At 57.8% G+C, this 56,663-nt stretch carries 56 protein-coding genes (1 of these 56 running past the window's edge); 7 read left to right on the top strand and 49 right to left on the bottom strand.

Features of this window, described 5'->3' with window-relative positions:
• The 21 genes from AC6I6H_RS16005 to AC6I6H_RS15905 all read right to left on the bottom strand — a co-directional run.
• A protein-coding gene (locus AC6I6H_RS16005) for a carbohydrate ABC transporter permease (RefSeq protein ID WP_497954955.1) crosses the window boundary here: on the bottom strand, window positions 1-533 show its 5' portion. It extends 406 nt beyond the left edge of the window; 533 of the gene's 939 nt are visible here — the first part of the coding sequence; the start codon lies at window positions 531-533; its stop codon lies off the left edge, out of view.
• An 86-nt stretch (window positions 534-619) separates the two neighbouring features.
• Window positions 620-1,936, bottom strand: a complete 1,317-nt coding sequence (locus AC6I6H_RS16000) for an ABC transporter substrate-binding protein (RefSeq protein ID WP_497954954.1) — start codon at window positions 1,934-1,936, stop codon at window positions 620-622.
• Window positions 1,937-2,099: 163 nt separating this feature from the next.
• Complete coding sequence (gene mutL, locus AC6I6H_RS15995) at window positions 2,100-4,271, bottom strand: DNA mismatch repair endonuclease MutL (protein WP_497954953.1); 2,172 nt, start codon at window positions 4,269-4,271, stop codon at window positions 2,100-2,102.
• A gap of 13 nt (window positions 4,272-4,284) precedes the next feature.
• Window positions 4,285-7,128: a DNA mismatch repair protein MutS gene (gene mutS, locus AC6I6H_RS15990; RefSeq protein ID WP_497954959.1), complete on the bottom strand. Its 2,844-nt coding sequence runs from the start codon at window positions 7,126-7,128 to the stop codon at window positions 4,285-4,287.
• A gap of 260 nt (window positions 7,129-7,388) precedes the next feature.
• Window positions 7,389-7,739, bottom strand: a complete 351-nt coding sequence (locus AC6I6H_RS15985; protein ID WP_497954952.1) for a cupin domain-containing protein — start codon at window positions 7,737-7,739, stop codon at window positions 7,389-7,391.
• A gap of 35 nt (window positions 7,740-7,774) precedes the next feature.
• Window positions 7,775-8,158 (bottom strand): zinc dependent phospholipase C family protein, encoded by a 384-nt coding sequence (locus tag AC6I6H_RS15980; RefSeq protein WP_497954951.1) that lies wholly within the window; start codon window positions 8,156-8,158, stop codon window positions 7,775-7,777.
• 47 nt (window positions 8,159-8,205) lie between these two features.
• The gene (locus AC6I6H_RS15975; protein WP_497954950.1) at window positions 8,206-8,691 is read right to left on the bottom strand and encodes a YcxB family protein; all 486 of its coding nucleotides are present in this window, start codon (window positions 8,689-8,691) and stop codon (window positions 8,206-8,208) included.
• 56 nt (window positions 8,692-8,747) lie between these two features.
• The gene (locus AC6I6H_RS15970) at window positions 8,748-9,236 is read right to left on the bottom strand and encodes a hypothetical protein (RefSeq protein WP_497954949.1); all 489 of its coding nucleotides are present in this window, start codon (window positions 9,234-9,236) and stop codon (window positions 8,748-8,750) included.
• A gap of 44 nt (window positions 9,237-9,280) precedes the next feature.
• The gene (locus AC6I6H_RS15965) at window positions 9,281-9,919 is read right to left on the bottom strand and encodes a histidine phosphatase family protein (protein WP_497954948.1); all 639 of its coding nucleotides are present in this window, start codon (window positions 9,917-9,919) and stop codon (window positions 9,281-9,283) included.
• 25 nt (window positions 9,920-9,944) lie between these two features.
• Entirely contained in the window at window positions 9,945-10,277 is a 333-nt protein-coding gene (locus tag AC6I6H_RS15960; RefSeq protein ID WP_497954947.1) for a hypothetical protein, read from the bottom strand.
• The gene (aac(6'), locus tag AC6I6H_RS15955; RefSeq protein ID WP_497954946.1) at window positions 10,274-10,738 is read right to left on the bottom strand and encodes an aminoglycoside 6'-N-acetyltransferase; all 465 of its coding nucleotides are present in this window, start codon (window positions 10,736-10,738) and stop codon (window positions 10,274-10,276) included. The genes AC6I6H_RS15960 and aac(6') overlap by 4 nt, the downstream gene beginning before the upstream one ends.
• A 38-nt stretch (window positions 10,739-10,776) precedes the next feature.
• Window positions 10,777-11,307, bottom strand: coding sequence for a hypothetical protein (locus AC6I6H_RS15950; RefSeq protein WP_497954945.1), 531 nt, complete (start codon window positions 11,305-11,307; stop codon window positions 10,777-10,779).
• A 48-nt stretch (window positions 11,308-11,355) separates the two neighbouring features.
• Window positions 11,356-11,505, bottom strand: a complete 150-nt coding sequence (locus tag AC6I6H_RS15945; RefSeq protein WP_497954944.1) for a hypothetical protein — start codon at window positions 11,503-11,505, stop codon at window positions 11,356-11,358.
• Window positions 11,506-11,871: 366 nt separating this feature from the next.
• A complete protein-coding gene (locus tag AC6I6H_RS15940) occupies window positions 11,872-12,396 on the bottom strand; it encodes a DUF4275 family protein (protein WP_497954943.1) in 525 nt (174 codons plus the stop codon).
• Between the two features lie 15 nt (window positions 12,397-12,411).
• Window positions 12,412-12,918: a DUF2569 domain-containing protein gene (locus AC6I6H_RS15935; RefSeq protein WP_497954942.1), complete on the bottom strand. Its 507-nt coding sequence runs from the start codon at window positions 12,916-12,918 to the stop codon at window positions 12,412-12,414.
• An 85-nt stretch (window positions 12,919-13,003) separates the two neighbouring features.
• Window positions 13,004-13,441: a GNAT family N-acetyltransferase gene (locus tag AC6I6H_RS15930; RefSeq protein WP_497954941.1), complete on the bottom strand. Its 438-nt coding sequence runs from the start codon at window positions 13,439-13,441 to the stop codon at window positions 13,004-13,006.
• Window positions 13,442-13,459: 18 nt separating this feature from the next.
• A complete protein-coding gene (locus tag AC6I6H_RS15925) occupies window positions 13,460-13,918 on the bottom strand; it encodes an 8-oxo-dGTP diphosphatase (RefSeq protein WP_497954940.1) in 459 nt (152 codons plus the stop codon).
• A 63-nt stretch (window positions 13,919-13,981) separates the two neighbouring features.
• Window positions 13,982-14,185, bottom strand: a complete 204-nt coding sequence (locus AC6I6H_RS15920) for a DUF4177 domain-containing protein (protein WP_497954939.1) — start codon at window positions 14,183-14,185, stop codon at window positions 13,982-13,984.
• Between the two features lie 750 nt (window positions 14,186-14,935).
• Complete coding sequence (locus tag AC6I6H_RS15915) at window positions 14,936-17,143, bottom strand: putative amidoligase domain-containing protein (protein WP_497954938.1); 2,208 nt, start codon at window positions 17,141-17,143, stop codon at window positions 14,936-14,938.
• A gap of 75 nt (window positions 17,144-17,218) precedes the next feature.
• On the bottom strand, window positions 17,219-17,779 hold the full coding sequence (cotE, locus tag AC6I6H_RS15910; RefSeq protein ID WP_497954937.1) for an outer spore coat protein CotE: 561 nt from the start codon (window positions 17,777-17,779) through the stop codon (window positions 17,219-17,221).
• Window positions 17,780-17,906: 127 nt separating this feature from the next.
• Complete coding sequence (locus tag AC6I6H_RS15905) at window positions 17,907-18,905, bottom strand: aromatic acid exporter family protein (RefSeq protein WP_497954936.1); 999 nt, start codon at window positions 18,903-18,905, stop codon at window positions 17,907-17,909.
• Window positions 18,906-19,071: 166 nt separating this feature from the next.
• Between AC6I6H_RS15905 and AC6I6H_RS15900 the strand changes: the two genes are divergently transcribed.
• Together AC6I6H_RS15900 and AC6I6H_RS15895 are read left to right on the top strand one after the other, a co-directional pair.
• Entirely contained in the window at window positions 19,072-19,224 is a 153-nt protein-coding gene (locus tag AC6I6H_RS15900; protein ID WP_497954935.1) for a hypothetical protein, read from the top strand.
• A gap of 122 nt (window positions 19,225-19,346) precedes the next feature.
• Window positions 19,347-20,669 carry a glycosyltransferase family 39 protein gene (locus tag AC6I6H_RS15895; protein WP_497954934.1) on the top strand — a complete coding sequence of 441 codons (1,323 nt, stop codon included), beginning with the start codon at window positions 19,347-19,349 and terminating at the stop codon, window positions 20,667-20,669.
• Between the two features lie 28 nt (window positions 20,670-20,697).
• Here the strand turns inward: AC6I6H_RS15895 and AC6I6H_RS15890 are convergent, their stop codons facing one another.
• The 4 genes from AC6I6H_RS15890 to AC6I6H_RS15875 form a co-directional block, all read right to left on the bottom strand.
• On the bottom strand, window positions 20,698-21,525 hold the full coding sequence (locus AC6I6H_RS15890; RefSeq protein ID WP_497954933.1) for an ABC transporter permease: 828 nt from the start codon (window positions 21,523-21,525) through the stop codon (window positions 20,698-20,700).
• Window positions 21,522-22,310 carry an ABC transporter ATP-binding protein gene (locus AC6I6H_RS15885; protein ID WP_497954932.1) on the bottom strand — a complete coding sequence of 263 codons (789 nt, stop codon included), beginning with the start codon at window positions 22,308-22,310 and terminating at the stop codon, window positions 21,522-21,524. The genes AC6I6H_RS15890 and AC6I6H_RS15885 overlap by 4 nt, the downstream gene beginning before the upstream one ends.
• Window positions 22,311-22,347: 37 nt before the next feature.
• On the bottom strand, window positions 22,348-23,346 hold the full coding sequence (locus AC6I6H_RS15880; protein WP_497954931.1) for an ABC transporter substrate-binding protein: 999 nt from the start codon (window positions 23,344-23,346) through the stop codon (window positions 22,348-22,350).
• Between the two features lie 200 nt (window positions 23,347-23,546).
• Entirely contained in the window at window positions 23,547-25,061 is a 1,515-nt protein-coding gene (locus AC6I6H_RS15875) for a carboxypeptidase M32 (protein WP_497954930.1), read from the bottom strand.
• Between the two features lie 250 nt (window positions 25,062-25,311).
• Here AC6I6H_RS15875 and AC6I6H_RS15870 point away from each other — a divergent pair, with 250 nt between their 5' ends.
• The 3 genes from AC6I6H_RS15870 (at window position 25,312) to AC6I6H_RS15860 (ending at window position 26,696) form a co-directional block, all read left to right on the top strand.
• Window positions 25,312-25,908 carry a beta-class carbonic anhydrase gene (locus AC6I6H_RS15870; protein WP_497954929.1) on the top strand — a complete coding sequence of 199 codons (597 nt, stop codon included), beginning with the start codon at window positions 25,312-25,314 and terminating at the stop codon, window positions 25,906-25,908.
• A gap of 72 nt (window positions 25,909-25,980) precedes the next feature.
• Window positions 25,981-26,418, top strand: coding sequence for a hypothetical protein (locus tag AC6I6H_RS15865; protein WP_497954928.1), 438 nt, complete (start codon window positions 25,981-25,983; stop codon window positions 26,416-26,418).
• Entirely contained in the window at window positions 26,415-26,696 is a 282-nt protein-coding gene (locus AC6I6H_RS15860) for a DUF2653 family protein (protein WP_497954927.1), read from the top strand. Before AC6I6H_RS15865 ends, AC6I6H_RS15860 begins: the two co-directional genes overlap by 4 nt.
• A 955-nt stretch (window positions 26,697-27,651) precedes the next feature.
• Here the strand turns inward: AC6I6H_RS15860 and lpdD are convergent.
• Window positions 27,652-28,017 (bottom strand): prenylated flavin chaperone LpdD, encoded by a 366-nt coding sequence (gene lpdD / locus AC6I6H_RS15855; protein WP_497954926.1) that lies wholly within the window; start codon window positions 28,015-28,017, stop codon window positions 27,652-27,654.
• A 172-nt stretch (window positions 28,018-28,189) separates the two neighbouring features.
• On the opposite strand from lpdD, the gene AC6I6H_RS15850 reads away from it, so the two are divergent.
• Window positions 28,190-29,173, top strand: a complete 984-nt coding sequence (locus AC6I6H_RS15850) for an S-layer homology domain-containing protein (RefSeq protein WP_497954925.1) — start codon at window positions 28,190-28,192, stop codon at window positions 29,171-29,173.
• A gap of 137 nt (window positions 29,174-29,310) precedes the next feature.
• Here the strand turns inward: AC6I6H_RS15850 and AC6I6H_RS15845 are convergent, their stop codons facing one another.
• The 4 genes from AC6I6H_RS15845 to AC6I6H_RS15830 form a co-directional block, all read right to left on the bottom strand.
• A complete protein-coding gene (locus AC6I6H_RS15845) occupies window positions 29,311-30,156 on the bottom strand; it encodes a VanW family protein (RefSeq protein ID WP_497954924.1) in 846 nt (281 codons plus the stop codon).
• Window positions 30,157-30,228: 72 nt separating this feature from the next.
• Window positions 30,229-31,014 carry an ABC transporter permease gene (locus tag AC6I6H_RS15840; protein ID WP_497954923.1) on the bottom strand — a complete coding sequence of 262 codons (786 nt, stop codon included), beginning with the start codon at window positions 31,012-31,014 and terminating at the stop codon, window positions 30,229-30,231.
• A gap of 7 nt (window positions 31,015-31,021) precedes the next feature.
• On the bottom strand, window positions 31,022-31,825 hold the full coding sequence (locus AC6I6H_RS15835) for an ABC transporter permease (protein WP_497954922.1): 804 nt from the start codon (window positions 31,823-31,825) through the stop codon (window positions 31,022-31,024).
• Window positions 31,818-32,858: an ABC transporter ATP-binding protein gene (locus tag AC6I6H_RS15830; RefSeq protein WP_497954921.1), complete on the bottom strand. Its 1,041-nt coding sequence runs from the start codon at window positions 32,856-32,858 to the stop codon at window positions 31,818-31,820. The genes AC6I6H_RS15835 and AC6I6H_RS15830 overlap by 8 nt, the downstream gene beginning before the upstream one ends.
• A gap of 210 nt (window positions 32,859-33,068) precedes the next feature.
• On the opposite strand from AC6I6H_RS15830, the gene AC6I6H_RS15825 reads away from it, so the two are divergent.
• On the top strand, window positions 33,069-33,461 hold the full coding sequence (locus tag AC6I6H_RS15825) for a RidA family protein (RefSeq protein ID WP_497954920.1): 393 nt from the start codon (window positions 33,069-33,071) through the stop codon (window positions 33,459-33,461).
• Here AC6I6H_RS15825 and AC6I6H_RS15820 read toward each other — a convergent pair.
• The 19 genes from AC6I6H_RS15820 to AC6I6H_RS15730 all read right to left on the bottom strand — a co-directional run.
• Window positions 33,458-34,531: a CdaR family transcriptional regulator gene (locus tag AC6I6H_RS15820; RefSeq protein WP_497954918.1), complete on the bottom strand. Its 1,074-nt coding sequence runs from the start codon at window positions 34,529-34,531 to the stop codon at window positions 33,458-33,460. The genes AC6I6H_RS15825 and AC6I6H_RS15820 overlap by 4 nt on opposite strands.
• Before the next feature lie 96 nt (window positions 34,532-34,627).
• Window positions 34,628-35,782, bottom strand: a complete 1,155-nt coding sequence (locus AC6I6H_RS15815; RefSeq protein ID WP_497954917.1) for a glycerate kinase — start codon at window positions 35,780-35,782, stop codon at window positions 34,628-34,630.
• Window positions 35,783-35,809: 27 nt separating this feature from the next.
• Window positions 35,810-37,114, bottom strand: a complete 1,305-nt coding sequence (locus AC6I6H_RS15810; protein WP_497954916.1) for a GntP family permease — start codon at window positions 37,112-37,114, stop codon at window positions 35,810-35,812.
• Window positions 37,115-38,233: 1,119 nt separating this feature from the next.
• On the bottom strand, window positions 38,234-40,123 hold the full coding sequence (locus tag AC6I6H_RS15805; protein ID WP_497954914.1) for an FtsX-like permease family protein: 1,890 nt from the start codon (window positions 40,121-40,123) through the stop codon (window positions 38,234-38,236).
• Window positions 40,098-40,868, bottom strand: a complete 771-nt coding sequence (locus tag AC6I6H_RS15800) for an ABC transporter ATP-binding protein (RefSeq protein ID WP_497954913.1) — start codon at window positions 40,866-40,868, stop codon at window positions 40,098-40,100. Before AC6I6H_RS15800 ends, AC6I6H_RS15805 begins: the two co-directional genes overlap by 26 nt.
• A 145-nt stretch (window positions 40,869-41,013) precedes the next feature.
• Window positions 41,014-42,000 carry a sensor histidine kinase gene (locus AC6I6H_RS15795; protein ID WP_497954912.1) on the bottom strand — a complete coding sequence of 329 codons (987 nt, stop codon included), beginning with the start codon at window positions 41,998-42,000 and terminating at the stop codon, window positions 41,014-41,016.
• Complete coding sequence (locus AC6I6H_RS15790) at window positions 41,997-42,704, bottom strand: response regulator (RefSeq protein ID WP_497954911.1); 708 nt, start codon at window positions 42,702-42,704, stop codon at window positions 41,997-41,999. Before AC6I6H_RS15790 ends, AC6I6H_RS15795 begins: the two co-directional genes overlap by 4 nt.
• 61 nt (window positions 42,705-42,765) lie before the next feature.
• Complete coding sequence (locus tag AC6I6H_RS15785) at window positions 42,766-43,497, bottom strand: SanA/YdcF family protein (protein ID WP_497954910.1); 732 nt, start codon at window positions 43,495-43,497, stop codon at window positions 42,766-42,768.
• 270 nt (window positions 43,498-43,767) lie between these two features.
• Window positions 43,768-45,147, bottom strand: a complete 1,380-nt coding sequence (locus tag AC6I6H_RS15780) for a CehA/McbA family metallohydrolase (protein ID WP_497954909.1) — start codon at window positions 45,145-45,147, stop codon at window positions 43,768-43,770.
• Between the two features lie 12 nt (window positions 45,148-45,159).
• Window positions 45,160-46,035: a carbohydrate ABC transporter permease gene (locus AC6I6H_RS15775; protein WP_497954908.1), complete on the bottom strand. Its 876-nt coding sequence runs from the start codon at window positions 46,033-46,035 to the stop codon at window positions 45,160-45,162.
• The gene (locus tag AC6I6H_RS15770; RefSeq protein WP_497954907.1) at window positions 46,032-46,913 is read right to left on the bottom strand and encodes an ABC transporter permease subunit; all 882 of its coding nucleotides are present in this window, start codon (window positions 46,911-46,913) and stop codon (window positions 46,032-46,034) included. Before AC6I6H_RS15770 ends, AC6I6H_RS15775 begins: the two co-directional genes overlap by 4 nt.
• A gap of 28 nt (window positions 46,914-46,941) precedes the next feature.
• Entirely contained in the window at window positions 46,942-48,366 is a 1,425-nt protein-coding gene (locus AC6I6H_RS15765; RefSeq protein WP_497954906.1) for an extracellular solute-binding protein, read from the bottom strand.
• Complete coding sequence (locus AC6I6H_RS15760; RefSeq protein WP_497954958.1) at window positions 48,363-49,397, bottom strand: LacI family DNA-binding transcriptional regulator; 1,035 nt, start codon at window positions 49,395-49,397, stop codon at window positions 48,363-48,365. The genes AC6I6H_RS15765 and AC6I6H_RS15760 overlap by 4 nt, the downstream gene beginning before the upstream one ends.
• A gap of 335 nt (window positions 49,398-49,732) precedes the next feature.
• Window positions 49,733-50,902 carry a response regulator gene (locus tag AC6I6H_RS15755; protein WP_497954905.1) on the bottom strand — a complete coding sequence of 390 codons (1,170 nt, stop codon included), beginning with the start codon at window positions 50,900-50,902 and terminating at the stop codon, window positions 49,733-49,735.
• On the bottom strand, window positions 50,880-52,667 hold the full coding sequence (locus AC6I6H_RS15750) for a cache domain-containing sensor histidine kinase (RefSeq protein WP_497954957.1): 1,788 nt from the start codon (window positions 52,665-52,667) through the stop codon (window positions 50,880-50,882). Before AC6I6H_RS15750 ends, AC6I6H_RS15755 begins: the two co-directional genes overlap by 23 nt.
• Before the next feature lie 123 nt (window positions 52,668-52,790).
• A complete protein-coding gene (locus AC6I6H_RS15745) occupies window positions 52,791-53,615 on the bottom strand; it encodes a carbohydrate ABC transporter permease (RefSeq protein WP_497954904.1) in 825 nt (274 codons plus the stop codon).
• A gap of 39 nt (window positions 53,616-53,654) precedes the next feature.
• Window positions 53,655-54,545: a carbohydrate ABC transporter permease gene (locus AC6I6H_RS15740; RefSeq protein WP_497954903.1), complete on the bottom strand. Its 891-nt coding sequence runs from the start codon at window positions 54,543-54,545 to the stop codon at window positions 53,655-53,657.
• Between the two features lie 81 nt (window positions 54,546-54,626).
• Window positions 54,627-55,964, bottom strand: coding sequence for an extracellular solute-binding protein (locus tag AC6I6H_RS15735; RefSeq protein WP_497954902.1), 1,338 nt, complete (start codon window positions 55,962-55,964; stop codon window positions 54,627-54,629).
• A gap of 203 nt (window positions 55,965-56,167) precedes the next feature.
• A partial coding sequence (locus AC6I6H_RS15730; RefSeq protein WP_497954900.1) for an S-layer homology domain-containing protein occupies window positions 56,168-56,663 on the bottom strand: 496 nt, incomplete at its 5' end.

The raw sequence follows: 56,663 nt of genomic DNA, 5'->3' as shown, positions 1-56,663 counted from the left end.
ACGCCCCACAGCTTCATCAGAATGATGGCCGGCTTGGTCCAGGCCGGATCGGCCAGCCAGGCGGGCCCTTCGATGCCGAACCAGCCGAGCGCCACATTGACGAGCCCCGCGCCCGGATTCAGCAGCATCATCCAAAGCAGGAAAACGGCCACGCCGGACAGCACGGACGGCAAATAAAAAATGGTGCGGAAAATCTTCATCCCCGGCACCCGCTGATTCAGCATCGTGGCGAGCAGCAGGGAGCCGATGGTAACGGTCGGCACGCTGAACGCTACGTAAAACAGAGTGTTCTTCAAGGACTTCCAGAACAGCGGATCATGGTAAAACATCGTATCGTAGTTGCGCAAGCCCACCCAGTCCATACGGGACGTAATGTCGTAATTCGTGAAGCTGGCATAAAGGGAAAACAGCATCGGCCCCAGGGTGAACGCCAGAAAACCGACGATCCAGGGGGAGATAAAAAGGAAGCCGGAAAGGGCCTCCTTTCTTCTCAGCTTGCTGTGTTGTTTTTTGAAAGGACGAACGGCCGCCATATACAGCTCTCCTTTGCACGGATTTACAAGAAGGGATAAGGGGAAAACGGGTGGCGGGCTTCACGCCCCAACCACCCGCTCCCGGTTTATTGGTTTTGCTTGACCATATTTTCAATGTCGCTCTGCGCCTTGTCGAGCGCGCCTTTGGCGTCCGTCTGGCCGAGCATGGCGGCGTCGCCCTGCGGGTCCAGCATCGTTTGAAAATCGGGGGCTGCGAGCGGACGCGGATAGATCTTGGTAACTTCCAGGTTCTCAACCGAAGCCTTGTAAATGGGGTCTTTTTGCAGATCGGCGTTATTGGACGCTTCCTTGTTGGCCACGTTGTCGTAGTTCTTTTGCGCCCAGTAGGTTTGCGCCTGTACGTCCGTCAGGTACTTCATGAACTCATAGGAAGCTTCCGGATTTTTGGCGCCGTACGGAATTTCCACTACAAAGCCGCCGCCGGAGCTCCAGTGCCCCGCACCGTCGGAAACCTCCGGAATCGGCGCGACGCCGAAGTCCAGATCCTTGCCGTAGTCGCGGATTTGCGTGTAGAACGTCGTCACGTCCGGCCAGATGGCCACTTTGCCGGCAATGAACGGATTCGCCTGCTGCGAGCCGAACTCCGCTTTAAAGGCGTCGATATTCTGCTGCCCGATCCGGTCGCGGTAGCGCAGCACGTAATTCAGGGCGTCCACCTTGGCCGGCGTGTTGATCGCAGGCTGATTGTTGTCGTCAAACCAGCCGGTTCCCCCGTCGAAATTGACGGCGATCGCCTTCCAGTCGAAGCCGCCGAACTGCGGCGCGTACCCGACCGTGGTGTAGCGGTCTCCGTCTTTTTTATCCAGCTTGATTGCGGCCTGCTCCAGCTCGTCCCACGTATTCGGGAAGTTTTCCGGGTCCAGCCCCGCTTCGCGGAAAAGGGTTTTGTTGTAGAACATCATCCGGGTATCCGTATTGAACGGCAGCGCGTACGCTTTGCCGTCATGCACCACCTTGTCCCACAGCTCCGGGAAAAAGCGGTCCTCGATGCTTTCCTGCTGCATGTATGTAGACAAATCGGTGTTCTGGTTTTTGGTTGCCCGGCTTCCGACCTCTTCGATGCTGTTGATGATTACATCGGGCGGGTTGCCTGCCGCGACAGCCGCCAGCGATTTCGTCCAAATGTCGCCGAAGGGGTAATAGGTATGTTTGACCACGATCCGGTCTTGCGAATTGTTGAAGTCGTCGATAATCTTCTCGATAATCGGCCGGCGTGTCTCCGATCCCCAAAAGGTCCAGAAGTCCAGCTCGATTTTTCCGCCTTCTCCCGATGCGCTGCCTGCGGAGGAATCCGCGTTCAAGTCCTCTCCGCACCCGGAAAGAAGAACCGCAGTCCCGAGCATGGCGGCAAAAACGGGAGTCAAACCTTTTCTGAATTTCATTGCTGCTCCTCCTCTTATCTAGTTGTCCATAGGGCTGCTCAGTTCTTACCCCTGGAACGTAAAAGAGAAACAAGCAAAATTCGGGAGCTAGCCGTGCGGGCATGCGAAAAACGCCGTTTCGCGGAAAGGCTCCGCAAAACGGCGCTGTGGCGGTTCTTGTTTCTTACATGACCCGTTTAAACATCTTTTCCAGCTCATAGGTGCTGAAGCTGACCAGAATCGGCCGTCCGTGCGGGCACGTGTACGGATTGCGGCAGGCCGCCAGGCGGTCAAGCAGCGCTTCCATCTCGGGACGGGTCATGTTCTGGTTGGCTTTGATGGATGCCTTGCAGGAGCACATTGCGGCGGCGGCGTCGCGCAGACCGGCGATGTCCACCGTCTGCTTGCCCCCGATGACCCATTCGATCATTTCCATGACCAGGTCTTTTTCCTCGCCTTTGGGGAGCCAGTGCGGGTAGGCGCGGACCAGGAACGAGGAGCCGCCGAACGGCTCCAGGTAAACGCCGGCCTGCTCCAGCAAATGGAGCCTCCCGCTCAGCGCCGCCGCTTCGGCGCCGGTGAACTCCAGCGTCAGCGGCAGCAGAAGCTCCTGGCTTGCTTCCAACGGCTTGCCAAACAGGCTGCGGTAATACTCGTAATTGATCCGCTCGTGCGCCGCATGCTGGTCGATCAGATACATGCCGTCCGCATTCTGCGCGACCAGGTAAGTGCCGTGCAGCTGGCCGACCGGGTCGAGCGCCGGAAACGCCGGCGCCTCCGGTGCGGCTGTGGCGGCCTTTTGGGCGGCGGCAAACAACGCCGGGTTGAAGCCCGCTTCGCGGCGCGTTCCGGACCGTCCGCCCGCCGGGCGAACACCGGCCGCGGAGCCGCCGGATGCCGGCCTGCTTCCGGGCAGTCCGCCGGACAAGGCCGGCTCATTCGGCGGCGACAGCGGCAGCTGCGCGTACGGGCCGCTTCCGCTCCCTCTTTCCCCCGCTTCTCCCGGGGAAAAGGTCGCGGGAGCCGGCTCCCGTTCGCTTGCCGAACGGCTCGCCCCCCCGGAAAACGGGCGCGCTTCGGGCGGCCAGCTTCGGCTGCGGCGCTCGTCGGCGCCGCCGTCCGGCTGGCGGGACTCCGTTCTCCCCGCAGCCTCCGAAACGGGACGGCCGAAGTCTCCGCCCGTCCCTCCTTCCGCCGCCGGACCGGTTTGCCCGGCCTCGCTCCACGGCATGCGGCCTCCGCTTTCCTCCGGCGGTTCGGGCGGCAAAGGCGCCTGCTCTCCCGCGCCGGGCCGGTACAGTGCAAACTGCTCCTGTACTACCGCATTTTTGCCCACCGGCGTTTTGACGCCGCCCTTCGGGATCAGCGATTCACGGCCGAGCGCTTCCCGCACCGCCTTTTCGGTCAGCGCCAGCAGCTCAGCCTCCTTGCTGAACCGGACCTCAAGTTTGGAAGGATGAACGTTCACGTCGAGCAGCGACGGCTCCATCTCGAAATGCAGCACGCCGACCGGGTAGCGGTTGACCGGCAGAAGCGTATGGTACGCCCGAAGGATCGCCTGGGTCAAAGCGAAGCTGCGGATGTACCGCCCGTTTACAACGAGCGAAAGAGCCGACCGGCCGGTCCGGGTCGTTTCCGGCTTGGACACGTAACCCGTAATCCGGTAATCCAGGTCTTCCCCTTCGACCGGCACCATGCTTTTTGCAGTCGCCGTTCCGTATACCGCAGCAAGCACATTCAGCAAATCGCCGTTTCCCTGCGTTTGCAGCAGCGTGTGGCCGTTATGCTTCAGGGTAAACGCAACCTCGGGGTGAGCCATGGCCAGCCGATACATATAATCGGATACATGCCCGAGCTCGGTCTGAATGGTCTTCATGTATTTCAGCCGGGCGGGCGTGTTGTAGAAAAGCTCCTTTACGCGGATGTCCGTGCCCCGAGGAGAGGCGGCTTCCTCCGCCGCCGCGAGCGTGCCGCCCTCGATCACGATCCGCCGGCCGAGCCCGTCGGTCCGGTCCGACGTCAGGCATTCCACCTTGGCTACGGCCGCGATGCTGGGCAGGGCTTCGCCCCGGAAGCCGAGCGTGCGGATCTGAAACAGATCCTTGCCCTTGGCGATTTTACTCGTGGCGTGACGGGCGAACGCAAGCTCGGAATCGTCCGGGGCGATGCCGGAGCCGTTGTCCGTCACCCGGATCAGCGTCAAGCCGCCTTCCTCGATGGCGACGTCGATGCGGGTGCTGCCGGCGTCGACGGAGTTCTCGACCAGCTCCTTCACAACGGACGAAGGCCGCTCGACCACCTCGCCCGCGGCGATCTGGTTTGCGATATGCTCGTCCAGCACGTTGATCTTGCCCACTCGCATTCCCTCCTTACGCCTTGTCGGCCAGCTTTTGCTTCAGCTCGAACAGGAAATTCATCGCCTGAATCGGCGTCATGTTGATCAGGTCGGCGCTGCGCAGCCGATCGGCCAGCTTCTGCAGCTTGGCATCCGCTTTTGGGGAAGTCCCCGCTTCTGGCGACCGGGCTGCCGGACCGAACAAATCAAGCTGCACGACCGCATCCGTGAAGGCCGAAGGCTCCGGACCCGCGCCGCTCGACGTCTCCGGTCGTTCCTCCCGCGCAGCCGCTGCGTGCAGCGAACCGGCAGCGAAAGCGCCGGTTTCTTCCGCTTGAGCAGCCCCGCTTCCCGCAGGATGCAGGGGCTCCGCTAGGGCAGCCCTCTGCGCTTCCGAGCTGCCGCCGGTTGTCGTTCGGGCTGCCTCGTCCGCTTCCGGCCTGCGGAATTCCTGCGGCAGCCTTCCGCCTTCCGCCGCCGCTTCCGCCAGCGCCGCCTGCTCCTCGGCGCGCGCCTCGAATACGTTCAGGAGCGCGTACGAGCGCTCGATCACTTCCTCCGGCAGCCCCGCGATGCGCGCGCAATAGATGCCGTAGCTGGTGCTGGCGGCGCCGCGGATCAGCTTGCGCAGGAAGGTGACCTGCTGGCCGCTTTCCTTGACGGCCATGCAGTAGTTGTGCAAATGGGCCAGGCTCTCCTCCAGATGCGCCAGCTCGTGAAAATGCGTCGATACCAGCGTTTTGCAGCCGACCCGGTCATGCAGAAACTCGATGACGGCCTGCGCAATGGCCATCCCTTCTCCGGTCGACGTACCCCGGCCCAGCTCATCGATGATGACCAGGCTTCGCGGCGTGGCTTTTTCCGTCATGGCCCGGATGTCCATCATCTCGACCATAAACGTGCTCTGCCCGCCGATCAGATCGTCCGCCGCCCCGATGCGGGTAAAAATTCGGTCCACAAGCGGCAGCTCCGCCCGTTCGGCCGGCACAAAGCAGCCGATCTGCGCCATGATGCAGAGCACGGCCACCTGCCGCATATACGTGCTTTTCCCGGCCATGTTTGGCCCGGTAATCAGCAGAATGCGCGACTCCTCGCGCGTCAGATTGGTTCCGTTCGCGATAAACGCCTGATCTCCCATCACCGCTTCGACGACCGGATGCCGACCTTCCTCCACCACAAGGTCGAAGCCGTCGGTTACCTTCGGGCGGACGAACCGGCCCGCCGCGCTGACCGCCGCGAACGATTGCAGCACATCGACCGAAGCCACGGCCTCGGCCAGCTTTTGCAGCCGCCGGGTTTCCCCGGCGATCCGGTCGCGCAGCTCGCAGAACAGCTCATATTCGATGCCGAACATTTTTTCTTCCGCTTCCAGTATGAGCGATTCCTTTTCCTTCAGCTCGGGCGTGATGTAGCGCTCGGCGTTGGCAAGCGTCTGTTTACGCTCGTAGAGCCCTTCCGGGATCGACGCCAGGTGAGAGCGGGTCACTTCAATGTAATAGCCGAACACTTTGTTAAACCCGATCTTCAGCGACTTGATGCCGGTCCGCTCCCGCTCCTGGCTTTCCAGCGCCGCGATCCACGCTTTGCCGTTCCGGCTCGCTTCCTTCAGCCGGTCCAGATGCTCGTGGCAGCCTTCGCGGATCAACCCGCCTTCCTTAATCGAGATTGGCGGATCGTCGACAAGCGTTGCGGCGATCCAATCGCTCACATCGCCGCAGGTGTCCAGCCGCTCGGCAATACGGCGCAGCGTCTCCGATCCCGACGCCAGGCAGGCGGCCTGGAAGGCGGGCATTTGCTCCAGCGAGCGCCGGAGAGCGGCCAGATCGCGCCCGTTCGCGCTCCCGTAGGAAACCCGGGCCACGAGCCGCTCCAGGTCGTATACCTCGCGCAGCACGCCGCGCAGCTCTTCGCGTTCGATCAGCTTCGCGACCAGCTTCTCCACCGCTTCCAGCCGCTCGTCGATCCGCGTGCGGCTGTACAGCGGCTTTTCGATCCAGCGGCGCAGCATCCGCCCGCCCATCGCCGTCTCGGTCTTGTCGAGCAGCCACAGAAGCGAGCCTTTTTTGGCCCGCTCCCGAACCGTCTCGGTCAGCTCCAGGTTGCGCCTCGTGAACGGGTCCATCGTCATGTATTCTTCGGAGCCGTACACACGGACGCCGGTAATGTGGCCGAGCGAGCGCTTTTGCGTTTCCTTCAGGTAGGTCATCAGGAGCACAACCGCTTCCCGGGCCGCCGGCTCCAGCCGGTCCAGTATATCTCCGCCGAAATGCGCGCGGGCGAACGCTTCGTCCCGGCGGTTCCAATCGGTGGTCAGCGCGCCGCCCGCCCCGTTCTGCTGCGCCTCGCGATAAGCCGCCAGCGCCTCTCCATACGCCAGCAGCTCGGCAGGCGAATACGTGGTCACTTCATCCGCAAGCCGTTCCAGCGAACGGTCCAGCACAGTGGCGTAAAGCTCACCGGTTGTGAGGTCGCAGACGGCAAAGCCGAACCGGTCGCCGGCAAGCGAAACGGACGCAATGTAATTGTTCGCCGTATCGCTCAACAGCTTGCCTTCCATCAGCGTGCCGGGCGTTACGATGCGCACGATCTCCCGCCGCACCATGCCTTTGGTCGTGGCCGGGTCCTCCATCTGCTCGCAGATCGCGACTTTATACCCTTTCTCGATAAGCCGCGTTATGTAGCTTTCAGCCGAATGGTAGGGAACGCCGCACATCGGCACCCGCTCGCCCCCGCCCCCTTCGCGGCCGGTCAGCGTCAGCTCCAGCTCGCGGGACGCTTGCAGCGCATCCTCAAAAAACATTTCATAGAAATCGCCGAGGCGAAAAAACAAAAAGGCGTCCGGCACTTCCGCCTTGACAGCCAAATATTGCTCGATCATGGGCGTATATTTCAACGAAAACCATCCTCCAAACCCTTGCTAGCTCGTTCCATTATACCATGTTTCATACCGCTTTGGCTTGCTGCAGACCGGATCCCAGCAAGAAGCGGACAGGTCCGTGCAAGCGGCCGATTCCTGTTTGGCGCAAAGTAACGCCGAACAAATAAACCTTGCCGCAACGAGCGCCACTAGCGTCTCATCCGGCAAGGTTTCCATCTTTGCAAGCCTATCCGCAGCCGGCCGCCGCGGTTCTTTCCCGGCTAGGCGTTCTCCGCTGCAACCCGGTCCCCCCGCGTGCGGGGCGTCGAAAGAACCAGAAACTCGACGTCGTTCTCCGAACGGTTCATTACCTGGTGAGGCTGAAGCGGCTCAATGGCAAGCCCGTCTCTTTCGTGCAGGGTGTATTCCGTCCCCCCTACTTCCAGCGTTAAGGTGCCGGATAAAACAAAGAAAAACTGCCGCGCCCGGTTGTGGTAATGCCGGATTTCCGAGGTTCCGGGAGGCATCCGTTCCTCAATGAGACTCTGTTCTTCCCGGTCGATCAGCCTCCATCCGTCACAGGCTTGCCCCCACTGATAATGAGCTGCGTTCGCTTTGTTGATGATGGTCATCCTGTTGTCCCTCCGTCAAAATTTTTGCTGGCTCGCTATCCCGACCACGTCTTAACCAGTGGATGGTCCGCCAACGCCAATAATTGATTTCCCTTCGACTCAGCAATGGCTCCATGTCGTGAAAAGGCGGTGCGTATCTGCGCCGGGGAGAGCTGCTTTATCGCCGGGTGCTTTTGAAAAGCTTCATAAACCTCATGCTCCCAAATATAATCCGTCAGCAAATGAGTGAAATAACCTTTGAAAAACCATTTCCAGTTCTCCTCTTCTTTAAGTAGGAGGAAATCACGGTAAACCTGTTCCCAAGCTGTGGCCTCTTGTCGGAAGCCTCCCAGGTGCGTGCCCCGTTTGTCCTCCCTTCCTGTTCCCGGCCTCATGTGAATCGCGTCCGGTGCCAGGCTTCCCAGCAGAAAAGAAGGCAAAGCAGCTTCGCCGTTTCCCGCCCGCCCGCAATCGCATCCCTCGGCTTCTATTTTTGGGATTTGGTGACGCCTGAAGCGAGGCGCCGAAAGTGTTCCTCCTGCTCGGACGAAGCAAAAGCTTCTTTAGGAACAAACCAAAACCCCTGATTATGATGAAAAAGATAAAAAAACGATTTCGTTTCCCAGAGGTTCTTAAACATACTCCACTCCATTTCGGAATGGCTGTCTTCCGAGCTTAAGGCAGCGCCCTTCTTACCAAAAGACAGGGTGAACTCTTTTTGATACCGCTTGTCCCGTGCCACTTTGGCGGGCATGATGTAGCAGCTTTTGACGTAAAAATAAACCAGCAAAAAGAAGACGACCAAGGTCAAAATCAGCTTCTGGCTCGTATATTGATCGATCAGCGAATAGAGGAAAAATAAGAAAACCAAAATCCCGATACCGAAAAACAATCTTATCTTGGCCGATTTCCAGAAGTAAGTTTGAATGGCCTGCTTTAAATATGCGCTGTATTGAAAAGTAATGCGGTCCATAGGGTCCTCCGTGATGATTGTATTTTCGATTTAAGCCGCGCTTGTTGCCACTTTCTTTACTCCGCTCCCGTTCCATCCGCTTCCAGCTCGAAGATGCGCTCCAGAAACTCTTTAAGCTGCCGCTCGTTCTCCCTCCCGGTTTCCGAAAAGCTCGTATAGGCCCACGTTATGATTCCTACCAGCAGGTAGGCAATCGCAGAAAGACCGGCGATTAGCGGCAGCATCGTCCAACCAAATTCAATCAAGAGCAGCATCGTTACAAGCAACAAACCGGACAGAACCGACACCGGGTCCGTCAGTCCGCGAAAGAGCACAAAAGCGACCCGCGTCCTTCCCGCTTTTGTGTAGATCCGGCCTATGGCCTTGTTGAAAAAAGCATTGTTCCGCCGGTAGACCCCATCACGGTAAACCACAGTAAAAAACCCGGCTTTGCTCCATCCGGTATACCGCTCGTCACCGAACGACAAGGAGATAAAATCCACACAATCCCTCAGCGCTTGAACGCATTCCCGCCTGGTCAGCTTGGTCGTATACCTTTGTTTCATAGCCCCACCCTTTTTTTGATCCGACAGCCTGTTCGGTTTATACGTTATCCGGCCGTCGGACGTTCCCGGTAATGCGCGATGTCCGCATGCAGCAAAATGGTGGGCCGGTCCGCATCCAGTTCGATTTTGCACAAGCAGGCCGGATGAATGTAAGGGGGATTCCAAAGCTCGCGAAACGGGCGATTCTCGAAAAACGCCATAAGCACTTTGACCACAACGGTATGCGTAACGATCAGAATCGCTTTTCCCGGATGCTCCGCCACCAATCGGTTTAACTGCTCTAGCGCCCGCCGGGAAACCTCCTGAAACGTCTCGCCGCCTTCGACCCGGAAGCTTTCCGGGTCGTGCCAGAAATGCTCGAACGCCTCCGGGTACCGCTCTTTGGCCTCCTCCTGCCGCATGCCTTCCCAGACACCCAGATTGATTTCCATAAACGCTTCGCTCTCCCGAATTTCGAGGTCGCGCGGTCCGCGAATGATAGCGGCCGTACGGCTCGCCCGTTTGCTTGGGCTTGTGTAAATGACATCGATCGGTTCGGCCTGCATCGATTCCGCCAGCCATTCCGCCTGCTTCACCCCGAGCTCCGTGAGCGCGGAGTCCCGGTGCCCCTGCAGCCGGTGCTCCACATTCCATTCGGTTTGTCCATGCCGGACCAGGTAAACCAATGTCTTCTCATTTGTCATGCGGTCAGCCTCTTTCGTCTGCTTGTTATTCCTGAAGCTTGTACTCCGATTCGACGTCCATCAGACCCCTTACAAAAATACGTTCCCTCACTTTGTCGTTTTTGTACGAGCTTACCCAAAACGGCCAGATAAGATCGGTAAAGGTTCGCTGCCCCTCGACCGCAATGCCGATGTTTTTGCCGATTTCATCCTCACTTGGCGGCCCTCCCTTGCTCCATACATAAACCCGGTCTTCAAAATAAATCCGGTCCCCCACCTTCTCATACATGTCCAGACCAAACCGCGTGTACAGAAACCATGCGACGACGGCCAACGGGATGATGGCGAAGATGAAAAGCCCCCGGTATTTTTTGATCATGGGGCGGAATCCTTTATGTCCTTAATAAAGCAAATGATCCGATTCGCTTCCGCAAACCCTGCCTGAAGGTGAAAACGATAGCTGACTGTATTCGTCAATTCGATATCGGACGCCACCTGCCGGCATCCTTTGCTGCGCGCCCACACTTCGCCTGCACGCAGGAGCGCTTTTGCGGCTCCCCGTTTCCGATATTCCGGCCGTATGTATACCCCCTCCACGTAGCCAATGGGGCTGGAGTCGGCTCCCTCCACGTAATCGGCCCGAATGGAGAAATGGACGAACCCGGCATAATCCGGCTCCCCTTCCGGGCGGATCAAGAGCAGCAGATCGCTCCCGGAAGCCGCGAATTCCCGGCATTCGCGCAGCATGCCTGCCTTGTCGTTGTCCGGCCATAAGTCTACCATCAATCCGGCTACGATGTCGAAGGTGTCCGCTTGCGCCGGTTCAATAATCCATGCCATTCCCATACGGCCTCCAATCGTTACGCGTTATCAATGATTTAACTTTTCTCATAACCATACAATGCATAGTCAGCAATCAGATAGAAGCCGTTTGCCAGCCTGTCTTGGAAAGCCGGATCGACGGCAAAACCAAAATCCGATCCCGGTCCGAAGCCCGGTCCGATTTGAATCTCGTTTCCATCAAGGTCGAAAAGTTGGAATTGTCCCGCCGGGCTCGTAACAGAATCGTCCTCATGAACCACGCCGTCGTAAAGAAACTCTCCGCGTTTATACGCCAGATCAAAGCTCGTTTGGAAGCTAAAATACAAGTCGGTTCCTCTGTCCCGAACATTATCGAGTATTATTTTTGTATGATGCTGATCATATACCGTTTTTTCCACTTCCCTTTGTTCTCCCGGCTTCAGGGCCAACCATTTCGGATCTATAAAAATCCGAACGGGGACCTTTTCATCTTTGGTGAACAAGTCATATCCCTTTTGGTCTATTGCATTCTGAAGAATCGCTTTGCTAGAGTGATGAGCCATATAATACCGGTATCCTGCAAAACCAGCCAGGAAGATGAGAATCAAGCTGAACTAAATCCCCCTGAACTTTTTCATGCTGTTCTCCTTTAGGAATTAGTTTTTATCCCTTTGCTTTACCTCAATGAGTTTGTAAATGGCCGTTTCGATCTCTTTGCTGGAGGCCGCCTGTTTTCGAAGCGTGACGCTGATTTCCATCAGTAAAAGAACTGCAATCACCAGCACCGCAAAAATCGCTGCAATCATGTTCGTTCTCCTTTTTGATTAAATGAACTACCCTTCGGTTTCCACCAGACTGGCCGCACGCATAATAATGAAAGGACGCAAGATCAGGGTAAAGAGAGACGTTAATTTTACCGGCCAAACGGCGGCCAAAGTGAGCGTCAATTCGATCCGCATTCGTCTCCAGAGTCTGAGCGAGCTCTTCTATGGACGTTTCGTCATACGCGAAAAAGAATCGAAACCGACCGGTTCCCAGACGCTTTGGCAGCCTGTGAAACCGGCGATAAAAGGCCATTCGACACAATTGAGCCAGCTGCATAAAGTCCTGATTACCCCCAGAAAAAAATTCGGCCAGCCGTGTGGACCAGCATTTTCCGGTCGTATAACGAATCAACCCGGAGTAACGGCCGCTTGCTTTGCTTTATAAAAATACGGCCCGCACAGTTCCTCATGCGTACGAACATAGGTCCAGGAAAATTCCGTATCGAACACATATACATCATGCTTTTCATCAAAATCCGCTGCGGCAATAGCCTTTGCATTCCGATACAGCAAAACGACCGGAGAATGCTGATCCATCACATAAACTTCCTCTTTCGGTATGGCGTCAAAAGCTTCTCTCGCCTTCCGCCCTTCCAGGCAGCCTACCTTTTTGTAACTGAATACATGCCATTTAAATGCTTCGTAGAAAATCGCCTTCTTGATATCCTCGCTCACTAATCCTGCAAACGACCAGTCCCATAATGTAATAATGCGAAGGGATTCATGCGGCAATTCCGTTACAATCGCTCTATTCCTGACTGTTTGCTTTTCAAAAACATTCCGCTGTTCTATCAAAAGACAATGCTGGTAAACCTCTTCTAAGTCTTCCTCCGGCAAGCCGTCCAATATCCGCAAAATCTTGCTTTTTTCCATACGAAACTCCACCTCTTACCGGACAAAGGTGTTTTGCACCCGTACCGATTTCAAAAAATACGGAATCCAGATCAGACAGGCGAACACAGACCGAATCAATTCTTTCAGCGAATCCGTGTCCTTTACTTCCCGGACAAGCGGAATGAGCTGCAGCAAACTATAGTCGATGATGAAAAGAGCCAGATTCCCGATCAACAAGATGATCATCAACCGGGGAGTGGCGGTTTTTTTCTGATAGAAGTGGACCAGGATGGAAACGCAAAAGGCGATGATCACAAGATTTGCACCCATTTCAAAGGGAAGAGCGGGCGCCCACAAGCGATGATAAAAGACGCTATCGCGGGACGTAAGGAGCTCCCAGGTCCCATTTCCGAACATCGGCAGATGAAATTGAAACAACTGGATTAACGTTATCAGGCAGGATAAATAAAGTCCGATTTGAACCAGGACCAGCCAGCCGCCGAGCCCCGAAGGCCCATATGAATACTTCCCGTTTTGTGTTTCTTGTACATTTGTTTCCATCCGCATGCTCTCCCTGTAAATACATCTTTTTTAGCTATAAAAACGCACCGAAGCCAAAGCGTATGCGATGACCAGGTGCGCTGTTCTAGCGAAAGTTTTTGACGAAGCGGGAGCCGGTGATTTCAAACCCCAGCTCTTTGTAAAAACGGTGGGCTTCCTCCGCCCGGTGAGTGCCGGACACCAGCCAGGTGCCCTTGCAATCGTGATCCCTTGAGAGAACGTCCGCGAACTCCATGAGCGCCCTTCCGATCCCTTTTCGTTTGGCCTCCCGGTCCACCACAAGAACGGAAACTTCCCCGTACCGGATAATGTCCTCCACGCTTTCGCGTACGCGAAATGCCATGGCTCCCAAAACCTGACCCGCTTCTTCATAGACATACAGCTGATCCAACGGGCTCCGTTCCACAAACGCCACCCTGTTCCGCATGACGGCTTCCGTAATTTCCCGATTCAGCAGTTGGGACATCAAGCGGCTTAACGCCCGGCAGTCCTCGAAGGTCGCTTTTCTGATTACAGGCTGCATGAGTTTTCCTTTCCGCGCTCAGCTTTTGATCACATGCTCGTCCAGCATGCCTGCTTCGTACCGGTTCATATGGGTTTCAAACGTGCCCGCTTCAAAAAAGAGGGGAACCCGTCTGCGAAAATTCTCCTGCATTTCGATACGCCCGATTTCCGCCAAAGGCACCCAGCGAGGCTTGCCTTCTCTGCTGTTCTCCAGCAGCTCCCCTTCAAAGTCACAGGTCAGATAATTAAAGATCAAATACCGTTCCCGGTTCGGATTCATGAATTCCGCAATGCCTTTAAACGTTAAATTTCTGACTGTCAGGCCTGTCTCTTCCTTCACTTCCCGGATGGCGCACTGAATGGGGCTTTCGGGGTACTCTACTTTTCCCCCTGGCGCGATAAACCCACTAAAGGAATCGTGCTGCCGGTCCAGAAGCAGGATATTTTCCTCTTTGGCAATCATGCAAACGGTATAAAGCTTGACGTTTTCCGACAAGGGAGTTCCTCCGCTTTCACGCTTTTTACTTATGGGCCTTGTCATAAGGCCGACTCTTACCTGCTAGCCGTTGTGCTTTTTTCGTTTAAACACGACAATGATATCTCTGGATGCGCCCTGTCCCAGACTTGTATCAAAGCAGGACACAAGCTCCCACCCCTGTTCGCCATGCAAGTTTAACCCGTCTTCAAATTCCCGGGTATCAACTTTCCCTCCCAGAAACCCGCCGGTCTGGTATTTCATCGTTTTGTATTCCCACCGTTCCATTGCTTTTCCGTCCTTTCCGTTAACGGTACAGCCGTGGAATAAATCCACCCGACATTTTCCGTCATTTGGATGCGTTCTTCTTTTCACTGTAGTGGATTTTTTGTTTTTCGGCAATGAGAAAAGTATGCGTGCTCCGGCTCCGGACGTTGGCGGAAAGTAATAATCCGACTCGGCATTGGCACCATCTCCGAAGAATTTTCGGACCCCAAAAACTTCGTGTACTCCTTTTACGAAAACAAAAAAACCGGCGAGGATGAGTCCTGCCGGTTCAGCAAACCGTGATTAATAGGGCATCGTTTTTAGTGAAAATGCAGCTTCTCTCCGATCATTTTCCTCCGCATGCAGAAACGGATATCGCCACCGCTACATCCGCCTGGTGAAAAACAGGGCTTGCTGTTCTAACGGATGTATTTGAGCTTATTTGCCGCAAATGGAGCTTTTTTATTTTCTACCCTGAAAAAAACACAACGTCATAGTCTGTGGTGCCCGCCAGGGCATGGGTGGCTAACGGTTGCCACAGCGCTTATTCGCCCAAAAAACCCCTATTTCCATTTCTAACGGTTGTGGCAGCGCTTATTTGCCCCAAAAAGACCAAAACGCCCCCTCTCCCAGCCAAATAAGCTCCGTGGCAACCGTTACATTCTTAAATCTGCCGTTTTGGGGACAATAAGCTCGCTCACAACCGTTAGAGCCAAGCATTCCCTTTTAACGTGATTTTCCGGGATGATTCGACCGTGTATGACTGCGAATTCAGATAAATAACAACGCGGCAGCCGCTTTGGCCTGCGCCGGCCGGCGGTCCTCCTTGAAGCAGCTTCCGCTGTTACGGGTTATCCGCTCGCGTACCGGAAGCGGCGAAGCCACACTATGCGCCGGCGTCCGCACGATCCGGGCGGTTTCCCTCGCCGCCGATGAATCCGCATGTGCCGGCCGGTCCAGCGCCGCACCCGAACCCGGCGGGGACTGCCGCCCCTGTAACGCCGGCACGCTTCGCGGCGGAAGGCCTGCCGCGTGGGGGGAGGGCGGCGCTCCCCCTTCTGCTGCCGCATATTGCAATTGCCCAGCCGGGGCTGCCGAAGGGGAGGGAAGCGTACTCCTATCCTCCACCAATCTTCGCAGCTGCGGGCCTGGAGCTGCCGGGATGCCGGCAGGCCGGTCCAGCGCCGCCGGCGGATAGTCGGCCGGGCCGATGCCCCAGGCGGCCCGGAAATCCTCGCTGTCCGCGAGCGGGGCTTCGCCAAGCGACGCGGCCTTCAGCCGGCCGAGCTCTTCCGCGTACGCCCCGTACTCGGGGAGCGCCTCCAGCTCGGCCCATAGCTTGCGGGCGGCGGGCCGCAGCCGCTCCTTGTCGCCGGTGTAAAACATCCGGCGCAGCGCGGGATGGCGCAGCGGCTCCTGCCGCAGCTCGCGCCAGTGCCGGGCCGCGAGCCACGCGAGCGCGAGCACGGCGCCGGCCAGCCAGGGCGCGGCCAGCCAGCTCGGCAGCGCGCGGTATTCAAAGCCGCCGTGGCGCTTGCGGCGGCATTCGCCGAGCCGACCGTAGCGGGGGCGGCGCCGGCGCGAATCGTCGCTCTCCGCCAGCATGAGCGGGAGCGCGACGTAATTGTCCAGCGCGCGCAGCAGCCGGCCGGTGAGCGGTACGCCGCTGAAATGGATGTGCCCGCCGAGCGGCAATCCCTTCACCGGCATGCCGCCCGCGCGCCATTCCAGCTCCGCATCGCCGATTTTGCGGGCGGCCAGCCGCATCGTCCGGCGCAGGCCCGCCACCAAACCGGCCGGCGTCGGGCTGGGCTCCGGCCGCAGCTCGGCCAGCGGCACAATGACGCGCCGGTCGCCGAGCACGACGGCATCACAGCCGACCTTGCCTTGCCGGTCCAGAAACCTTTCTGCGGGAACGACCTTTCCGTCGGGACGAACCAGCAGAAATTCCGGATCGGCTCCCAACAAAAGCCCTGGCATCGGCCAGGCATCCGTGCCGTCCTCTCTCGAGGTTGCGATGGAAGCCGACTTTCCTGCCGTCCCTGTCTTTGCAACTGTGCCCGCTTTTCCAGCCATATCCCCTGTTTCCTCAGTTTCCGCTTTTTCTGCTAATCCTCCCATCCCTGTGGTATCCGCTGTTCCCGCTTTCCCTGCCGCATCCGCTACTTCCGCTTTTCCCCCAGCTTCCGGCATACCCGCTTTTTTCCCCGTCATCGCGCTTTCATTTTTCCCCGTTACCGCGTTTTCCCGCTTTTGCGCCGTTCCTATCGTCTCCGCCGCTCCCGGGTTTCCCGCCGTTTCCAGCGTTTCCTGTCCGCTCTCTCTAATCTCATTAGCTTGCGCTTGCTCCTCTATACCGATCCGCTCCACTTTCTCCGCGCCGTCCATTCCCCAGTCCTCGCCGCTCAACCGGTTGACGGCCTCGGCAAACCGGCCGGCATGCGCACCGGCCAGGTCGGGGATGGCCTCCACCCGCAGTACAACCGTTTCCCCGCGCGTTGATACCCCCAGCTTGACTACGCCGTAATCCAGGCCCAGCGCATATACGGAACGGACCGCTTCGCGGACCACACGGCGGACCCGGTAGCCGAATTCTCCCTCCGGCACCTCCCGGAACGTCTCCTGTCTGGCAAAAGGGGCGGCGGCGATGCCGGCGGGCGGAAGCTTTTTCTCGTGTACGGCGAGCACCTGCTGGTTAAACACGGGCACTTCATACAAGTAGGCAAACGCATGCTTCGATGCCGTTTTCACCCCGCTCTGCGTAAGCAGCTCCTCCGCCGAATGCCGGTTTTCCGCCCGCAGGACCGGTTCCAGCGCTCCCAGCAGCACGCAGCCCTCCGGCTCCGGCGCCAGCTTGCCGTAGCGCATGACGGCGTCAAACCGCTGTCCCGGGGGCAGCTTTTTTCCGTGCGGAACCGCCAGAAGCCGGCCAAAGCCGGCCGAGCCCGTTTCCCCGGCGTGCAAAAAAAAGCATTTCATCCGCCGCTCCCTCCCGCGCACAAAAATAGGGCATCCGCCTTTGGCAGCTGCCCGTGTTCCGCATAGAATGTAGGGTCAACCCAAATCTTCATCCAGAAGATCAAGGTCCAGGTCGTCGAATTCCAGGTCGTCGCCGCCGTCAAAATCATAATTCTTCTCATCGGAATCGTGCGGATTGGGCGAAACAAGCACCGTCACTTTTGTCTCCGCGGTCATTTCGGCACGGTACTCGCGCTCCACGCGGATCACGACGCCGCCGCCTTCAATGTTCGCTTCCACGCAGTTCGGCTCCTGTACCGCCTCCGCATACACCTCCGCCGTAGACGGCTTGTGATGCCGGTCGAGGTACGCAAGCGGAACGACATCCACATAGGAAATCGTTTCTTTGGCGACATCCGTTTTGGTATTGTGATCGTAAGAATACCAAATGTTGACGTCATAGGTTCCGGTGACTTCCACCCCGGCCGGAGTATAATCCGCCTGATACCGGTTATTGATGAGCCAAGCGCCCAGGATGCTGGTTGGAGCATTAGATGGCGTAACAAAATGGCTCACCTGACTGAATTTGCGTCCTTTGCCGCATACCGCTTTCGTTACAATTTCCCTGTATTGCAAGTCTTTATCTAGGATCGACATAGTTCAACCTCCTCCATACAATCGATCATTCTATTAAATTGTATGCAGGACATTCGTCTAGAGTGACAGCCCCAAGAGAAATTTTTGGGCGGTCGCCCTTACGCGACAAACGGCCGGCGCTTCCTTTTCAGGATATGCCGGCCGTTTCCGTTTTAGAAGAATCGCCGCCGGATTTTTCCGGCGGACGCTTCGGTTTGAGCTGCCTGGCGATGGACAGGAACGTCTTCAGCTCCAGGCAGAGCTGAAGGAGCGCGGACCGGACCTCGAATTCATGGCGTGTCGCGGGCAGCGGCATGCTCTTGAATTCGGCTTCCAGCGCAACCAGGCCCGCCATCACCGTGCCTTTGTAATAAGGGCTGCGAACTTCCAGCCGCAGCTCGTCAAAGAGCCGGGCGACAGCCTCTGCGTGGGGAAGCGACTCGTACACCTGCGAGACCAGGTCCATCATCCGCTGGATCGATTGAAGCTGCTCGCTGCGCATCCGGAAATACGTTTCCCATTCATTTTGCGTCTGAAACAGCGCGTTCTCCTTTGCCTCCCGGGCGAGCCGGGTGCCTTCCTCGGTCCATTGAATCGCGGACAAAAGCTCCGCGCCGTCCCACACATGCCGCACATCGGTAAGGGTTTCGGAGATTTCCGTAAAAATTTTGGAGAAGTCGTCCTCCAGCGCTTGTTTCGCTTGCGGCAGCCTGCGGTCTTCCTTGGTCACATAAACGATGTTCACGATAGCGGCAAAGCCAAGACCGATGGCCAGCAGCAGCACTTCGTTCCAGATCAGGGACCAGGTGATCTCGCGGGCGGCGTACAGATGAAGCATGACTACCGCGCTCATGACAATGCCGTCCTGCAGCTTCGCTTTGTAAAGAAACGTGTAGTGCAGGAGCAAAAATAACCCGATGACCCAAAGCTGGAAGCCGAACAGCAGAAAGGCGGCCGACGCCACAAGCAGCCCGAGCACGGACGCAAGAAACCGGGCGGCCACGCTGATCATGCTTCTCTTCTTGGTCGTGTCGGTGCCGAGTATGGAAAACAGCCCGGAGGTGTAGGCATTGGACAGGTTCAAATACAAACACAGGTAAATGGAAAGAATGGCGGCAATGGTTGACTTGACGATGCGGGCGTACATGGCGGCTCTCCCTTGGATGAAATCCGAAAACTCTGCTGTTAGCAAGTATACGCGTTTGGCGGAAGGCCAACAAGTCCCTTCCTCCGGCGGTTACGCCGCCCCGGGCGGGGAAATAATACAGGCGGCGGCCGCAGGGGCAGCGACTTACGGGAAGGGGGCGAGCGGAATGAGCGGCAGAGGCAAACGGCCCGGCGACGAGAAAGCAAAACCAAACCACACCGGCGAAGCGCGGAATGGACGCAAAAGCGGGATCAAAAACGCCGTAACCGGAAAAGGCGAGGTTCAGAACGAGTTTGTAACCCCAAGCGAGCTGGACTAAAAGCAAAAAAGGACAGCAACCGGACAGCCCCTCCGGCCGCCAGTTCCATCCATTGCCACTTGTTCCCTGTTCGTTTATACTCAGGGATAATGGTTGTCCATTTCACTCAGAGGGGCTTTGGCATGTCATCGTTCGCACCCGACTTCATCCGTTACGCTTCCATCGTTGCATTTGCCGCCTGTCTCGGATTTCTTGTGGTCAAGCTTGCCCGTGAATACTTCGGAATTCGCCTCGGCCTGTTTCAACCCCGTTCCGACCGGTTGATCTACCGCTCTCCGGAAGAGCCCGGCTTTGTCCCGACGAAGGCCTGGAAGCTGCTCGGAAGCGTTACTATCCTTTGGTTCGTTACCCGGCTTATGGTCGCTTTCGCCGCCTATGCGGACAAGTGGGTGACCGCAGACCCGAAGCCGTCCTTTTTTCCCACTCTGGAAGCCGCTTTTTATCGTTATGATTCCATCCATTACCTGGGCATTGCGGAATTTGGCTACCGGACCGAGGGCATGGACCGACTGTCGATCTGCTTTTATCCGCTTTACCCGGCCCTAGTCCGGGCGTTTCACTATTTGACCGACGATTATTTTTGGGCCGGGGTTATCGTCTCGAATGTTTTTCTGCTGATCGGGTTGTATTTTCTGGCGCGCCTGGTCGAAAACGAAACCAAAAGCGCGGAAACGGGACTGTCGGCGGCGAAGCTGATGCTGCTGTTCCCGTTCTCCTTTTTCTTCAGCATCGCTTATACCGAATCCGTTTTTCTCGCCATGTGCATCCTTTGCTTTTACATGCTGCAAAAAAAGCACTGGATCGCGGCCGGCCTGTTCGGCATGCTGGCGGCCTTGACGCGGAACCACGGCGTTCTCCTGGCCATTCCCATTTTCCTGGAGCTTTTGTATGAGCATGACTTGTTCCGACACTGGAAGCTCAAGCAGCGCCTGAAGTTCGCGCTTGGGCTTGTCCGGAGCGCCGTTGCGGTGCTTCTTCCCGTCGTGGGGATCGGCATTTACCTGTTGATCAACAAGCTGGTGACGGGCAACTGGTTTCAGTTCCTGGAATATCAGCGGGACCACTGGAAGCAGAAATTCGGCTTTTTCGCCGATCTGCTCGCCCGCCACACCGTCAAGATTCTCAGCAACGACATGAACTTTGCCTGGGGCATCTGGATTCCCGGCATCTTTCTCTTCTTCGTGGCGCTCCATCTGATTGCTCGCAACGCCGGCGGGGTGCGGATGTCGGTCGCGGCGTTTTCGCTGGCCTATCTGTTCATTTCGTTCTCCCCGACCGGTCTCCTGAGCGGGCCGCGTTATGTCGGCGGAATGTTTACCCTTTATGTCATCGGGGCGGTCGCGCTCCGCAAACGGCCCCACGTTATCCGCTGGTCGGTCGACATGCTGCTGACCTTCGGCCTTCTGTTTTACTCCGTGTATTTTACGTACAAGTTTGTTTTCTAACGGGATGCGCCGCGGCCGCGATAAAACGCTACCGCCGGCGCATCATCCATTTTTCCAGCATGGCCACCAGCTGGTACATGACGGCGGCGACGATGGCGATCAGGAACAGGCTTCCTATTACAAGGGTGAAGTTGAACACCTGGAAGCCGTAGACGATCAGATAGCCAAGGCCGCGGGTGGAAACGAGAAACTCCCCGACAATGACACCGATCCAGGAAAGCCCCACGTTAACCTTCAGGGTCGATACGATGGCCGGATAAGCGGCCGGCAGAATCACGGTCCGGAATACCTGCGCCCGCGAGCCCCCGAACAAAAGCACAACCTTGCTGTAATTCGGGTCAACCTCCTTAAAAGCCGCAAAGACAACCAACGTTGTGATGATAACCGTTACCGCAAGCGTAGTCCCCACGATCGCCGCCATCCCCGGTCCCAGCCCTACAATAAACAACGGGCCGAGCGCCACCTTCGGCATGCTGTTCAGCACCACCATGTACGGGTCCAGCACCTTTTCCAGAAAAGGCGACCACCAGAGCGCTACCGCCATCAATGTCCCCAAAACGGTGCCCAGGACAAACCCGATCGCCGTTTCGGCCACGGTGATTTCCAGGTGCGGAAACAGACTGCCGTCCTGGGCCATGTCGGCCAGCAGCGCGACGATTTTGCTCGGATAGCTGAACAGCAGCACATCCAGATGGCCGCCGCGTCCCGCCCACTCCCATAAGCCGATGAAGCCCGCCAACAGAAAAACCTGGGAGGCGAATACCTTTACCCGCCAACGCCGTTTGTCCGCCTTGTACTGCCGGTGCGCTTCCCGGGTCAACTCCGAGCGGGCCCGTTCCGCCGTCCAGACGTTCATTCCCGCTCCTCCTTTCGTTCCGGGTCCTCCAGCTCCTGCCAGATTTCATGAAAAATCGGGTGGAAGCCGGGCAGCTCGCGGGCTTCAATCGGTCCGGCCAACCGGATTTTATCGGGAATGACGATCTCCCGGCGGATCGTGCCCGGGTTTCGGCCCATAACCAGCACACGGTCGCTCATGGCGATCGCTTCGGCGATGTCATGCGTGACCAGGAGCGCCGATTTGTCCGTTGCCTTGAGCGTTTCCAGAATCAGTTCCTCCAGCTGAAGCTTGGTTTGGTAATCGAGAGCGGAGAACGGCTCGTCAAGCAGCAGCACCTCCGGCTCGGTGACCAGCGTGCGCGCAAGCGCCGCCCGCTGCCGCATCCCGCCGGAAAGCTGATGCGGGTATTGATTCTGCACCTCAAGGAGCCCCAGCTCGTCAAGCAGCCGGAGAGCGAACTGGCGCCTTTCCGGGCTGGAACGGCCGCTCACCTTGGGTCCGAGCAGCACGTTGCCCAAAATCGTCCGCCAGGGAAACAGATAGTCCTGCTGCAGCATGTACCCGACCTGCAGGCTCGGCTTCTCCACCCGGCGGCCGCCGATCTCCGCCGTTCCCTGAACCGGACGGATCAGGCCGGCCGCGATGGAGAGCAGAGTGGTTTTGCCACAGCCGCTCGGCCCGACGAGGCTGACAAATTCCCCCGGCTGGATGAAAAAGCTGATCCGGTCAACGGCCAGGGAAGCCCCTCTGTCCGTTACATAGACATGGGTGACATTTTTCATTTCCAAAGCGGGCAGCGGCATCCGCCCCTCTCCTTTCCTCTCCGGCGGACTTGGCCGGCTATTCCGCCGCGTTTACGGCTTCCTCCGCAAAACGGTTATCGACCAGCTTCCCGAAGTCCGCACGTTCCTTGAGCTCGCCCGCCGATTCCATCACATCCTGCAGGTTGTTCCATTCCGCTTCTTCAATCAGGGGATCGGGTGCATAAGATCCTTGCTCCTTGTACCGTTTCACGGATCGGAGCAAAATGTCGCGGTCGGTGTTCGGGAAATATTCCGCGATCGCGTCGACGATCTTCTCCTCCGGCTGCTCCGCCACCCACCGCTGTGCCTTATAGATCGCCTTGGCAAACTTTTGCGCTTTCTCGCGGTCCTTTTCCAAAAAGCTCTTTTTGGCCATGTAAACGGTGTACGGCAGATGCCCGCTTTCCACCCCGAAGGAGGCGACCACCGCTCCTTTTCCTTCCCGCTCCAGCATGGACGCCTGCGGCTCGAAAAGCTGGACATAGTCGCCGGTTCCCGACGAGAACGCCGACGGGATGTTGGCAAACTCGACGTTTTGGATCAGCGTCATGTCTTTGTGCGGGTCGATGCCATGCTTTTTCAAAGTGAACTCGCCGGCCATTTGCGGCATGCCGCCTTTGCGCTGCCCCAGAAACTTGGAGCCCTTCAGGTCGCTCCAGTCAAATCCCGCATCCGGATTCCGGGCAAACAGAAACGTCCCGTCCGTCTGCGTTAATTGGGCAAAATTGATGACCGGGTCTTCCGCTCCCTGCTGAAGCACATAAATCGAGGTTTCGGAACCGACCAGCCCGATGTCCACCGTGCCGGAAAGAATGGCGGTCATCGTTTTGTCGCCGCCCGCCGTCGTCTGGAGCTCCACCTGCAAGCCTTCGTCTTCAAAAAAACCTTGCGAAAGCGCCACGTATTGCGGCGCATAAAACAGCGAGCGGGTCACTTCCCCCAGCTTGACGGCCGATTCGTCCTTTGCCCCGCAGCCCGGAAGGACCAGTGAGGCCGCAAGCGTCAGGACGGCGGCCGCTTTCGTTGCCCGTTTCATTGTCAACGCCTCCCCGCGCAAGCTTAGCTTACGGTCAGTGTATGCAGGGACAGGCAAACGGGTTAACGCCATCTTGAAAACGGGTGGGCATGCGAAAAAAGCTCCCCCGTGCGGACTGTTGTCCTTCCCGGGGGAGCCTTTGAAATTGTTCTTAAATGGTTCTGTTGCCTGAGCCATTAAACTTGCAGGCAGGGGACTGTCTAGAGATTGTATACTTTGCGGAACTTTTCTTCCAGGTAGTCGGCCAGGTAGTTCGGATTCAGCTCTTCCCCCGTTACGCCGACAATCAGCTCGCCCGGCGTACGCAGCTTGCCGAACCGGTAAATTTTTTCGGTCAGCCATTCCTTGACCGGCTTGAAGTCGCCGGCTTCCACAAGTTCATCCAGATTCGGCAAGTCCTTGCGCAGCGCCCGCTCGAACTGGGCGGCATACATGTTGCCAAGCGCGTAGGAAGGGAAGTAGCCAAAGCTGCCGCCGGCCCAGTGAACATCCTGCAGCACGCCCTCCGCGTCGTTGTCGGGCTCGATTCCGAGGTATTCCTGATAACGCGCATTCCACAAAGCCGGCAAATCGGCGGCCTTGACGGTTCCGCTGAAAATTTCCTTTTCCAGCTCGTAGCGGATCATGATATGCAGGTTGTAGGTCAGTTCGTCCGCTTCGATGCGGATGAGGGACGGTTTTGCCTCGTTAATGGCACGGTAAAAGTCCTCCGGCGCGACATGATCCAGCTTGCCGGGGAATTGCGCCTGCAAATCCCGGTAGTACCGTTTCCAGAAGCTTTCGCTGCGTCCGATCATATTTTCCCAGAAGCGGGATTGCGACTCGTGAATGCCCATCGAGGTGCCTTCGCAGAGCAAATTGCCCGCCAGGTCCTCTGTAATGTTCTGCTCATAGAGCGCGTGACCGCATTCGTGAATGGTGCTGAACAGCGCAAAGGTGAAGTCTTCGTCCTTGTAGCGCGTTGTGATGCGCACGTCACCCAGGTTGAGGCCGGTCGCAAACGGGTGCTCGGTTTCGTCGACCCGTCCGGCTTCAAAGTCGTAGCCGAGCTGCTCCAGGATGTGCCGGTTGAATGCTTTTTGCCCGTCCCGGTCGAGCGGCTGGAACAGGAACGACGCGTCCGGTTTGTTGGCCGCCTCCTGCACGGCGCGCACCAGCGGAACCAGACGCTCGCGCAGCCCGCCGAACACTTCGTCCAGCTTGGCCACCGTCATGCCCGGCTCGTAATGGTCCAGAAGCGTGTTGTACGGATGGTCCTGGTATCCCCATAGCTCGATAAACTCGCGGTTGAACGCAATGATCTTGTCCAGGTACGGAGCAAAAAGGGCAAAATCGGACTTCGCTTTCGCTTCCTCCCACGCCGTTTCGGCTTCCGAGGTCAAAATCACATACTCCTGATAGCGGTCGGGCGGAATCTTTTTGCTCCGGTCGAACTCCTTGCGCAGCTCCTCGACCATTTTGAGCGTGATTTCATCCAGCTCCGCCCGGTTCTCGGGCTGCTCGAAGAAGGTCAGATAGCCTTCCATTTCCCCGGAAACGGACATCTTGAACATTTCGGTGGACAATAGGCCGATGGATTGGGCGCGCAGCGATACGCCTTTCTTGGGAGCGCCTGTCCGCAGATCCCAGTACATCAGGTTGACCGCTTCGGCATAGCTTTTGATTTTGCCGGCAAAATCATGAAACGCCGCTTTTTTCTCCTCTACGAGACTCATGAGCTTCCCTGCTTTCTGTTTATGTATATAAATTGAACTTGGCTTTGCAGTTTACGGTGCGCCGTGCTTGCGGCCACCCTGTCATGAAGTTCAATTTACGTCGCCACTTCCGATCGTACCGCTTTTGGCTGGAATTCGCAACGCAGCCAGCGGTTTTCCTTTCTCACCCGGGACCGGGTATGCTAAAATGGCAGAAACTCATTACTGAGCCCGCCGGCATACAGCCGGAAGGGTACAAAGGAGGATCGTCATGACGAAGCTGAAGGACATTATGGAGTACAACCGTTCGTTCGTGGAAAACAAGGAGTTCGAGCAATTCCGGACGACCAAATTCCCCGACAAGCGGATGGTCATTCTGACCTGCATGGATACGAGGCTGGTGGAGCTGCTCCCGAAAGCGATGAACCTGAGAAACGGCGACGCCAAAATCATCAAGAGCGCCGGCGCGATCATCGCCCATCCCTTCGGAAGCGTCATGCGCAGCATCATGGTCGCCATCTATGCGCTGCAGGCGGAGGAAGTGTTTGTCATCGGCCACAGCGACTGCGGCATGACCAGCCTGAACGCGGACGAGATTCTCGCCAAGGCGCAGGAGCGCGGCGTCTCGCCCGAAACGCTTGCCACCATCCACAATTCCGGCATCAACCTGCACCGGTTCCTGTCGGGCTTCGAATGCGTGGAAGAGGCGGTTGAAGAGAGCGTGTCCATCATACGCAATCACCCCCTCCTCCCCGCCGACATCAAGGTTCACGGCCTCGTGATCCACCCGGAAACCGGCGGATTGACGGTGGTTTCGGCCGGAGAAGAATACACGGAGCAGCCGTCCAAAAATTTGTCGGTTTTGTGAAACCGATGCCTCCCGGGCCCGTATAAAGAAGAGGCCCAAAAGGTCAAAACTCATACGCACCGGGAGGAATCCATGAAAAAGTTGTTGTTAGCCGTCATGTGCAGCCTGCTGTTCGTCTCGTTTACGGCGGTTGACCAGGCGGATGCCAAAGTGAGGTCTTCCTACAAGTCCTCCACCAAAAGCTTCAACCCGAACACCTCCTCTTCGTCGTCGACGGGAATCAAGAAAGATTCCGCCACGAAGAGCAGCACGTCATCCTCGACATCGTCCGCTTCGACGGCCAACCGCGGTTTCCTCAGCGGAGGCAGCCTGATGAAAGGCCTGTTTATCGGCGGCGTCGCGGGCATGCTGTTCGGGGGCCTGTTCGGCAGCATGGGCATGATGGGCAATCTGCTCGGCCTGATGGTCAACATCATCGCCATCGTGCTGGTGTACAAAGTCGTGATGGCTTTGATCGCAGCCTTCGCCCAGCGCCGCAAAACGCCTCCGCCCAAGCGTGATTTTCAATGATTCTGTCAGAACAGGACATCACAAACGCCATCTGCCTGCACACGGCGGAGCGCAGAGGCATTCGGCCCGATGAGGTTCAGGTGCAGTTGATGTATGAGGAAGACACGGGCTTTTCCGCAGAAGTGACGGCATCCGGACGCAGCTGGTTTCTGATTGAAGCGAGCATGCTGGAAGCGCTCGAGCGTTATCTGTTCACAGAGCGTGGGCTTCGCGTCTTCCGGGGCGACATTGAATTGGACATCGAAGAGGAAATGATCGCGGTCGTCCGCGGCCAGTAACGCATACCGGCGGACGTTCCTCCTGCACAAAAAATGAAAACCGGACCGGGTAAGGAGAATGCTCCTTCGCCCGGTGCCGGTTTTTTTGCATCCCTGCATCTCCTACGGCAGAAAGCAAGCGGATTCTGTATCCTTTGGCAGACGGCAAGCTGTTTGCGTGCTTCTTTGGCAGACGGCAAGCTGCTCCTTAGCGGACAGCAACCTGCCCTCCTTGCTCTTTGCTGTTAGCAACTGGCATGTGTGCTTCTCTGGCATTGACAAGCTGCTCCTTAGCAGACAGCAACCTGCCCTCCATACCCTTTTGCTGTTGGCAACTGGCATGTGTGCTTCTTTAGCAGGCAGCAAACGCACAAAAGCCGACCAAGCTGTCGGAACCGTGCTTTAAGCATTGACCGCATGAATCCTGTAACGCCCCCGTCCATAAGATACAGATTGAGGTCCCATCAGCCATTAGAAAACTGGCTAGCTTAGCTGCATATCGGACGCTTCGGAGAAATAAGTCCAGAAACACACTTATTTCAACCTAAAATCAGTCTTCCAAGCAAATAATTGCACAAACGCACCTATTTAGGATGATACTTACATTTTATAGCATATTCCTCTTGTTTAAATGCGCCTGCGCACTTATTTGATTTTAAACCTGCTTATAAGCTCGAAATAGTTGCCTTTTTGCACTTATCATCCGTTCATGTCCTGTTAGGCTACGTAAACGGGAAAAGCTAAGCAGAACTCCTTTGTTCGGGTTCTCCGCCTTTCCTTATTCTGTTCCCCCTGCCGGCCCTGTTTATCCTGGGGTTCCGAATGAGAATGTATGCCTCCGCACGCGGCAACGCTGATGTACAAAATAAAGCCGCCCGCGTCGGCTCTGACTCGGGGCGGCTTATTTGGTCCCTTGCCGGCAGACCGGCGGACAAGGGGAAAAAACCAGACCGGCGTTCTGCCGATTTTGCCCGCCTCAAGAGGCTGTTATCTCGCCCTCCAGCGCGAGCAGGCTTTCGAGCGTGCGAGCCATCTCATCTCGCACCGTTTGCACAGCGAGCTCGATATCGGCCCGTGTCGCCTTGTCGATGTGGATGCCCATCACGACCGTGACGGTCGCCTGCAGCAGGGAGCAGGCCTGCCCGGCGCATTCCAGCGCCAGCCGGTCCTCTTTGTGGCCGGGCACTACCGCAAGCTCGGTCTGCACCCTTCCCTCCTCAAAGTAAGCGGTTGCCGCCGCTCCGATATGAGCTTCTCCTCCGGATATAATAAACAAGTAATCCCGGCCAACCCGCTCCAGCCGGATTTCAATGTCAAACGGAAGCTGCCGCTGTTCGGTCATCCGCTTCTCCTCCTTCGCTCCCTGTACTCGGTTACGTATGCTTATTGTATGCGGATTCATAACCGTTTTCAACGTACGGCCGCCTTTCGGCATTTTGCTGCAACCTTTTCCGGCCAACCCCCGTCTATAAGGTCGCCAAAAGGCAATCCTACCCAAAGAGGTGAGTCTCAATATGAAAAGAAAACCGCTGTTCGCCCTGCTTCTCTCCACGATTCTGCTCCTGGCGTTCGGCTCGACCGCGCTCGGCTTTTCCGACACTGGAGAACACGCCAACGCGGCCAAGATCGAAGCGCTGCAAAAAGCGGGGATCTTGTCCGGCCAACCGGGGGGGAAATTTCATCCGGACAAAAAGCTGACCTACGCCGACGGTGTTTCCATGCTTTCCAAAGGGCTCGATTTGACCCTGGCCCGTTTCCTGTTCATCAAGGCGCCGGAGGCGACCGACTTCTTCACCCATGTGAAGAACAATGCCTGGTACGCGCAGGCGTTTATTAACGCCAAGATTAACGGCGTGGACCTGCCCCGCGACGTGAAGCCGAATCAAGCCATGACGCGTGAAGAATTTGCACACTACCTCCTCCAGGCGGTAGAAGCCAATGAGCAGCATGCCTACATTGAAATCTACACCCTTATCAAGGACGAAGCCGACGTGAACAAGAACTACATGGGCAGCCTGCAAAACCTACTCGCCGCCAAGATCATCACGCTGAACGAGGACCAGACGTTTGAACCGAAAGCGCCGATTACGCGCGGCGAAGCCGCAGGCTGGCTGTACAATGCGGTAGAGTTTGTCAAAAATACCGAGGGCATTGAACCCGTGCCGACGGAAGAGCCCGTCTCCCCCGGGGAATCGCCGATTCACGAAGTGACGACCAAAACGGAAGCCGTTAACGCAGACATTTCAAAGGTAACGGTCACCGCAAAAGTTCCCCATCCGGGCTATGGCATCCGCGTAGCGTCCATCGAGTTCGGAGACAAGAAAGCGACCCTTTACCTGGAGCCGATCCTGCCGGACCCGGATAAAATGTACCCGCAGGTCATTTCCGACGCCACGGCCGTAGCTTATCTGCCCGCCGGCTATGAAGCGGTCACGGCTTACGCGCAAGTTTCGTCCCCGGCAAATCCGGGCGCAAGCGTTGGTATTCCGTTGAAATAACAAACCCGACCGACGATACGAGAACGACAAAAAAGAGGATGAACCCGTCCAGCGACGCGGCGCATCCTCTTTTTTGCATGCCGGTAATGTGCGGCGGCATCCATTGCATTCCCGGGGGATCGGTTCACCTGTCCGAATCAAGCCTGGACCACAGCTACTTTTTCCCGGATAACCAGCCCGCTCGTATCGTACATTACCTTGGCATGGTTAACCTTCAACAGCTCCCGCGCGGTCCGTTTTCCGGTTTGGACGTCCACGCATTCGCGGTAAATCCGGTTGTTTCGGAACACGCCGCCCTCTTCGCGGGAAAAATACTCGTCCTCCGCCCGGATGTGGTACTTCACGCCGAGCGGACGGTTCGCCCGCAGCTCGCCGCATAGATACTCGTCGGTTGTATATATAACAATCTGGAAGGTGAGGTCCGTATCATTCCGGAACCGGTAGTCCACATACGGATAAACGATAGAGGTGCCGGTGCCGAACGGGATCTGCCGTCCGTAATCGGGAAAAAGATCCATCTGGTCATGATGGTGATGCTCGACAATCCGCAGAGGCGTATGCAGCACCATCCAGTGAATCAAATTGGTGAACTGGCACATTCCGCCGCCGATTCCGCTGCCGGCTGCGCCTCTGCTGATCGTCATTCCTTCCCGATAGCCTTTGCGTGCCGTGCACGAACCGACCAGCTTCCAGAAAGAAAAACATTCGCCCGGCCGGATCAGAATGCCGGTAACCTTGGGCGCGGCCAGGCCCAGATTGACCGCTTTGTTTTCCTGCAGCCGCTGCTCCACCTGCCCGAGTCTGCGGCGGATCAACGATTTGTGGCTGTACACCACCACCGGCAGCTTCTCCCCGCTTTTTGCGCGGGCGAAGGAGCCGGCTTTAAGCGCATTGGCCATGTGGCGGACCAGCGAGCATTTCCAGACCGACAACCGGTAGGTGAAAGGAGAAAGCTCGCAAAACAATTTTCGCTGCCTGCGCAAGATCATCATCCCCGTCCCAGGATTTTAAGGTTCTCTCTTTTCTCCTTATAGACGGATAAACGGCGGAGCAAGTTACGACCCCGCGCCGCGGTACCGTTTCACCCCCTGATTCCAGGCAATGAGCCCGATGGCAAGAAAAACGGCGCCCATCACGGGCGTGAGCCAGGCCATTTTCCGCATCTCCTCCCGTTCCAGAAACAGAGAAGCCGGATAAATGCCGACAAACGCAAACGGCAAAATCCAGGTAAGCAAAACCTGAATCGCCCGGTTGTAAATGGTGATCGGATACCGCCCGTAGCCCTGCACGTTATACATCAGCGGCAAAATGCCCGTCGGCGCGTCCGAATAAAACGAAATCGAAGTAAGTGCGGTGTAGATGCCCATATAGATCGCGACAGCGCTGACGGTCAGCAGAAGCAGCAGCGGAACGGTCCACCACTCGAAGGAAAGACCGAGCCGGGAGCCGCTGACGGCCATGATCGCCGCTCCGATCGCCGAGCCTACCAGAGCGGGCGGATCGACGTTTTCCAAAAAAATTTGAAACAGATTGTGCGCCGGGCGGGTCATGATCCGGTCCATCTCGCCCTTCACAATGTACCGTTCGCTGAAGCCCCACAGGTTGATGAAGCAGTTGAACACGCCGTAGGGAACCATGAAAAAGCCGTAGACGAAAATCACTTCGTTTTGGCTCCAGCCGCCGAGGGAATCCGTGTGCAGGAACACCACCAGAATAAAAATCAGGTTGGTCGCCTGAAACAGCAGATCGGAGACCACCTCCACCCAGAAGTCGGCGCGGTAGGTCAACCGGGTTTTCATATAGTTTTTCAAATATTCGGCGATAAGCCCCAAATAGTACATGTTTCCGTCACCCTCCCTGCACAAACAAGCGCTGCCGCGCCTGGGCATACAGCCAGATCATCGGCACGAGCAGCACGGCGAACCAGACGGCCTGGATGCCCAGCACGTTCCAGATGCCGACGCCTTCGATCCGTCCGGTAAAAACCGAGCCCGGCAGGTACGTGATCGCCTGAAACGGCAGCCACTCCATGACGCGGGCCAGCCACCCGGGAAACAGGCTGATCGGAAGAATAAGGCCGGAAAACAGATCCACCACCACGCGCTTCATCCGCATGAAGCCCTCGTTGTTCTCTACAAAAAAAGCCATCAGCCCGGTGATCACGTTGATCTGCGTATTGATCAGGAAGCTGAAAAACAGCATGGTCAGAAACCCCGCCCATGCCGCAGGGGAAGCCGGAAGCTCCACCGGGAACAAAAGCATGGCGATCAGCATGCCCGGGATCATGAACAGCAGGAAACGGAACAAGCCTTCCCCGAAGCCCTGCATCATTTTGACCAGGACATAGTTGTAAGGCCGGATAAACTGGATCGCAATGCTGCCGTCCCGGATATCGGCCGAGATTTCCCGGTCCAGGTTATTGAAGTAAAACGCGCGCGCCATCCAGGACACTGCGATATAGGTCGTCATCTGGGCGGCCGTAAAGCCGCCCAGCTCCCCGCCGCCGCCGTAGATCGCTTTCCACGTGAAATAATAAACGCCAATATTCAAGGTGTAGATCAAAATGCCGGTATAATAATTCACCCGGTACGCCAGCATGGTCAGGAATCGGATGCGGACAAAATCGAGGTACGCTTCGGCCCGGCTAGACATGGACGGCCTTCTCCCCGCTCTCCGCATTCGGTTTGTCCGCGCTTCCGGACTGATAGATGCTGCGGACGATCTCATCGGTGTTTGTTTCGATGATCTTGATGTCCGTTATGTCCGCTTTCCCGACGACCTGGCTCAGCACATCCGACACGCTCAGCTCAAGGGGAATCCAGACCTTTGCGCCCAGCTCGTTATCGGCGGACCAAAGAACCGGCATGCGGCCGGTCAGTTCCTTCAGGCGGTCCAGCCTGGTTTCCGTGCCGAACTGGAAGATCACCTCGCGGCCCGTACCCCAGCGGGCCTTCAGCTCTTCCAGGCCGCCGTCATAAAGAATGGCGCCGTCGTCAAGCATGATGACCCGCGAGCAAAGCGCCTCAATGTCCTGAAGATCGTGCGTCGTCAGCAAAATGGTCGTTCCGTGGTCCCGGTTCATATCCTTCAAAAATTCCCGGATCTCCGATTTGACGACGATGTCCAGCCCGATGGTCGGCTCGTCCAGAAACACAATAGACGGATTGTGCAGCAGCGCCGCCACCAGCTCGCAGCGCATCCGCTGGCCGAGACTCAGCTTCCGCACCGGCCGGTTCAGCAGCTCCTCCAGCTTCAGCCGCTCGACCAGCTCGTCCAGCCTCTTTTTGTAATCGGTTTCGGAAACACGATAAACCTTACGTAAAAGCTGGAACGATTCGATAACGCCGATGTCCCACCAGAGCTGGCTTCGCTGGCCGAAAACGACGCCGATGTGCTGCACGAACTTCTCGCGTTCTTTGTACGGCACATAGCCGCCTACCGACAGCCGGCCGGAGGTCGGCACGAGAATGCCGGTCAGCATCTTGATCGTCGTGGACTTGCCGGCCCCGTTCTCGCCGATATAGCCGCAGATTTCCCCCTGCGGAATGGAAAACGAAATGTCCTTGACCGCGGCCACTTCGTTGTATTCCCGTTTGAACAGATCCAGAAAAGCGCCCTTGAGACCTTCACGGTTTTTCTGCACCCGGAATGTTTTGCACAGTGCTTCGACTTCTATGGCGTTCATGGGCTCCCTCTCCAAAAACAAAATGTGTTGTCCAGCCGTTTATAGATTATATCGGATGCCGTTCCAAAGCACCATACCGGCGGCAAGAAGACAAAAAGGGAACCATTGCTTCCGCGTCGAAAGAACATAATCGATAGCAATTAACAGCCGCAAAAAAAGGCGCGCCTGATCGCTGATCAGAGGAGCGCCCGGCTGACGGAGGGTGACAGGATGAGCAAGCAAAAAGTGTTTACCGGTTCTCCCTGGGAGCCGGCGGTCGGCTACTGCCGGGCCATCCGGACGGGAAACCGGATTGATGTCGCAGGCACCACCGCCATGAAGGACGGAAATGTGGTCGGGGAGGGGGATGCTTACGCACAAGCCCGCTTTGTGCTGGAGACGATTGAAAAAGCTTTGGGAGAGCTGGGCGCCTCGATGGCCGATGTCGTGCGCACAAGGATGTTTGTGACGGACATCAGCCGCTGGGAGGAGATCGGACGGGCGCACGGGGAGTTTTTCCGCTCCGTGCAGCCCGCGGCCACAATGGTGGAAGTAAAAGCGCTGATCGACCCGCGCCTCCTGGTTGAAATCGAAGCGGAAGCCGTCCTGGAACGGGACTGCTAATCCTTCCGCATCCCGCTCGCACCTGTCTCGCGGACGGGCGAACGCCACAGGAGCGCACACATGAGCTCGAACAGCTCCGAAAACCGGCGGGAGCTTCTGCCGGTCAGCTGTTCGATCCGGTTCAGCCGGTAATTTAACGTATTGCGGTGAATGTTCAACCGGTTTACGGTCCGGTTGTGGTCCCCGTTCTCGGCGATGTAGATTTGCAGGGTTTCGATCAGGCCGGTTTTGTCGCCGGCTTGCTCCATTAGGGTAAACAATGCGCCGAGCGATTTCTCGGCCTCATGTGACAACCCGATGAAAAATTTTAGCGCCTCGTACCGGTAAAACCGCGCGTACGGGTCCAGCCTAGCCCCCGTTTGAATGGCGGCGGCCGCCTGCTCCAGCGATACGGCGGCAACGGCCTCTTCTTGACCTGCGCCGATCCGCTCCGCATCGGGACATTCCCGCAGCCGGTCCAGCAGCTTATGGAAAGAGGCGTCGTCCGCCAGAAACACAATGGCGCGATGCTCCTCCACAATCCAATAGTGCGGCATGGAAGCCCGGATATCCTTAAGGGCCGGGCTTTTCATATTGCCCTCGACCAGAACCACCCGGCTCTTGCGGCTCAGGTCCAGCTTGTACAAGCGGGCGCGCTCGCGGAATTCCTCATCGTACGGGCTGGTCCGGCGGGCGAGCTCGTGGAAAAACCGGATGCGCTCCACCCGCTCTTGCTGTTCATGCTTGCTGCGGGCTTCCTGCTCCACCAGCAGGACCGCCGCCGCTTTGACCAGCTTGCTGAATGGCCGGACCTCATCCGGATGCCCCGTAATCCCGATGACGCCGATCACTTCCCCGCCCGCCACAATCGGCTCATTGACGCCGGGCTTCATTCCGTCTTTGTCTTCATATACCTCGAAGACGGTCCCGGAGTCAATCGCCCGCTGCGCTCCCGGGTGCAGGGTACCGATCCGCGCAGCGTCCCCGCTGCCCAGTATAACGCCCTTTTCGTCCATGACATTGATATTGAAAGGGACCGCTCTCATCATTTCCTGGGCGATTCTGCCGGCCAGCGGTTTGGCAATTTTCATCGCCCGCCTCCCTCCTTTCCGGATGAACCGGGAAAAACGGGGGCGCCGCCTACTTCCGGCAGCGCCCTTTGTGATAATTTGTGCTTTTGTGTCCGGTTACCCGAGCCGGTCCGCCGACAAGAGCAGCCGCATAATGTTCTCGGCCGCCCGCTCCAGGTTTTCCGGTCCTTTCTGCAAAGCATCCTCCAGCGTTGCGGCGCCCGGCATAATGCCGATGATCGAGTCAATGCCCTTCTCATACAGCACTTCGGTCTGGTCTCCGATCCGGCCTGCAAAGGCCGTCACCGGTTTGCCGTGGGCTTTGGCCACCTGGGCCACGCCAAGCGGCGTTTTGCCGTATTGCGTCTGAAAATCAATGCTGCCTTCTCCGGTCCAGACCATATCGGCCGCCCGCACTTTATCCTCAAGCCCCGCGTAGCGGATGACGAGTTCAATGCCTTTGGAAAGCGTCCCCTCCAAGAAAACCAATAAGCCCGCACCCAAGCCGCCCGCCGCTCCCGCACCGGGATATTCCGCGATGTCGCGGCCAAGCTGATCGCGGATGACGGCTGCGTAATGCCGCAGGTTGTCGTCCAATTGCCGGACCATTTCGGGCGTCGCTCCTTTTTGCGGGCCAAACACCGCCGACGCTCCCGTCGGTCCGACCAGCGGATTGGTGACGTCGCACGCCACCTCCACCTGTACGTTCTGCAAACGTGCGTCCAGTCCGGACAAGTCGATCCGGGCCAGCCGGCCGAGCTCGCCGCCGCCGGCCGGCAGGTCTCGTCCTTCGCCGTCCAGCAGCCGTCCGCCCAGGGCCTGCACCATTCCCGCTCCGCCGTCGTTCGTGGCGCTCCCCCCGATCCCGATCAGCAGCTTGCTTACCTTATGCTCCAGACAGGCTTTAATCAGTTCTCCGGTGCCGTAGGTCGTAGTAATGAGCGGATTCCGCTCCTTCGGCTCGACCAGCTGAATGCCGCTGGCGCTGGCCATTTCCAGAACGCCCGTGGAGCCGTCGCCCGTAATGCCGTAGCTGGCCGAAACCGGCTGGCCGAGCGGGCCCGTCACTGTTACGGTATGGACGGTCCCTCCGGTGGCGTCGACCAGCGACTGCATGGTCCCTTCCCCGCCATCCGCCATCGGAACATGGATACAGGCGAAGGATGGCGCCGCTTTTCGGATTCCCCGCTCCATCGCTTCGCAGGCTTCTTTCGCCGTCATGCTTTCTTTGAACGAATCGGGCGCCAGGACAACCGTAAAATTCGCTTTCATCGGAACTCAACCTTTCTTGTTCAGGAATTAAACCAGAAACCCGTATACAATCGTCGAGACAATGGCCATTGTCCCGCCGACAATGCTTTCAAAAGGAATCAGCTTCATCCGGTCTTTAATGTTCATCTTAACCGCATCCGCCGTGACGTGGAAGAAGTTTCCGTGCGGCAGGTGGTCGATCACGACAGCCCCGGTATGCACCATAACGGCCGCGTTGAGCGGCGCGGTGCCCATCGACAGAATCGCCGGGCCGAAGGAGCCTGCGGCGACAATGGAAGCGGTCGAGGTGGAGGCGGTTGCGGCGCCCATCAAAACGCCGGCGATGGGAGCGAGCAGCGTGCCGGAAATGCCCAGAGCCGAAATGCCGTCGACTACGGCGGCGCTGAGGTTCGACTGGGAGATGATGCCGGCGATTGCGCCCGCACCGATCAGAATGATGGCGGTGCTGGTCATTTTATTCAGGCCGGAGGTGGTAAACGCAATAATGTGTTTGCCCTGCTTCATCGCCAGAAGCCCGATAATCCCGGCCAGCGGAAGAATGATCATGGAGTCGATTTTGAACGCTTGCAGCAGGCCGATGTTCAGGATACTGCCGATCGGATTGAGCGCAAGCAAGCCGACCGCCACGAGGGGCGCGACCATGGAGCGGGCAAAGCTCGGTTTTTCTTTTGCGCTTTCCGCTCCGGCGGTTCCGACACCGGGATCGTCCTCCTTGATCATAACGCCCTTGTTCGCAAGAAGCTGGGCGACGATCAGGGTCACGATCAGGCCGAACACCGCCGGAATGAAGCCGTTGATCATGACCATGGCCAGGTCGACGTCAAACCCTTTGGCAACGGCGATCGTGTTCGGGTTTGGCGAGATAATGTTGCCTGCCTTGCCGCCTCCGACCAGCGCCAGCAGAAGCGAGGTTTTGGACAGCCCGATTTTCTTGCCGACTGAAAGCGCGATCGGCGCGACGATGATAATGGCGACCGTGATGAACACGCCGACCGCCGTAATAATCATCGTGGCGAGGGCAATCGATAGAAGCGCTTTCTTTTCGCCAAGCTTTTTGACAATGGTTTCCGCGATCCGCTCCGCCGCGCCGGACTCGATCAGAATCCCGGCCAATACGCCGGCAGCCAGCACACGCACGACGGCGCCCATTACGCTGTTCGTGCCTTGTATGATGTACTGCACCGTTTCATCCAGCGAGGCGCCGCCCAGCAGTCCTCCGACCACGGCACCTCCAAACAGCGCATATACGGGATTGACTTTTCGGAAGATCAGGACGATGGCGACCACCAGACCGATGATCGCGCCAATCCAGTGAATGACGGGTCCTTCCATAGTTGTGCAGCCTCCTTGGATGTCTATCGCTGATGCGTTGTGGGAACGCTTACTTGTCCAGTATATCGGGCCGCCTCTCCGAGTCCTATTGACCGGATAACGGATTATTTTGTGCTTCTGCACAAGGGCCCGGGCGGTGGTTTCAATTTTCCCCCAGCCAGCTTTTTCTATTCGAAGGAGCCTTATTCAATCGTTCCGCATAGAAAAAGACCGCCTCCAAGGACGGTCTCAGGCTGTTGAGAAAGTCTCGATAGCCTTTTTTTGTGCAAATTAATCTTATACGGCATCGCGTTAATGTTGATGCTTTCGAATTATCCCTTTTCTTAGCCATTTTATGGACTTCGTTCGGAACGTCAATTGGAGCGGAGCGGGATATCCAAACCCATTTGGCTTACCGGTGGTTTTGGAGACCAGTGCCCCTACCGACATCGTCGTTTGGAAAAGAACGACTAGGTGGCGGGCGGCTATCGGCAAAAGGACGACGGATGCGATATTCCTGCGGCGGGTGCGATATTCCCGCGGCGGGTGCGATATACCTGATGACTAGGGGGCATCGCGTTTGCAGAGTGGGACAGTAAGTGCAGAAAAGCAACTATTTACATCGTTTTTAGCTATTTTCGGTCAGATAGATGCGAAAAAGCAATTATTTCTTCTGTTTTCTCGCAGTATCGTTTGTTTAGCCGAAAATAAGTGCGTGTGTGGAACTATTTTGCGATTAGAGCGAGATACCATCGGAAATAAGTGTCCCTGTGCACCTATTTGTCCTCTTTTCCCTGGTCATCGTTGGGATGTGTCCCGCCACATGCAATTTTTGGCCAAGAAAGCAGAGGCAAAAGAGAGGGTGAGCGAGTAAAGGGGGGCTTTGAAGACAGCAGTCGTACAGAACAGGTGGAAGATGGAAACCCTGCCAGGATCGCCGAAATTAACGGAATTCCCCCCTCATTTTTCCCTTTATAATTGTGACAAACGCAAAAGAAACCATGGGTACTAAAAAGAGCCGGGTTTCTCGACACCCTCTTCGTTTTTACTCCATATTCTCTTTTAAGCTTTGTGGTCTGTTCCAGAAACCTGCTTTTGGGACACCCTCTTTTCGAATCTTATGGAGGCTGTCGAATCTCATTAAGGCTGCGCGGGCCCAAACAGGCCGATTTCCCTGGCGAACAGCCGAAGATAGCCCCAGCGAACGAGAACAAAATAAACCAGCTGTACGGCAAAAGCCGATCCAAGCAGCCACAAAGCGGGTGTCGTCAAGGAGACCCCGAGATATAGCTGAAAATGCCACAAGGCGGCGAGGGTATGCACCACGGCGACGGCGAACGGAAGGAAAAAGAACAGGCGCAGCTGCCGGGTCACCAGCCGGTTCAGCTCCGAGCGGGCAAGCCCTAATTTGGCGATGGCGCCATACATTTTGCGGTCGCGTTCCAGATCCGAGTACAGCCGAAAGTACAGAAAGCTTGCCGCAAACGTAAAGCAGACCAGGCCGATGAAGCCGGCGATAATAATTTTGCCTCCGTTGGATCGCTTGGCGTACAGCCAATCCAGCGATTTGGCTTGAAACCGGTCCGTATCTCCGCTGTCGATCCGTCTCTCCAGCTCCTCCGCAAGTCCGGCCGTCGACTGCCAGTCCTCAACCGCAAACAAATAATCGACCCGTTCCGGCTGCCCCGGCTCTATCGTCAGCCCTTCCAGTCCTTGATCCGGAATGACATAGAGCTCGCTGAACCCGGGGACGGCGCGGTTCTCAATGACGGCGCGCGGAGCCGGCGGTTTCTCGCCGCTTTCCCGTTTAACGAGCAGCGGATTCGGCATTTCCTCCGGCAGCTCGCTGACCGCCAGATAGTCGTCCGGCCCAAGCGGCGGCTCTTTTGGCAAACCGGCTAGGCCGGCAAGCGCGTTGTATTCGCCAAGCGGAAGGACAAGCTGACCGCCGGCGGTCGTCCGTGGTTTAAAAACCGCGGAACGGTAAGCGATGCCGCGCTTCTTCAGCGCTTCCCCAATGAGCCGCGCCTCCCGTTCTCCCGCCGGGTCCGACTGTCCGGCCGAGTAAACGATCGCGTAAGGACTATTCGAGCCGGCGGCGGCCGGGCTCGCAAGGCCGGCGGACAGGCCGATGCCCGAAAAAGCGCCGGCCAGCACGCAGGCGATCAGAAAGAACATGACCGCATTGTCCTTCATCCGGTAAGTCAACTCGGATAGGGTGATCAGGTTGATTCCCCGGAACAGGACTTTTTTCCGGCGGCGCAGGCCTCCGATCAACCGGACGCTCGACTGGGTAAAGAGCAGGTACGTGCCGGCCCCTGTGAATGCAGCCGCACCGGCCAGCAGAAAAAAGGAACCGAAGCCGAGCACGAACACCGCAAACAGCTGCAGGTACCCGCCCGCGATCAAAACCAGCGCCAGCGCCGCCAGAAAAAAGCTGGCCTTGGGCTCGCTTCTCGGCTTGTCCTCGGCCTTTAACAGCTCGTCCGGCGTCAGCCGTTTTCCCAGAGTCGACGTGAAATAGCCGACGGCCAGAAACAGAGCCCCGAAGAGCAGCACGGTCAGAAGCGCCGGACGGGCCGGAAAATAAAACGGCAGCGAATCGGGAAGCTCCAGCACGCGGGAGATCAGCAGCAGAAACAATTTGTTAAGCACCAGGCCTGCACCGATACCGGCTGCCAGAGCCGCTCCCCCCAACAGCGCGTTTTCGCTGAACACAAGCTGTTTCATCTGGCGGGGCGACAGCCCGAGCACCAGCAGAAGACCGAATTCACGCTTGCGGATTTTCAGGAATGCCGCCGAGGAATATAACAGGAGCAGGAACGAGGCGGCCAGAACCGCGAGCAGCGCGGCGAGCATGCCGTTCGCCCCCAGCCTGCCGAGCGAATCGCTTCCCTGAAGCATAGGATGGAATGCCAGCATGGCCATAATAAACCCGATCATGACGGCAAACGCGCTGCTCAGAAAATGAGCGGCATACACCGGCTTGCTGCGCGACACGTTTCTATAAGCGAATTGGCGGAACGTCATCCTCCCAACCTCCCATCAACGACAGTACATTCAGGATTTGCTGGTAAAAGGCACCCGCGTGCTCCCCTCGGCGAAGCTCGGTGAAAAGCTGCCCGTCCCGGATGAATAGGACGCGGCTGCAGTAGCTGGCCGCTTTGGCATCGTGCGTGACCAGGAGCGTCGTCGCTTTCTCCTCGGCGTTCAACCGGGCCAGCAGCTCCATCACCGCCCGCGCCGCGCGCGAATCGAGGTTGCCGGTCGGCTCGTCGGCCAGGAGAAGAGACGGCCGGTGAAGCAGCGCCCGGGCGATCGCCGCCCGCTGGGCCTGCCCGCCGGACAGCTCGAACGTCCGCTTGTCCAGAATCTCCGTGATGCCGAGCTTTTCCGCCGTTTCCGCACAGCGGGCTTCCATGCTCGCCAAATCGGTATTATCGAGGGTCAGCGGAAGCAGGATGTTTTCTTTGACGGTCAAGGCAGGCAGCAGATTGAACGATTGAAAAACAAATCCCAGCTCGCGGCGCCGGTACCGCGCCAGCGCTTCCGCGTCCAGCCGGTGCGGCTCTTCTCCGTTGATCCGGACCGAACCCGAGGTAGGCCGGTCTATGGTGGAAATCAGGTTGAGCAGCGTCGTTTTCCCGCTGCCGGATGGTCCCATAATGCCGACAAACTCTCCCCGCCCGATGGTGAAGGAGATATCTTTTAACGCCTCGTAGGCGATTTTTCCCGGGTACACTTTTCGTAAATGCTGTACGCTTACCCATTCCATGGTCCTTCCTCCTTTTCCCCTGCGAAGTAAATCGCTTTTCTGCCCTCATTGTAACCGAACCTGCGCTTGGCACCTATCGATTCGGCTAACAGCAATCTAACAGCTTTGTAAGATAACAAAAAAACGGGCCGTCTGGACCCGCCTTTTAACGTCTATGAGGCTGGAAAGATATCCGTACCGCCGTTCCTTCGTTTTCCTTGGATTCCACGGCGATCCTGTGGCCCTGCTTGTCGAGAACGGTTTTGACCAGGTACAAGCCCATCCCGGTCGATTCCTTGAACCGCCTCCCGTTGCGTCCGGTGAAAAAGGGCTCGAACACCCGCGCGAGGTCCTCGGCCGGGATGCCGGCGCCTTCGTCTTTGACCTCCAGCACGACGCCTTCCGTGGAAACGCGGGCAGCGACCGTTACGCTTGTCCGGGTCCCTGCGGAATACTTGATTGCGTTGGCCAGCAGCTGCTGAAGCACGAAACGCAGCCACTTGGCGTCCGTCCGGACGGTTATTTCGGGCGCAATGTCCAGTACAGGATACACATAGCTGCGGATGAAAAGCCGCTTGTTTTCCTGAATGACCTCATGCGCAAGCTTTCCGAGCGGCACCTCGTCCACCCGGAAATCCGGTTCGAAGGCGTCCAGCCGGGCCATGTGCAGCGCCATGTCCAGTCCCTTGCGCAGGCGGTCCGTCTCTTCGCGCATGCTGGCGGTCTCGGGATCGTCCCGTTCCGCCAGGGTCAGCTCCAGAACCGACAAAGGCGTCTTCATCTGATGGACCCATTGGTTGGTAAAGGCCAGATGCCTCTCCTGACGCAGCTCCCATTCCTTGAGCAGCCGCTGGTAATCCTCATACTGCAAAGCCAGCAGACGGTTCAGGGCGTCGGGCAGCGGAGTCCCTTCGTTTTCGCGAATAGAGTCCTTCAGTTTCATGCCGGGGTCCTCCAGGCGTTCGTAAAACCGCCGGTTCCGGTAAAAATGCCAGCCCAAATAAGCCGCCGCCGTACAGAGTCCGAGAAGGACGGCGTACAGCGCCGTCCACGGCCGGTCATAGCCGTCCAGGACGAACACAAGCACCGTGACGGCGGTCTGAATCAGGCTGAAGACGGCAAACGGCAAGTGAGCGCGAAAAAAAAGCTTCATACGCCTGCCCGGCCTCCGCCCGTCAGCCGGTATCCCGCGCCCCGCATGGTTTGCAGCGAAACGCCGGCGTCCAGCTGCGTAAGCTTTTTCCGCAGCCGGTTGATGTTCACGCTGAGCGTATTGTCATCCACGTAGGTGGAATCATCCCAAAGGTTTTCCAATATTCTTTCTCGGCTGACGAGCCGCCCGGCGGAAGTCAGCAGCAGCTCCGTCAGTACGGTTTCCTTGCGGGATAACGTAACCGTACGTCCCGAAGCCCGATGCCGCAGCTCCATGCGCTCGGGGTAAAGCGCCAGCCCTTCCTCTTCCACCACGCGTTCGCTTCCGCCGGCAGCGTATTCGCCGTACACCCGGCGGATCTGCCCGCGAATTTTGGCGATAACGACCTCATAAGCAAACGGTTTGACGATATAATCGTCCGCACCGTTCTCGATTGCCCGGATCTGGTCGGACTCGCTTTCCCGCGCCGAAATAAAAATGATCGGGCATGTCGAAACCGTACGAATGCGCCGGCACCAGTAATAACCGTCATAGCTGGGCAGATTGACGTCCATGAGCACGACATGAGGCTTGGCCTCCAGAAAGCGGTCCAGCACCTCCTGAAAATCCGTCACCCGGACCGCCCGGTCTCCATACCGTTCGATGTGCGCGCCAAGCAGCCCGGCGATTTTGGGGTCGTCTTCGACGATCAGAATCGTAAACATGGCCAAAGCTCCTTCACAGTTATGCTGACAGGCGGGGGACCTCAACCCGCCAAGCTGCTTTTCAGCCTTCGGTCGCCCGGCCGTCCCCCGTAATCGGAATGGCGTCTCCGAGGTAAGCCGGCTTCGGCTTGATCAGCCTCGCAAACACAAAATCTTTGCTGCGTGCGGGAATCTCGCGAAGGTTGTAATAGCGTTCGCTTTTATAGCTCCGCGCGTCCGCCGCCACGCCGTACGCATCCAAACCGAGCTCACGGGCGTTGTAGACGGCCCTTGTTAAATGGAACCGCTGCGTGACGACGATCGGCCGCTTCACTTCAAACACGTCGCGCGCCCGGTACATGCTGTCGTACGTGCTGAAGCCGGCATGATCCATAAATATATCCTCTTCCGGCACTCCGTTCTCCAGCAAGTATTTTTTCATCGCGCCGACTTCATTGTACTCCACGCGGCCATGGTCTCCGCTGACGAGCAGCTTCTCCGCCTTGCCCGCCCGGAACAGCTCCAGCGCCTTGTCCAGCCGGTCGCGCAGCATGGGCGACGGCGAACCGTCCGGCCGCACGCCCGCGCCGAGCACCAGAATCGCATCCGCTTCCGGCGCTTCCTGCACGGACGTAATGTAGGCGGCGCCTGTCCGGCGCACCAGCCCGTCCGTCGCCAGCACTACCAATACGGCGGCAACTCCCGCTCCGATGCCGATTTTGAGCAGCCGGCCGGCTTGCCGGCGAAAGCGCCTGCCCGGGGAAACCGTACGGTTCTTTCCGGCTGCCGAAATCTGTTTTCCGCTCTCTTGCATTTGTTTGCTCTCCTCCCCGACGCCGAATCAACTCCCGATTCCGGCGTACGGCTGCATACTTTCACTATACCGCAGCTCCCGGGATTCTCCAATCTCCATCCCGAAGGTTTTCAACTGCAAAAAAGACCGGCGAAAAGTCCGCCGGCCCTCTCTTCCTATAGACGAAAATGGCGCGGGAACGGTTGCATGCCCCCACCGGTTTTCTCCGGCTGTTGTCCGTTTTGGGACTGCACCAAATTCGGCTTCGCCAAACGCATGGGCGCTTGCGCTTCACCCGTGCCGCAAGTAAACGGGATTGGTCAAGCAGGTCATGACGCTGTCTTCTCCATCCGCCCGCTCCCTGCGGGCCTCAGCCCGGAAAAACAAACGGTCCGCCGGAAGGGAAAACGACAGCCGCGCTTCCTTTTGGACCCGCCAGCCCATTTCCTTCCCCCGATCCGACCAGAGGCTGATCTCATCGGAAGCGGCGTTCCGGACCAGCAGGGTTCCGCTCAGATAACTTCCGGGTTCAGGCGCGCCATCCTTCCGGTCCCCGGAGCCGTCTTCTTCCGTGCGTTCCATTGATTGCGCGCCATCCAGAAGAAGCTCGTCGCCCACCTGACAGCCTTCAAGGCTCAGCTCCAGGAAGGTTCCGTCCGGCTCCGAGCTGAGCACGATCCGGCCCAGGCGGACCGCTTCCAGAATGCTTTCGGTCCGGCTTCGCGACACTCTCGCGTGGACGGTCGGTACGCCGTGCGCGACATGAAGATGCGGCCGGTGCGTATCGCTGCCGCCCACCGCCGTGATCCGCCGCCCCTCCGACAGGCGGTCCTGCCACCAGCGGACAGCCGCTTCGTTCAGCTCCCGCCAGGGGCCGTTCCATACTTCAACGGCATGAAACGGAAGGCCGAAGCCGAACGTCCAGGGACAATCCGGGCAAAACGGATGGTTGATCGAAATCAGCGCCCCCCGTTCCCCGGCCAGCCGAAGCTGCTCCGCCGCCGCTTCCGCAGTGGTGACCCGAAAGTCGGAGAGCGGGTCGGGATGCCCGAGCAGATTGGCATGCCCTCCATAGGCGGTCAGCTCAACGCCGGGAACGGTCAGCAGCTCTTCGTCCTGCTTCGTGATGAAGCGGTTTTGCGAAACGGTGTTGTGATCGGTGAACGCCGCAAAGTCCAGACCCTTGGCGGCAAGCTGGGCCCGGTTGTCTTCTATCGTGTACAGCCCGTCGCTGTGAACGCTGTGCAAGTGCAGATCGCCGCGCAGCCAGCGTTCCGCCGGCGGGTAAACGACCACTTCGGCGCGGACCTGACAGCCTCCCGGCGGAATCCGGTAGGCCCCGAGCAGCACGGCCCACCCGCCCGGTACAAGCTCGCCCGCCAGGTAACCCGGCGTGGCCCGCTCGGCTTCCACGAAGAAGCCGTCGCGCGCACCGCCGCTCCAGCCGACGATCCGCTCCGGGGAGCGCAGCCCGAGATCAATGACGGCCGGCTCCTTCGCCTGTTCCACCTGAAGCCGCACCTCCAGCCGGTCCGCAGGTCCCGCGACCTCGAAGGGTAGCTCCAGGTAAGTCCGCTCCTCTTCTTTATCGATCCGGCGCAGCAAAACCTGCCGCACTTCGCCTGCCGCGGCCATCCCGGGCGGCGCGGCCGAATCCATAACCCCCTTCATCCGTATGCCCTCCTATTCCTTGCTGGCGCCCAGCAGAATCCCCTTGGTAAAAAAGCGCTGCACGAACGGATAAACCGCCAGAAGCGGAACAACCGCAATGACGATCCCCGCCATCTTGACGTTTGTCGTAATCATGTAGCTGCCGGATGTCGCGCTGGTGTCGATGATCAGCGACTTGAGCGCCAGCTGCAGCGTAAATTTGGTGCTGTCGGTGAGCAGCAGAAGCGGCGCGGAAAACATGTTCCAGCGGCCCACAAACTCAAACAGGGCGACCGTCGCGATGCCGGGCAGCGCCAGACGCATATACAGCGAAGAGAAAATCCGCCATTCTCCGGCGCCGTCGATTTTCCCGGATTCGGCCATTTCGTAAGGAACCGTAAGAAAGAAATTGCGCATAAGAAGAATCGAAAACCCGGACACCAGGCCGGAAAAGACAAGCGCCGTCAGCGTATCGATCAGCCCGAGATCGCGGTTGACCACATACAGCGGGATCATGACCGCTTCCTGCGGAAACATCATGGTGATGAGGACGAAGGACACCATCGCCCGTTTGCCGGGTACATGCGGATGCACCAGCACATAGCCGGCGACGCAGGCCAGCAGGACGTGGCAAAAGGTCCCCAGCACGGTCACAATCACGCTGTTCAGAAACGGCTGCCACAAATTCAGGCTGTTCCAGACCACGCGGTAACCGTCCATCCCCGGATCGCGCGGATACAGGATGAGATCGGGCCGCATGGAGGCGGCGCCCGAGGAGAAGGACAAGGCGACTACGTTCAGAAACGGAATGATCATGGTCAGGATCAGCCCGGTCAGGAAGAGCGCATTGCATACGTCAAAGGTCCGGTTTTTCCATCCGGCTCGTTCGAATCGTTCCGCTCCGATCATCGGGCCACCTCGTCAAAACGCGTCAGTTTGCGGACCAGGACCGCAAGCGCCAGGGTAAACAGCACAACCAGAAAGTTCGCGGCCGTCGCCGGTCCGATGTGCATGTCCAGTATGCCTTTTTCGTACGTATACATCATGACCACATCCACCTGCGGGGCGGTGGACGGATTGCGCATGACGAGCACCTGGTCGAAAATCCGCAGCACCCCGAGCGTATTCAGCAGCAAAACCACCTTCATGGTTCCGCGAAGCTGGGGAAGCGTCACATACAGCGCCTGCTGCAAACGGGAGGCCCCGTCCATCCGCGCCGCTTCGTAGAGCGAGGGGTTGATCGAGACAATCCCGGCCAGAAACAAAATGCAGAGGTAGCCCATGTCTTTCCAGACGGCGACTCCGATCATGATCCAGCGCGACCAGCCCGAATCGGCCAGGAAATGAACCGGCGGCAGCCCGAACAGTTCCTTCAGGCCCAGGTTGACCAGACCGGTATCGGGAGAGAGCAGAAAAATCCACATGCCCCCGATCACCACCCAGGAAAGCAGATGCGGGACATACAAAACAAGCTGCGAGGTCTTCTTGAACCATCCCTGAAGCACCTCGTTCAGGGACAGGGCGATCAGAAGAGAGGCGGCAAACCCGGCCAGGAGAATGCCGCCGCCGATCAAGAGGGTATTCCATATCGCCCGCCAAAAAGCGGCGTCCCGCACGACCTCGCGGTAATTATCCAACCCGATGTACGGCTTGTCTCCCATCAGCCGGTAGTCCTGAAAGCTGATCTGCAGCCCCCGGACCACCGGGTAATACACAAACAACAGGAAATAAGCCGCCACCGGAAGCATCATCAGGTATAACATGCTGTGTTTGCGGATGGCCTTCATCCTTGCCGTCTCTCCTCCATCCTTCGGGCTAGTCGATCAGATCGCCCGCCTTGAGTTCTTTTTGCATGGCGGCAACCGCTTCTCCGGCCGGCATTTCGCCGGACATCGCCTTCAGCGCGTAGTTTTGCACGATCTTCTCGGCTTCGGACCATTCCGGCAGCGAAAGCTCAAGCTTCGCATATTTCGTCACCATATCCTGCGCCTCCTGGACGCCGGGCAGCTTTTCGAACGGGAACTTGACGTTGCTGTTGTACCAGAACGGAACCCCGTGATCCATGTTGTGCTCCTTGCCGGTGTCGGTCAGCGTGTACGTGCCGTTCTCTTTGGTGTAATCCACGTTTTCCACGCCCAGGCTTCCGAGAGCGATGCCTTCCTCCGTGTGCCAGAACTCCAGAAATTTCTGCGCCGCTTCCTTGTTATCGGAGTTGGCCGGAACAAACCAGAAATCGGGATCGCCGCGCCGCATCAGCATCTCCCCTTCGGGCGATGGGATGCTGGGGATTGCTTTTGCTTCGAACGCCGTGTTCGGATCTTCCTTTTGCCGCGTGTTGTTGAACATGCCTACCCAGGCATCCCAATAGGTCACCATGCCGACCCGGTCGGAAAGGAACAGGTTGCGCATTTTGCCGGTGTCATTGGTTACAAAGTTCGGGTCCATGATGCCTTCCTTGACCAGCTTGGCAAACCATTCGTACATCGGAACGGCGGCTTCGGTGGCGTACGGGATCGTCCGCTTGCCGTCTTCGATCACATACCGGTATTTCAGGCCCGCCGCGCTCATGAAGCCTTGGATTTCGTACAGACCGGCCGTGCTGAGCCCGTACGTGTCATCCTGGCCGTTGCCGTCCGGGTCCTGCTCCTTGAACGCCTTCAGCACCGCATACAGCTCGTCCAGCGTCTTCGGCTCCTGCAGGTTCAGCTTTTCCATCCAGTCCTGCCGCACGATCGGCATCGTACCGCCTTGGAATTTCGCGAACACGCCGTAGATTTTTCCGTCCTCGCCTTTCAGCTGCTCCCACTCCTCCGCCGGAATGACGGACGGGTCGGACAAGGTTGTGGAGCCTTGGACAAAATCGCTCAAATCAGTAACGGCGTTCTGCCCGATAAATTCGTTCAGCTTGCGCAGGTCGCTGATCTCGATCAGGTCGTATTTCTCGCCGGACCCGAGAGCGGTCACCACTTTTTTGTCGTAATCGCTGGCCGGCTTTTCCAGGGTAATCTCCATGCCGGTGCGGCGCTCCAATTCTTCTTCGAACTGCTTCATTTCCTCGGGCGTTTTGCCGCCGACGTTGGCGGTCAGAATCCGCAGCTCCTGCTTGCTTTCGGCAGCCGGACTTCCCTCGCCGGACGAAGACGCGGCTTCTCCGCCGTTTGCGCTTTCCCCGCCGCAGCCCTGGAGCAGCAGGACACCCGCCAGCGTCAAAGCCGGCCACATTTTCATCGCTTTCTTCATGATTGATTTCCTCCCTGTTGTTGAGGTTCGGCGCATGAGCCCCGCGGCACCAGCTCGGCGGGAATCAGGGACCGCTTTGCGATCGGCGATTGCTCTTCCATTTGCTGAATCAAAAGGCGGGCGGCCTCCGAACCGAGCTGCTCCGCATGCAAATTGACACCGGTGAGCGGCGGCGTAAAGGACGGGCCGAAAACCGCGTCATCGCTGAACGCCAGCACCGAAAGCTGTCCGGGGATCGTCCGGTTGAGCGCTCTCGCCGCGTTGTAGACGCCCAAAGCGACCGTATCCGTATCGGCGATGACCGCGGTCAGGGCCGCATCCTCTTTCAAGCGGCGTACCGCCGCCTCATACCCGTATTCCAGCGAAGATTGGCTTTCGCCGGGCTTATGTACCATCCATGTTTCGTCCGGCTCCAGCCCCGCCTCCCGGTAAGCCAGGCGGTATCCGGCCGCCCGGTCCTCCGCCACGGTTGTATCCGCCGGGGCGTTCAGGAACAAAATCCGGCGATGGCCGAGCTGCAGGAGCTGCCGCGTCATACGGTGCGCGAGACCGATGTTATCGTTGTCCACGTAGTTGACCCGCGCTTCGAATTCACGCGACGGCCGTCCGATGACGATGATCGGAACGCCTCCGGCAAGCCGCTCCTCGATCCGGCGGTCGCCGACCGTCGGATTGAGCAAAATTTCTCCTCCGATGGGGTCCGCCGCCTGATGCTCCGGCCTGCTGAGATAGGCCGGCGACAAGGTCGTCACCAAAAGCCGGTAGCCGGTGCGGTAGCATTCCTGCAAGACTCCGTTCAAAAGCGACATGTGGAACGAGTTGAATTTCATCCGCTCGCCGCGCATATTGAGCCCGATGATCCGGACCGACCGGTTGGCCAGGCTTTGCGCCCAATAGTTCGGCTTGTAGTTCAGCTGCTTGGCGGCGGCGAGCACCCGGTCCGTCACCTCCTTGCTGATTGGACGCTTCTTGCTGAACACGTTCGAGACGGTTCCTTTGGACACGCCGGATGCTTTGGCGACGTCGTCAATGGTTGCCAGCTTCGCTCCTCCTTTCCCTTTCTTCCCGTCCCATGTTAAACCGGTTTTGTAAAAACCGGATTAGCGGCAGGCTAAGGTTTTGTGAAGGCGGGTTCCGTTCCGGCGAAAACGGCGGCATACCGGGACAACGCAGCGCTTCCGGAGAAAAGAAAACAAGAAAACCGGTTTAATGCCGCCGCCTCCCGATGACGCCCTGAAGGGACTGTGTTCTTGCGGACGCGGGGCATCCATGAAGCGGGAAGACAGACAGAAACCCGCTGCCGGCGTGAGAACAGCAAACCCGGCACCATGACGGTACCGGGTTTCTTGATACGGCTTATAGATAGTCACATGGCCCCGATGGTTTGCTTGCGCCGGTATTCCGTCGGGGTGAGGTGGAATTTTTTGCGGAACAGCTGGGTGAAATGCCGCATGTCCTGGTAGCCGATGCGCTCGGCGATGTCGGCCAGCCGAAGCTGCGGATTCAGCAGCATCCGCTTGGCCTGCTCCAGACGCAGCGAAATCACATAGTCCTTGTAGCCTTGTCCGGTCTTCTGCTTGAACAGCTGGCTGAAATACCCGGGATGTAAAAATACGGCGGACGCTACCTTTTCGAGGGAGATGTCGTCGCTGTAATGCTCGCGAATGTACTGCAGGGCGACTTCAATCGCCTTTTCCCCTCCGCCTCTCCATGACTCGCGGCATTCGGCCGGCGGGATTTGCCGCATGCGGACAACGGCCTCCGGCACGCTCTTGAAGTCGCGCAGCAGCGGGGAATGGGCAAGATGAAACGGTACCTTCACGCAGCGCTGCAAATGACCCAACGCCTGTTCCCGAAAGGATTCCATGGTCATGCCGTCCCCGAGGGAGACGAGTCCGAGAAGACTTCGCGGCCCGCAGCTGACTACAAATCCTTCTCCGTAACGCTCGATCAGCTCCGTGAGGATGTTGTCGAAGATAAAATGCTCCAGGTGTACCTTTCCTTCCTCCGCATCCATTTGCACAAGAACGAGAGAAAAGCTTTGGTACTGCTCAACAAACGGCCCGAGGTCCAGATTGCCGGTATCCAGACCCAAGGCCAGCCGCTGAAACACCGCTTCGCGCAGGTATTTCAAGTTGGCCTTCAACCGCTCTTCTTCCGTCCATTCCCGCACCGCTTCCTCGGCCAGCCGCCGGATGAGCTCCACAAGCTTCGGCCTGCCGATCGGTTTAAGCAGGTAATCGCGCGCGCCAAGCCGGATTGCCTCCTGCGCGTACGAAAATTCGTTATGGGCGGAAATGACCGCCCATTTGACAAACGGGTGCTTCCGTTTGGACATTTTCATGAGCGCCAGGCCGTCCATGCCGGGCATCAGGATGTCCGTCAGCACGATGTCGATCCGGTGCGCGCTGAGGATTTCGGCCGCCTCGTCCGCATGGGCGGCCGCATACACGCCGTATTCCGGAAAGGCCTGCATGACCGCGCGGCCGATTCCTTCCCGGATGGCGCGTTCGTCATCCGCAATCAATACATTCATCGGAGAGTGCTCCTTTCGCCGGCAGAGGCAGCACAACGGCTACCGAGGTCCCGCCGCCGGGCCGGGCGGCAATGCGCAGTCCGTACGGTTCCCCATGCATATGCCAAAGCCGGCGCTGCAAATTTTGCAGCCCGATGCCCCGTTTGCCCTGTTCCTTCGGGTCCCGGTCTTCCGTGCCGCCGAGCGCCGCTTGAAGCTGGCCGAGCTGCCTTTCGTCCATCCCTTGTCCGTCGTCCTCCACCAGCAGATGCAGACGGTTCTCTTTCAGCAGAGAACGGACCTGAAGCGTGCCGGGCCGGTTCAGCGCCTCCAGTCCGTGCTTGACCGCATTTTCGATTATCGGCTGAAGGGTCATCCGCGGCAGCGCCACATCCAGCCAGCGGTCCTCGACGGCAAGCTCCACCCGCAGCCGCCCCTCCAGCCGGGCCTGAATGATCACCAGGTAATGGCGGATTTGCTCCATCTCTTCGCGCAGTGTAACCGGCGCGCCGTCGTCCCAATGGCTGCTGTATTGAAACAAGTTGGACAGCGCGAGGATGATCTCCCCTACCCGTTCGTTGTCTTTTTCGTCAAGCATCCAGTAAATCATGTCTAGCGTGTTGTACAGGAAATGCGGGTTCACCTGCGACTGCAAAGCGTGCAGCTCCGCGTTTTTTTCGCTCACCGAGGAAATTTTGACCCGTTCGATCAAGTCTTCGATCCGGTTGACCATCGCGTTGAACGTCGCGGCGAGAATATCGATTTCCAGGTAAGAAGGCGCGTAGGAGACGCGCCGGAAATTGCCCTGCTCCACCTGGCGCATCTGCCGGACAATCCGCTTCAGCGGCTGCGATATCGTCCGGGACACCAGCGTGGCGATGACGATGGAAACCGCAAACAGCACGGAGACGGCAAGCACCAGGTACCGCTTCGTTTCCGCAGCCTCCATCATTAAATCTTTATTCGGCGTTACGCTCACAACAGACCAGTCGGCAAACGGGAGCCGGGAACCGGCGACGATCCGGCCGGATTCCCGTTTGACATAGACGCTCTCTCCGCCTTCGGGAACGGAAAGCTCCGGTGCGGCCGGCGCTTCCGGCGCTCCCGACATGATTCTCCCGTCTCCGGATACAATCCAGACCTGGCTGTTCGGGCTGAGCTTCAGGTTGCCGAGCGCGTCCAGGATCGGCTGCGGATCGGTCTCATACAGCACGATGCCGATCGGTTTATGCTCGTTCAGGTCGTAAATCTGCCGGCCGAACGCAAAAACAGGCCGTTTCTCCATCCGATCGATCAAAGAGCTCGGGAAGATGCCGAGCCAAACCATCTTTCCCGACGATTGACGGATTTGCCGGTACCAGTCCTGCTGCCGGTAAGTGGGCTCGACCACATTCAGACTGTTGCCGTAGTTGTAAATTTTGCCGTTGTCCGTAATGACGTGGATGCCGAAAACATCGGCGCGGGAATAAAAGGTCGCCCCGATGAGCGTGGTCACCCCCTGGTCGTTGATATATTCCACCGCCGGCGTGTCGGGTCTGGCGTTCAGCAGGCGCACCAGTTCGAAATTGTTGCTGAGCGTTTTGGACAGGGAATCATAGCCGGTTTGCAGCAAGGCGAACAAGCCGGCGGTCTGGGCTACGTTTTTTTCGGCGAGGCCGCCGATTTTTTCCTGAACCTGATCCGATGTGCGTTCGTAATACAGCAAGCTCAAGGCCGCCACCAGACCGGACAGGGAGAACAGAAACAACAGAAACAAGCGGTGGCGGATCGACCGGACGTTTTTCACCCATCGCAACGCTGGCTCTCCTCCCTCCGCTTCCGTCCGTTGTCTTGGCCCCAGGCCCCAAGAGCGAAAACCGGCCGTCTGCCGTTAACTTCTTCGGAGGACGCATCATTTCCTTTTTTTCACTTATCCCTTGATCGCTCCGGCGACCATCCCTTTGGTAATCTGGTTGGACAGAAAAAAGTAAAGCAGGATAACGGGCAGCGCGCCCATCACCAGAAAGGCTCCGATGTTGCCGTAGTTGACCGAATATTGGCTCACAAATGTGTACACCCCGAACGGAAGCGTCTTCAGCCGCTCCGACGAGAGGAATGTCGCCGCCAGGATGTATTCGTTCCAGATGGCGATAAAGGTGAGAATGCTCACGGTCATGATGGGCGGAACCGAAACCGGCAGAACAATACTTCCGAAAATCCGGAAGACGCTTGCGCCGTCGACAAAAGCGGATTCTTCGATTTCGTGGGGGATGCTGCGCATGAACCCGCTCAGGATAAACACGGCGATGGGCGTCGAGAATGCGATGTACGGAAGGATCAAGGAGAGATGCGTATTGAGAATATGCAGATGCTTGAAAATAATCATAAGAGGCAAAAGCGTTGCCTGCATCGGGATCATCATCCCCATGAGAAAAATCGTCAGCACGAGACCCCCGTACCGCCAACGGAAGCGGGAGATCGCGTAGGCCGCCATCGAACTCAGAAAAATCACGCAGGCCATAGTCGTCAAGGTGACAAAAACGCTGTTGGACAAGTAACCCGGGTAGCTTCCGAGTTCGTATGCTTCCTTGTAGTTCTGCCACTGAAACACCTTGGGGAAGGAAAAAAAGCTGCCGTCAAGAATCTCCTCGTTTGTTTTCAGCGAATACAGCACCAGCCAAAGCAGCGGATAAAGCTGGGTAACGACCGGTACGGCCAGCAGCAGGCACACCAGGCCTTTTTTGAAGATGTTCACGAAGAAGTCTCCTTTCCGGACCGGCGGACGGTTCCGTTCTCAGCTCCACTTTCGGTCCAGGCGGTTGAACAGCAGGTTGATCAAGGCCGTAAAAAGCAGGCAGACCAGCACCAGAAAAACCGCTATGGCGCTGCCGTATCCGTATTTCATGGAGAGGAACGAGCTGTTGTACATGTGCGTCGAGATGACATCGGTGGCATGGGCCGGGCCGCCACCGGTCATGACCATGACGAGATCGAACGCCTGGAGGGACCCGATAAACGCAAGTACGATGGAAATTTTAAAAATGGGCACGATCAGCGGCAGGGTGATGTAACGGTCGGCCTTCAGTCCCTCCGCCCCGTCGATCCGGGCCGCTTCGTAAATTTCGGCGGGCAGGTTGCGGACCCCGGTAAACTGGATCAAAAGATGATAGCCGAAATACTGCCAGAGCGAAACCAGGTACAGAGCATACATGGCCACCTCGGGCTCCGTCAGCCAATTGCGCGTCCAGCCGTCAAGGCCGAGCGAAACCAGCACCCCGTTCAGCATGCCGCCCATGGAAAGCGGATTGTAGATCGTTTTCCAAAGCTGGCCGATGATGACGACGGACAGAATAACGGGCGTGAAATAAATCGAGGCCAGGCTGTTAGCCCTGCGCACATAGCGGTTCAACAGAATCGCCATAAACAGGCAAAGGGGAATTTCCAGCATCGAGGCCACGGCATACAGCAGGGTCCGGCGAACGGACGGCCAAAAAATCGGATCATCGAACAGCATCGTCTTGAAATTGGCCAAGCCGACGAATTTGGCCTGCGCGATGCCGTCCCAATCCAGAAGGCCGGTGTAAAAGGAAACGAGAATCGGAACAAATACCAATCCGGCATACAGCAGCAGGCAGGGCAAAACAAAAATGGCGATGGTGTACGCCGGTACCTTCAGCACTTTCAAAGGGTGCAGCCCCCTTTCGTGAAGCGCCATGCACGGAAGCGGCGTTTCGCTTCCGTGCATGGGCCGGATAGCCGGGACGGCCTATTTGTTGGCGTCGAACGCCGTCTGGTGTTCGTTGGCGACCTGCGCGGAATCCACCTGCTGGATAAACAGGTTCTGGATGCTGCTCAAGTGCGCTTGCGCGGTCGCGGGGTTCATGGTGTTGTCGAAGGCGAGGTCTCCGCCTTTGATATTGTTGAACAGCTCCGCCACCGTGACCGCCAGATCGGAATAACCGGCCGCCTTCAAATCTTCGTCCACCTTCTGCCCGAGACCAACGGCGTTTTTCAGTTCAAATTGCTTCTTGGGCAGGTTGAGGGCGAAGAAATTCAGGAAGTCTTTGGTTTCCTTCAGATGCTCGCTGTTGGCCGACACGGCGAACGCGCTGCCCGGGGCGATCATAAACTCGTTCAGGTCTCCCTTGCCGTTAACGGTCGGAAACGGAAAAGCTCCGACCTTCCCGGCCACCGAGGAGGAGTCGATGGCGCCTGTTTCCCAGGTGCCGATGACCCACATGCCCGCTTTTCCGGATTTGAACACATTGCCGCCCGCAGTCGCGTCAAGCGACGTTGCTCCGTCCGGAAAAGCGCCGGCCTGCACCAGCTTCTGGAAGGCGTCCACCGCTTCGATAAACGCCGGATCTTGGAATGTTTTTTTGCCGTCCATGACGTCCTTGAGGAAGCCGGGGCCGCCGTTGGTGCGGAGCAAAATGTTCATGAACAGGAAGGAGCCGGTCCAGGAGTCCTTTTCGCCGATCGCGAGAGGAGTGATCCCCTTTGCTTTCAGCTGTTCCACGGCTTTCAGGAAATCATCAAACGTCGTGGGGATGCTGGCGATGCCCGCCTGCTCGAAGAGCTCCTTGTTGTAATAAACAACCTGGATGTTGTTTCCGTCGGGAAGGGCGTAGACATTGCCGTCAAAGCTGTAGTAATCCAGAAGGCCGGTTTGATACGTGTCCTTCAAGCCGTTTTGCTCCAGCATGTCGTTAAGCGGCGCGAGCAGGCCCGCTTCAACAAATGGCTTCATCTGGGCGGCCGGATTGACGATGGTGATATCCGGCACTTCTTTGGAAGCCGCCTGCGTTTTCAGCTTCATTTTCTGCTGGTCCGTGTTCAAGGTGTCCAGCTCAATCTTGATGTTCGGATTTTCCTTTTCATACTGCTCCGCCAAAGCATGCACCATCTTGTGGGAAGGCGTGGCCGGGTCGGGATAAATGTTCTGGAACGTAATCGTCACTTTTTTGCCGGCGTTTTTGCCGGCCGATTCCGATTCCGCCGACGCCTGCGGCGAGTCCTTTGCTTCGCGCTGCCCGCAGCCCGCCAAACTTGCGGCAAGCGCGCCAGCCAGCACAACCGCCATCATTTTGAAACCTTTTCGCATTGCTTTCGCCCCCTGGTATATTCTCCCTACAGCCTTCATTATTGATGGATAAAGCGCTTTCAACAAGGTGTAAATTTCAGGAATCAGGTTTGTTTTTTTGGGATTTTCCGGCAGCCGCATAAAAAGGACCGCTCCCGGGCAGACGCTGTTTGTCTGCCTGGGAACGGTCTTTTATTGGCTAGCCGTTATTTTATTGCTTGCGCTTACTCCGCAGTCGCGTGATCAATGGAAGCGGCCTGGATTGCGCCGTAGGCCCAGTGGGCGGCGGCGACATCCTTCCACGCCGGGGACGCGTCCGCCAGCGGCGCGCGGCCCAGGTACTTGTTGATCATCGAGACGGCCTCGGCTCGCGTGACCGCCTGGTTCGGACGGAACGTGCCGTCCGCATAGCCGGACAGAATCCCGCTTGCACCGGCCTGCTCGATATACGCCTTCGCCCAGTGGCCGTTAATGTCGCGGAATGCCGGCACCTGGCCCGCAGGCGTCTTGTCCTGCATCAGCTGCGCCAGAATCGCCGCCAGCTCCGCACGCGTAATCGCGCGGTCCGCCTTGAAGCTGCCGTCCGTATAGCCCTTCATCACGCCCAGCGCCGTCACTTTGTCGATGGCGCCCTTGGCCCAATGCTTGCTCTTCAGGTCCGTGAAGCTTCCCGCTTGGCCCGCTTGCGCTTCCGGCGTAATCTTCGCCAGGAGCGCCGCG

The sequence above is a fragment of the Gorillibacterium sp. sgz306347 genome, assembly GCF_059735245.1.
Note: the sequence above shows the minus strand (reverse complement) of the source record. Positions and strands in the feature narration are given on the sequence as shown.

Bases quoted from the DNA above. Each gene is read 5' to 3' on its own strand.
- AC6I6H_RS15870 (WP_497954929.1), top strand. From the start codon at position 25,312: ATGACGAAGCTGAAGGACATTATGGAGTACAACCGTTCGTTCGTGGAA.
- AC6I6H_RS15895 (WP_497954934.1), top strand. From the start codon at position 19,347: ATGTCATCGTTCGCACCCGACTTCATCCGTTACGCTTCCATCGTTGCA.
- AC6I6H_RS15785 (WP_497954910.1), bottom strand. From the start codon at position 43,497: ATGCAAGAGAGCGGAAAACAGATTTCGGCAGCCGGAAAGAACCGTACG.
- AC6I6H_RS15970 (WP_497954949.1), bottom strand. From the start codon at position 9,236: ATGAAACAAAGGTATACGACCAAGCTGACCAGGCGGGAATGCGTTCAA.
- AC6I6H_RS15965 (WP_497954948.1), bottom strand. From the start codon at position 9,919: ATGACAAATGAGAAGACATTGGTTTACCTGGTCCGGCATGGACAAACC.
- AC6I6H_RS15935 (WP_497954942.1), bottom strand. From the start codon at position 12,918: ATGGAAACAAATGTACAAGAAACACAAAACGGGAAGTATTCATATGGG.
- AC6I6H_RS15905 (WP_497954936.1), bottom strand. From the start codon at position 18,905: ATGTACGCCCGCATCGTCAAGTCAACCATTGCCGCCATTCTTTCCATT.
- AC6I6H_RS16000 (WP_497954954.1), bottom strand. From the start codon at position 1,936: ATGAAATTCAGAAAAGGTTTGACTCCCGTTTTTGCCGCCATGCTCGGG.
- AC6I6H_RS15985 (WP_497954952.1), bottom strand. From the start codon at position 7,739: ATGACCATCATCAACAAAGCGAACGCAGCTCATTATCAGTGGGGGCAA.
- AC6I6H_RS15815 (WP_497954917.1), bottom strand. From the start codon at position 35,782: ATGAAAGCGAATTTTACGGTTGTCCTGGCGCCCGATTCGTTCAAAGAA.
- AC6I6H_RS15865 (WP_497954928.1), top strand. From the start codon at position 25,981: ATGAAAAAGTTGTTGTTAGCCGTCATGTGCAGCCTGCTGTTCGTCTCG.
- AC6I6H_RS15860 (WP_497954927.1), top strand. From the start codon at position 26,415: ATGATTCTGTCAGAACAGGACATCACAAACGCCATCTGCCTGCACACG.
- AC6I6H_RS15820 (WP_497954918.1), bottom strand. From the start codon at position 34,531: ATGAAAATTGCCAAACCGCTGGCCGGCAGAATCGCCCAGGAAATGATG.
- lpdD (WP_497954926.1), bottom strand. From the start codon at position 28,017: ATGACCGAACAGCGGCAGCTTCCGTTTGACATTGAAATCCGGCTGGAG.
- AC6I6H_RS15840 (WP_497954923.1), bottom strand. From the start codon at position 31,014: ATGTACTATTTGGGGCTTATCGCCGAATATTTGAAAAACTATATGAAA.
- AC6I6H_RS15735 (WP_497954902.1), bottom strand. From the start codon at position 55,964: ATGCGAAAAGGTTTCAAAATGATGGCGGTTGTGCTGGCTGGCGCGCTT.
- AC6I6H_RS15885 (WP_497954932.1), bottom strand. From the start codon at position 22,310: ATGCCGCTGCCCGCTTTGGAAATGAAAAATGTCACCCATGTCTATGTA.
- AC6I6H_RS15945 (WP_497954944.1), bottom strand. From the start codon at position 11,505: ATGATTGCAGCGATTTTTGCGGTGCTGGTGATTGCAGTTCTTTTACTG.
- AC6I6H_RS15825 (WP_497954920.1), top strand. From the start codon at position 33,069: ATGAGCAAGCAAAAAGTGTTTACCGGTTCTCCCTGGGAGCCGGCGGTC.
- AC6I6H_RS15930 (WP_497954941.1), bottom strand. From the start codon at position 13,441: ATGCAGCCTGTAATCAGAAAAGCGACCTTCGAGGACTGCCGGGCGTTA.
- AC6I6H_RS15940 (WP_497954943.1), bottom strand. From the start codon at position 12,396: ATGGAAAAAAGCAAGATTTTGCGGATATTGGACGGCTTGCCGGAGGAA.
- cotE (WP_497954937.1), bottom strand. From the start codon at position 17,779: ATGTCGATCCTAGATAAAGACTTGCAATACAGGGAAATTGTAACGAAA.
- AC6I6H_RS15800 (WP_497954913.1), bottom strand. From the start codon at position 40,868: ATGGAATGGGTAAGCGTACAGCATTTACGAAAAGTGTACCCGGGAAAA.
- AC6I6H_RS15835 (WP_497954922.1), bottom strand. From the start codon at position 31,825: ATGTCTAGCCGGGCCGAAGCGTACCTCGATTTTGTCCGCATCCGATTC.
- AC6I6H_RS15805 (WP_497954914.1), bottom strand. From the start codon at position 40,123: ATGACGTTCCGCCAATTCGCTTATAGAAACGTGTCGCGCAGCAAGCCG.
- AC6I6H_RS15790 (WP_497954911.1), bottom strand. From the start codon at position 42,704: ATGTTTACGATTCTGATCGTCGAAGACGACCCCAAAATCGCCGGGCTG.
- AC6I6H_RS15810 (WP_497954916.1), bottom strand. From the start codon at position 37,114: ATGGAAGGACCCGTCATTCACTGGATTGGCGCGATCATCGGTCTGGTG.
- AC6I6H_RS15880 (WP_497954931.1), bottom strand. From the start codon at position 23,346: ATGAAACGGGCAACGAAAGCGGCCGCCGTCCTGACGCTTGCGGCCTCA.
- AC6I6H_RS15780 (WP_497954909.1), bottom strand. From the start codon at position 45,147: ATGAAGGGGGTTATGGATTCGGCCGCGCCGCCCGGGATGGCCGCGGCA.
- AC6I6H_RS15960 (WP_497954947.1), bottom strand. From the start codon at position 10,277: ATGATCAAAAAATACCGGGGGCTTTTCATCTTCGCCATCATCCCGTTG.
- AC6I6H_RS15975 (WP_497954950.1), bottom strand. From the start codon at position 8,691: ATGGACCGCATTACTTTTCAATACAGCGCATATTTAAAGCAGGCCATT.
- AC6I6H_RS15890 (WP_497954933.1), bottom strand. From the start codon at position 21,525: ATGAACGTCTGGACGGCGGAACGGGCCCGCTCGGAGTTGACCCGGGAA.
- AC6I6H_RS15920 (WP_497954939.1), bottom strand. From the start codon at position 14,185: ATGGAACGGTGGGAATACAAAACGATGAAATACCAGACCGGCGGGTTT.
- AC6I6H_RS15875 (WP_497954930.1), bottom strand. From the start codon at position 25,061: ATGAGTCTCGTAGAGGAGAAAAAAGCGGCGTTTCATGATTTTGCCGGC.
- AC6I6H_RS15830 (WP_497954921.1), bottom strand. From the start codon at position 32,858: ATGAACGCCATAGAAGTCGAAGCACTGTGCAAAACATTCCGGGTGCAG.
- AC6I6H_RS15915 (WP_497954938.1), bottom strand. From the start codon at position 17,143: ATGAAATGCTTTTTTTTGCACGCCGGGGAAACGGGCTCGGCCGGCTTT.
- AC6I6H_RS15775 (WP_497954908.1), bottom strand. From the start codon at position 46,035: ATGATCGGAGCGGAACGATTCGAACGAGCCGGATGGAAAAACCGGACC.
- AC6I6H_RS15795 (WP_497954912.1), bottom strand. From the start codon at position 42,000: ATGAAGCTTTTTTTTCGCGCTCACTTGCCGTTTGCCGTCTTCAGCCTG.
- AC6I6H_RS15770 (WP_497954907.1), bottom strand. From the start codon at position 46,913: ATGAAGGCCATCCGCAAACACAGCATGTTATACCTGATGATGCTTCCG.
- mutS (WP_497954959.1), bottom strand. From the start codon at position 7,128: ATGATCGAGCAATATTTGGCTGTCAAGGCGGAAGTGCCGGACGCCTTT.
- AC6I6H_RS15900 (WP_497954935.1), top strand. From the start codon at position 19,072: ATGAGCGGCAGAGGCAAACGGCCCGGCGACGAGAAAGCAAAACCAAAC.
- AC6I6H_RS15755 (WP_497954905.1), bottom strand. From the start codon at position 50,902: ATGAATGTATTGATTGCGGATGACGAACGCGCCATCCGGGAAGGAATC.
- AC6I6H_RS15850 (WP_497954925.1), top strand. From the start codon at position 28,190: ATGAAAAGAAAACCGCTGTTCGCCCTGCTTCTCTCCACGATTCTGCTC.
- AC6I6H_RS15765 (WP_497954906.1), bottom strand. From the start codon at position 48,366: ATGAAGAAAGCGATGAAAATGTGGCCGGCTTTGACGCTGGCGGGTGTC.